This window comes from Streptomyces sp. NPDC006134, assembly GCF_040628835.1.
GTDB lineage: Bacteria > Actinomycetota > Actinomycetes > Streptomycetales > Streptomycetaceae > Streptomyces.
Genome location: NZ_JBEXTV010000032.1, coordinates 1 through 57,188 on the forward strand (window position 1 = coordinate 1; position 57,188 = coordinate 57,188).

Below are 57,188 nucleotides of genomic sequence, written 5' to 3' on the forward strand. Positions count from 1 at the left end.
CCGCCCCCCACCCTCAAAAACCCCCTCCCTTCCCAACACTTCCCCACCCCCCCCCTCTCCCGAGCTGTTGGGGGGCCGCCCCCCCCCCGGCCGGGGGGCGGGCCGGCTGCCCGGCGCGGTGCGTCAGCGGTCGTCCTTCGCCCCGCGGCGGCGCAGGCCGAGGAAGACCGCACCGCCGCCGATCACGACCAGGACGGCCGCGATCCCGGCGATCAGCCCGGTGTCGGAGCCGGCGCCGGTCTCGGCGAGGTGGGACTCACCGGCCGGCGAGGGCGCGTTGCTCACGGTGCCGGCCGGGGCGGTGCTCTGGCTCGCCGGGGCCGACGGGGTCGCCGGGGCAGGTGACTGGGGCGGGGCCGGGGCCGAGGAGGTCTGAGACGGGGTGGGTGTCGGCGTAGGCGTCGGCGTGGACGTCGGCGTCGGCGGCTTCTCCGGCGCGCAGGCGGTGGCCGGGGTCACGAGGTTCGGCTCGATGTCCTCGTCGACGTAGCCCGCGGCCTCGACGTGGACGCGGTACTCGGCGTTCGGCTTCCAGTCCTCGGCGAAGGTGATCGTGGTGCCTTCGCGCGAGCCCTTGACGACCTGCTCGCCGACCTTCTTCACGTCGGCGCCGTCGTTCCGGAGGAAGACGGTGACGGTGGCCGGGATGCCGGAGGGGTCGACGTCGGTGACGGTGATGACGCCCTTGCCGCCGTCGCACTTCGCGGCGGCGGAGAACTCGCTGATGTCGCAGGCGAGCGCGGTGCCGGCGGCGCCGACGGCGAGGGCGGCCGAGGCGGCGGCCACGCCGAGGACGCGCGCGGGACGTATGGCGGCGCGGCGGGACGCCGCGCGGCCGAGGAGAGACGGGACTGCCACGGTGGTCCTTACGGGATGCGTGGATGAGGGGGGTGGGCGGGGCACCGGGACATCGCCGACGCGACATCAGCGCCCCCAGCAGACCCACAGGTCTACGAGTGCTGCACCGGTAGTGTCAACGCATCTACGCCGTAAGGGAGTTGGCTTTGCCCTCTTATTAACCGCCGAGACGTTTCGGCGCCCCGGAGCCGCCGAAGGCGGCGCGGGGCGTCCGGCGGGGGGCGGGCGCGGGGCGTCCGGCGGGGGGCGGGTGCGGGGTGTCCGGCGGGAGCGGGTGCGGGGTGTCCGGCGGGGGCGGGTGCCGGACGCATCCGTCCCCGCCGGACGCCCCGGTCCGTCAGCCCTGGACCGCCGCCGGGTCCATCCACGTGATCTCCCAGGTGTGGCCGTCGAGGTCGTCGAAGGCGCGGCCGTACATGAAGCCGAGGTCCTGGGTCCGGCCCGTGGCCGTGCCGCCCAGGGAGATCGCGCGGTCGACCAGCTCGTCGACCTTCTCGCGGCTCTCGGCGCTCAGAGCGATCAGCACCTCGCTGGTCTTGGACGCGTCGGCGATCTCCTTGTCGGTGAAGGTCGCGTAGAACGGCTTGGTGAGCAGCATTGCCACGATGGTGTCGCTGATCACGACGGAGGCCGCGTTCTCGTCGCTGAACTGGGGGTTGATCGTGTAGCCGAGCTCCGTGAAGAACTTCTTCGAGGCGTCGAGGTCGTTCACGGGCAGGTTCACGAAGATCATCTGCTGGTACGCCGTGGTCATCTGGGTCTCTCCCCGCCAAGTGGTCCGTGGGTTCCGTGCTGTTCGAGGGGGTAGACCCGGGGCCGCGGCGGAACTCATCGGCGTCCGGGGATTTTTTCCGCGGCTCTTTTCCGCGGCTCTTTCCCGAGGCTGCCGCACGGCCGGCGTCAGCGGGACAGTGGCAGCGCGGCCAGCGCCGCCACGGCCAGGGTCAGCGGGCCGAACAGCGCCAGCAGCGCGGCGGCGCGCAGGGCGGCGGCAGCGCGCAGCACCGTGCCGGGCGCCCCCAGACGCAGCAGCGCGGCCGTGGTGCCGGCGCGGACCTGCCGGGTCTCGACGGCCGCGGTGAACAGCGTGGCCACGGTGCAGCCGGCCACCACCAGGGCGCCGAGGGTGCGCAGCGGTCCGAAGGCCGGTCCGCCGTCGCCGTACAGGGCCGTCGCCGCGTACGCCGCCGACGCCACCGCGCAGACCACGCCGAGGGGGCGGCCGATGCGGGACGCCTCCTCCATCAGCATCCGGCCGGCCAGCAGGCGCAGGGCCCCGGGGCGGACCGCCTGCAGCAGCCGGCCGCACAGGTGGGTGAGGCCGGGCCCGGCCAGGGCGAGACCGAGGGCGGTCAGGACCCAGCCGGCCAGGACGCCGGCGGCCGGGGTGCCCGGGGCGGGAGCGGTGCGGCTCGCGTAGGTCTCCACGGCCAGGCCGGCGGCGAGCACGGTGATGCCCCAGGGGAGGGCGGCGGTCGCCCGGCGGGGGGCCGCGGCGTCGGACGCGTGCGGGCCGCCGTCCGCCGTGTGCGGGGCGCTGTGCGCCGGGGTGGTGGCAACCGCCTCGTGCGGGGTGCCGGGTGCCGGGGTGGTGGTGTCCGCTGTGTGGAGGGTGCCGGGTGTCCGGGTGGTGGCAACCGCCTCGTGCCGGGTGCCGGGTGCGGGGGCGGTGGTGTCCGCCGTGTGGTCCGGTTCCGTGGACGGGGCGGTCTCCGCCCGCGTGGCGGAGACCGCCCCGTGCGCGCCGGGAGCCGCCGCTTCGGGAGCGGTGGAGGCCGCCGCCTCCCGCGGTGCGGCGGTCGCCGCCTCCGGGACCGGTGCCGCCCCCTGTTCCGGGGGGACGGCGGCGGCCCGGTGACCCGCCGCCCCGCCCGCCCTGCGGTGGACGCCGAAACGCCCGTACGCCCCGAAGGTCTCGCGCGCCGCGCCGAACCCGTACGCGCCGAAGCGGCCGTACCGGCGGGACGCGGCCGGGCCGGGACGGGGCTCCCGGGGGCGCAGCGCCAGCGCGACCGCCGCCGACGCGGTCGCCGGGACCAGCACCAGCAGGGTCAGGACGGCGGGGAGGGGCAGGGGCTGCCCGGCGGCGAGGGCGTCGCCGCCGACGCCGCCGAAGGGGCGGCCGGTGAGGTCGCCGCGCAGGTGGAGGAAGGCCAGCAGCGCCAGCACCGAGCCCAGGGTGCAGGACAGGGCCGTGGCCGTCGCCGAGAGGACCATCAGACGGCCGGGCCCCAGCCCGGCCGCCGCCAGGCCGGGGCGGGGGCGGGTGCCGGAGTCGGTGCGGGCCACGGCGAGAGCGAAGTACACCGTGGCGGCCAGGGGCGCCGCGCACCAGGCCAGGCGGGCGAGGGAGGCGGCGGGGGAGGCCGGATGGCTCAGCGCGTGGCCGAGGGCGCACAGCAGCAGGAAGCCCGTGCCCGCCGACGCCGCCGCCACCAGCAGGCGGCGCAGCTGGACGGCGAGGTGGGCGCCGAGGCTCAGGCGGAGAGCGAGCACGCGGCCCGGCCTTCCGTCGCGGCGGCCTGGGGGAGGGGCGGCAGGTGCACGGTGTCCACCCGCCGGCCGTCGAGCAGCGACACCGTGCGGTCGGCGAGGGCCGCGGTCTCGGAGTCGTGCGTGGCGAGGACGACCGTGATGCCGTGCGAACGGGCCGCCGTGGTCAGGGTGCGCAGGACCTGGGCGCGGTCCGCGCGGTGCAGGGGCGCCGTCGGTTCGTCGGCGAAGAGGACCGCGGGCGCGGTGGCGAGGGCGCGGGCGATGCACACGCGCTGCCGCTCGGCCTGCCGGAGCGCGTGCGGGCGGCTGCGGGCCCGGTCGCCGACGTCGAGGCGGTCCAGCCACTCCAGGGCGGTGCTCTTGGCGCGGCGCCGGGCGGTGCCGCGCAGCATCAGCGGCAGGGCCGCGTTCTCCCACACGGTCAGCTCGGGGACGAGCGCCGGTGCCGGGTCGATCCAGCCGAAGCGGTCGCGGCGCAGCCGTTCCCGGCGCAGCGGGCCCAGGGTGTGCAGGGCCGTGCCGTCGAACCAGACCTCGCCGCGCTGCGGCCGTACCAGGCCGGACAGGCAGTGCAGGAGCGCGGTCTTGCCGCTGCCGCGCGGGCCGCTCACCGCGAGGATCTCGCCCTCCCGGACGCCGAGCGAGACGCCGCCGAGCGCGGGCGAGCCGTCGTGGTGCTGGAAGTGCAGGGCGCAGGCCCGGAGCACGTCGTTGTCCGGCGGGGCCACCATGGGCGTACACCTCGGTTCGGATCGAGAAATGCCGTGCGCGGTCGCGAAATCCCCCATGTGGGGGAACGACGGCAGGGCCGATCGGTCACAGGGCACGCTAGGCAGGAACCCGCGGGGAGGCCGGACAGCACACGGCCCCGGGCGCCCGTTTCTCACTCGAACGGGCGGCACCGGGGCCGTTGCCGGTCATCCTTGAGGACGATCGCGAAGCCTGATCAGAGCTTCGTCCACGCCTCCGTCAGGGTGGCGCGCAGGATCTGCTCGATCTCGTCGAACGTCCCCTGGTCGGAGATCAGCGGCGGGGCGAGCTGGACGACCGGGTCGCCGCGGTCGTCGGCACGGCAGTACAGGCCGTTGTCGAAGAGCGCCTTGGAGAGGAAGCCGTACAGGACGCGCTCGGTCTCCTCCTCGTCGAAGGACTCCTTGGTGTTCTTGTCCTTCACCAGCTCGATGCCGTAGAAGTAGCCGTTGCCGCGGACGTCGCCGACGATCGGCAGGTCGTGCAGCTTCTCCAGCGTGGAGCGGAAGGCCGCCTCGTTGTCCAGGACGTGCTGGTTGAGGTTCTCGCGCTCGAACAGGTCGAGGTTGGCGAGGGCCACGGCCGCCGACACCGGGTGGCCGCCGAAGGTGTAGCCGTGCAGGAAGGTGTTGTCGCCCTTGTAGAACGGCTCGGCCAGGCGGTCGGAGATGATGCACGCGCCGATCGGGGAGTAGCCCGAGGTCATGCCCTTGGCGCAGGTGATCATGTCCGGGACGTAGCCGAACTTGTCGCAGGCGAACGTGGTGCCCAGGCGGCCGAAGGCGCAGATGACCTCGTCCGAGACGAGCAGCACGTCGTACTGGTCGCAGATCTCGCGCACGCGCTGGAAGTAGCCGGGCGGCGGCGGGAAGCAGCCGCCGGCGTTCTGCACCGGCTCCAGGAAGACGGCCGCGACCGTGTCCGGGCCCTCGAAGAGGATCTGCTGCTCGATCTGGTCGGCGGCCCAGCGGCCGAAGGCCTCCGGGTCGTCGCCGAAGAGCGGGGCGCGGTAGATGTTGGTGTTCGGGACCTTGTGCGCGCCCGGCACCAGCGGCTCGAAGGGGGCCTTCAGGCCCGGCAGGCCGGTGATGGACAGCGCGCCCTGCGGGGTGCCGTGGTAGGCGACCGCGCGGGAGATCACCTTGTGCTTGGTGGGCTTGCCGACCAGCTTGAAGTACTGCTTGGCCAGCTTCCAGGCGGTCTCCACCGCCTCGCCGCCGCCGGTGGTGAAGAAGACCTTGTTCAGGTCGCCGGGGGCCTCGTTGGCCAGGCGCTCGGCGAGCTCGACGGCCTTGGGGTGGGCGTAGGACCAGATCGGGAAGAAGGCGAGCTCCTGCGCCTGCTTCAGCGCGGTCTCGGCCAGCTCGGTGCGGCCGTGGCCCGCCTGGACCACGAACAGGCCGGCGAGACCGTCGAGGTAGCGCTTGCCCTTGTCGTCGTAGATGTAGGTGCCCTCGCCCCGGACGATGGTCGGAACGGGGGAGTTCTCGTACGAGGACATGCGGGTGAAGTGCATCCACAGGTGGTCGTACGCGGACTTGCTGAGGTCCTTGGGACTGGCGGTACTCACGGCTATCGGGTTCCCCACATGTAGGTCTGCTTCTTGAGCTTGAGGTAGACGAAGCTCTCGGTGGAGCGCACTCCGGGGACGGCCCGGATGCGGCGGTTGATGACCTCCAGCAGGTGGTCGTCGTCCTCGCAGACGATCTCCACCATCAGGTCGAAGGAGCCGGCGGTCATCACGACGTACTCGCACTCGGGCATGGCGGTCAGTGCGTCGGCCACGGACTCCACGTCGCCCTCGACGTTGATCCCGACCATCGCCTGCCGGCGGAAGCCCACGGTCAGCGGGTCCGTCACGGCGACGATCTGCATGACGCCCTGGTCGAGGAGCTTCTGGACGCGCTGGCGCACGGCCGCCTCGGACAGGCCGACGGCCTTGCCGATGGCGGCGTACGGCCGGCGGCCGTCCTGCTGGAGCTGCTCGATGATGGCGAGGGAGACGGCGTCCAGGTGCGGCGAGCTGCCGTTCCTGGATTCGCGGTGGGTCTCACGGACGGACTCGCGGGAGTCCCGGGAGTCCCTGGGGTCTGCGCTTCGACTGGCCACGCCTTCACTGTGCACGAGGTCTCGACAGTTTTGCAAGGCGGGATCGATGTATTTCGTTGTTTGAAGTGTCTCAGTCTGCGGATTTCGCAATCCGGAGGCGACCAGGGGTGTTGAAAACGTCGGGTCACGGACTAGGGTGGGTGTCTCAGTGATTGGACACCCCGAACTTGGAGGGCCGGCAGTGAGCACCGAGCTGGGACGGCTGCGCAAGCTCCGTAACTACGTCGACGGCGAGTTCCGGGACGCCGCCGACGGACGGACCACCGAGGTGGTCAATCCCGCCACGGGCGAGGCCTACGCGACCGCGCCCCTGTCCGGGCAGGCGGACGTGGACGCCGCGATGGCCGCCGCCGCCGCGGCCTTCCCGGGCTGGCGCGACACGACCCCGGCCGAGCGGCAGAAGGCCCTCCTGAAGATCGCGGACGCGTTCGAGGAGCGCGCCGAGGAGCTGATCGCGGCGGAGGTGGAGAACACGGGCAAGCCCGTCGGGCTGACCCGCTCCGAGGAGATCCCGCCGATGGTCGACCAGATCCGCTTCTTCGCGGGCGCGGCCCGGATGCTGGAGGGCCGCTCGGCCGGCGAGTACATGGAGGGCCTCACCTCCATGATCCGCCGCGAGCCGATCGGCGTCTGCGCGCAGGTCGCGCCGTGGAACTACCCGATGATGATGGCCGTGTGGAAGTTCGCCCCGGCGATCGCGGCGGGCAACACCGTCGTGCTCAAGCCGTCGGACACCACCCCCGCCTCCACGGTCCTGATGGCCGAGATCATCGGCTCGATCCTGCCCAAGGGCGTCTTCAACGTCATCTGCGGCGACCGCGACACCGGCCGGATGATGGTCGAGCACCCGACCCCGGCGATGGCCTCCATCACCGGCTCCGTCCGGGCCGGCATGTCGGTCGCCGAGTCCGCCTCCAAGGACCTCAAGCGCGTCCACCTGGAGCTGGGCGGCAAGGCCCCGGTCGTCGTCTTCGAGGACACCGACATCGCCAAGGCCGTCGAGGACATCGCGATGGCGGGCTTCTTCAACGCCGGCCAGGACTGCACAGCCGCCACCCGCGTCCTCGTCCAGGAGTCCATCCACGACGAGTTCGTGGCCGCGCTGGCGAAGGCCGCCGCCGAGACCAAGACCGGCATGCCCGACGACGAGGACGTCCTGTACGGCCCGCTCAACAACCCCAACCAGCTCGAGCAGGTGGCCGGCTTCATCGAGCGGCTGCCCGCCCACGCCAAGGTCGAGGCGGGCGGCCGGCGGGTCGGCGACAAGGGCTACTTCTACGCCCCGACCGTCGTCTCCGGCCTGAAGCAGGACGACGAGATCATCCAGAACGAGGTCTTCGGCCCCGTCATCACCGTCCAGTCCTTCACCGACGAGGACCAGGCCGTGGAGTACGCCAACGGCGTCGAGTACGCGCTCGCCTCCTCGGTGTGGACCAAGGACCACGGCCGCGCCATGCGGATGTCCAAGAAGCTCGACTTCGGCTGCGTGTGGATCAACACCCACATCCCGCTGGTCGCCGAGATGCCGCACGGCGGCTTCAAGAAGTCCGGCTACGGCAAGGACCTGTCGGCGTACGGCTTCGAGGACTACACCCGCGTCAAGCACGTCATGACGTCGCTGGACGCGTGAGCCCGCGGCGGTAGCGCCCCGCCCGCGGCCCCGGACGGGAACTCCCGTCCGGGGCCGCGGTGTCGCCGCCGGCGCGTGACTCCGCGGCCGAGGAGGATCGGCAAGGTGTCGCGTGCCGTCCGGCGGGCTCGACGCGGCGTCGATTGTTCCTCGCCGGAAACCGGCGGCATGCTGCCCGTATGCCCCTCCCAGTGAACACGCTCCAGCCCTCCCGGCCCTCCCGCCTCTCCCGCCGCTCCCTGCTGCGCGCCCTCGGCGCGGGCGCGGCGCTCGGCGGCCTGGCCGGCTGCGGCGTCCCCGCCGCGTACGTGGCGGCACCCGACCGCGCCGCACCCGACCGGTCCGCCACCGACAAGCGGCTGACCTGGGCGAACTGGCCGCTGTACATCGACACCGACGACGACCCGGGCCGGCGGCCCACCCTGGAGGCGTTCGAGAAGCGGACGGGCATCTCCGTCACCTACGTCGAGGAGATCAACGACAACGACGAGTTCTTCGGCAAGATCAGCCCCGCGCTGATGAACCACCAGCCCACGGACCGTGACCTCGTCGTCATCAGCGACTGGATGTGCGCGCGTTACGTACGGCTCGGCTGGGTGCAGGAGATGGACCGCTCCCGGCAGCCGAACGTCACCCGCCACCTGGACCCGCTGCTGCGGTCCCCCGCCTTCGACCCCGGGCGCAGGTTCACCGTGCCGTGGCAGTCCGGCATCACCGGCATCGCCTACAACCGCCGCCGGCTCGGCCGGGAGCTGCGCCACGTCTCCGACCTGTGGGCGAGCGACCTCAAGGGCCGGGTGACCCTGCTGTCCGGGCTGGACGAGGCCTTCGCGCTGCTGATGCTGGGCGACGGCGTGGACATCGCGCGGTGGACGGCCGACGACTTCCACCGGATGTGCGACCGGGTGGAGAAGCAGGTCCGCAAGGGCCAGATCCGCCGCTTCACCGGCAACGACTACCTCAAGGACCTCTCCAGCGGCGACGTCCTGGCCTGCCAGGCGTACTCCGGCGACGTGATCCAGCTCCAGGCGGACGACCCCGGCATCGAGTTCGTCGTGCCGGAGGAGGGCGCCGAGCTCTGGGCGGAGTCCCTGATGATCCCGAACCTGGCCGCCCACAAGGCCGGCGCCGAGCGGCTGATCGACTACTACTACGAGCCCGGGGTCGCCGCCGAGCTGGCCGCCTGGGTGAACTACGTCTGCCCGGTCCCGGCCGCCCGGGACGTGCTCGCCTCCGCGAAGGACGAGGAGACCGCCGCGCTGGCCGAGAACCCGCTGATCTTCCCGGACGACTCGATGCGCGCCCGGCTCGCCATCGCGCGGGACATCGGGGCGGGGGAGCGGGCGGAGTTCGCGCGGCGGTGGAACCGGATCGCGGGGCTGTAGCAGACTGACCGCCGTGCGCACGTCATCGAGTGGCGAAACAGCGGGCGGAGCGGTCACCCTGGGCCTGCTGGCCGCCTGGGCCCTGCACGACGCCGAGGAGGCCGCGGTGCTGCCCGGCTGGCTGCGGCGCAACACGCCCCGGCTGCGCGAACGCTTCCCCGGCGTGCCGGAGGCGGTGTGGCGGCGTGCCGGGACGCTGGAGGCGCGGGAGTTCGCGGCCGCCGTGGGGGTGATGGGCGCGGTCGTGGCCGCGGCGTCCGCCGCCGGGTACGCCACCGGGGGCCGTTCGGCGTTCTACCAGACCGCCCTCGACGGCTTCGGCCTGCACGGCCTGGTCCACCTCGCGCAGGCGGGCGCCGTGCGCGGCTACACCCCCGGTGCCGCCACCTCGTCCCTCCTCGTCGTCCCGTTCACCCTCTGGGCCCGCCGGCGGCTGCGCCGCGCCGGCGTGCTGCGGCCCGCGCGTCCGCGTGACCTGGTCCTCGGGCTCGGGCTCGCGGGCGCGGCGACGGCGGCGGCGCACGGGGTGGCGCGGCGGGTGACGGGCCGGTGGCCGGGGCCGCCGCCCGGGCGGCCGGCGGGCGTGCGCCGGGTGGGTGCATGCCGGGTGGGTGCACGCCGGGCGGGCGCGGTCACTTGAGGGCGGCCGCCACGATCCGCTCGGCGACCGGGTTCATCGACTCGCCCTTGGCGTCGGTGGAGGTGACCGAGTAGACGAGGGTCCGCCTGAGGTCGCGGGAGGCGGCGATCGCGGTGCTGTAGCCGGGCCGGGCGCCCGTCTTCAGCCAGTAGACGGTGCCCTCGTGCGCGAAACGCTGAAGGCCCGCGCTGTACGTGGCTCCCTCGACGCGCGGGACCCGGAACATCTCCCGCAGCTGCGGCTCGGGCACGATCTCTCCCCGGAACAGCGCCGTGACCAGCCTCTCCAGATCGGCCGTCGTCGAGATCATGTCCCCGGCCGCCCACCGGTCGGCGACGTTCCAGTCGGTGACGTCGACGAACCCCGTGGTGCCGTCCGGCTGCCGCACCGCCTGGTAGCCGCGGTGGTGCGGGCCCCGGATCGCCGGGTCGGCACCGGGGAAGTACGTGTCCTTCATGCCGGCGGGGCCCAGGACGAGACGGGCGGCCTCGGAGGCGTACGTCCGCCCCGTCACCTTCTCGATCAGCAGGCCGAGGATCGTGTAGTTGACGTTCAGGTAGTGCTGCCGCCGGCCCGGGCGGAACTCCGGGCCCTTCGCCACCGCCGACGCCACCACCTGACGGGGCGTCAGCGTGTCGAAACGGTGGGCGTACTGCTCCTCGAAGGTGCCCCCGAAGCCGTCGCCCGGCTGGATGCCGCTGGTGTGGTCGAGCAACTGCCGTACGGTGACCGGCCGGAAGTCGCGGGTGAGCAGTCCGGGCAGGTAGTGCTGCACGGGCCTGCCGAGCTCCACCTTCCCCTCCGCCGCGAGCCGCAGCACGACGGCCGCCGTCACGACCTTCGTCGTCGACCCGGCCCGGAAGCGGGCGTCCGGGTCCGCCGCCAGGCCGCTCACCCGGTCCCGCACGCCCGCACTGCCGCGCCAGGTGCCGTCGGTGCCGCCGACCCGGACGAGCGCCGACGTGGCGGCGGCGTCGGGGAGCCCGGTGAGCGCGGCGCACAGGGCCGCCTCGTCCGGCCCGGCCGTGCGCTGCGGGGCGGCCGGACCGGAGGAGGCTGCGGTCACCGGCGCCGGGGAGGCGAACGCCGGCGCGGCCGGCGACCCGGCGGCCAGGGCGAGGACGAGAGAGGCGGCGAGGACGGAGGATCGGGTGCGCATCGGCTGCTCCACAGGAGGCGGGCGGTGGGAATCGACGGTCATCCTCCGTCCGCCGCCCGCCGTGCGGATCATCGCGGAGGAGGGCCCGGACCCTGAGCGGTCCCCGAGCAAAAGCTCTTGCGGTCAAGCGAGTTGTAGGGGGTGGCCCTTAAGGGCGGGGCCGGCCGACGCACCGTGGCCCCCGTGTGCCGCAGCTCCTACGATGAAGGCCGTCGTCGGGGAGGGGAGACGTGACCCGCAGCAGCACACCGCAGCAGTCCGGGCGCCGGCTGGAGGACAGGATCGCGTGGGCGGTCCGGAACGCGGACGGCGTGGTCGCCATAGGACTGGCCCTGGTCGTGGGTCTGCTCGACCTCCTGGACGACGACCTCGACAACAACATCGTCTCCGGCGCCACCCTGCTCGTCCTGGCCGCGCTGGTCTACGGTTCGCTGACCGAACGGCGGCGCCGCCTGGCGGACATCCGGCAGGCGACCGAGGGGACGGGCCGGGCGATCGAGGACCTGTCCATGGTGCGCAGCCTGTCCGGCCCGGAGATCGCGCGGGCCCACGAGCGGGCCCGCCGGGACACCTCCCGCTGGGTGTTCAAGGGCGGCACCGGCACCTACCTGCGCGCCGTCACCCTCCCCGAGTGCGTGCTGGAGGCCCAGCGGCAGCGCCGCTCCCTCAGCATGAAGATCGACATCGTCAATCCGGCCGACGACCGGGTCTGTGAGGCCTACGCACGGTTCCGGCGCACCTTCGGCTACCGCAACGAGGCCGACGCGTTCGCCGAGTGGACCACCGAGCGCACCCGCAAGGAGGCGTACGCCACCGTGCTCGCCGCCGCCTGGCACCGGCAGCGGCTGGACACCCTGGAGATCGACGTCCACCTGTCCTCGGTGGCGCCGACCCTGCGCTTCGACCTGTCCGACACCTGCCTGATCATCACCCAGGACGACCCGCGCCGGGTGAGCCTGTACGTGGAGCGGGGCCGCCCGCTGTACGACTACTACGTCACCGAGCTGCACCAGAGCCGCGAGCAGGCGGTCAAGCTCGACCTGCGGGAGGCCACCCCGCTGAGCGACGAGCCGACCGTGGACGAGGTCGGACGGCTGATGGACCGGCTGGGTCTGCCGCTGCCGGCGAGTTTCACCGACCGCGATGTCGGCGACATCATCGACAGGGCGCTGCGCGCGGAGGATCCCTACCGCAGGTGAGCGGCGCCCACCGAGCGATATTCCGAGCGACATCTCAGGGGGGAGAGGCGCGATGGACTACCCGGCCCTGGAACGGGCCGCACGGCGGCAGGCCGCCGCCGAGGTGATGCGGCACGCCGCATCGGAACTGGAGCAGGTCGCGTCGGGCCGCCGCGACCTGCGCGCGGTGCGTCATCCCCTCGGATTCGTCTGCCTGCCGATCCTGCGGGACGGTCCGCGGGGCGTCTGCGTTCATGTCTTCGGGAGCCTAGGGGTCTCCGGGATATCCGGGATATCCGGGATATCCGGGGTCTCCGGGGTCTCCGGGCCGGTCGAGGCGGCCGGGACGGAAGCCCGGCCCGGCCCGGCGGTTCCCCAGGTCCACTCGCACAGCTGGGACCTGACCAGCACGGTGCTGTACGGGCGCCTGGGCAACCGGCGTATGAGGGTCTACGAGGAGACCGCGCGCCCCACCCACCGGGTGTTCGAGGTGCACAGCGACCCCTCGGGCGTGGACGAACTGCGGCCCACCGCACGGCTGGTGGCCTGCCGGCCCGGCACCGAGCAGACGAGCGTACGCGGCCAGACGTACGCCCTGCCGGCGGGCGTCTTCCACACCACCGTGGTGCCCGGCGACCGCCCCACGGCCACGCTGGTGCTGGGACGGACGCTGCCCGGCCGGGCGGACCTCTCCCTGGGCCCGTTGCAGGCCCCGGGGCACCGCATGGTCCGCCACACGTGCGACGCGACCCAGACCGCCCGGATCGCGCGGGCCGCCCTCAGGAGGATCCATGAGCCCGAACCCGACCCGCCCGCCTGACCCGTCGGCCGGCTACGCCCGCGAGTACCGCACGGCCGTGGACGCCGCCGAGGAGGCCGGGGCGCTGCTGCGGTCGAGGATCCCGGACGGTTTCGCCGCCCGGCCCAAGGGCGGGCACGGCGATGTCGTCACCGACCTGGACCTGATGGCGGAGCGCCTGGCGACGGGCCGGATCCGGGAGCGGTTCCCGCACGACCGGATCCTCGCCGAGGAGACCGGGGAGCACCGCGGCGACGGCGGCGGCAACGGCCGTACCTGGCTGGTGGACCCGCTCGACGGCAGCAACAACGTCGTGATCGGCCTGCCCGTGTACGTCGTGGGCATCGCCCTGTGCGTCGGCGAGGCGCCGGTGGTCGGCGTGGTCCACGACCCGGTGACGGGACGGACCTGGTCGGCGCTGCGCGGCGGCGGCGCGCACGGGCCGCACGGCAGGCTCGCCGGAGGCCGGGGCGGCCGGCCGCTGCCGCCGTCGGGGCCGCTGCTGGCCTGGACCCAGGGGCACGCCGTGCGCCGCGACGACCCGGCGGCGCGCACGCTGCGGCACACCCTGGAGGCCCGGTCCCGGCGGCTGCTCCAGCTGTGGGCGCCGCTGGTGGCCTGGGCCATGCTGGCGCGGGGGGACATCGACGGGTTCGTGGGCTACCGGGCGGAGGGGATCGACCTGCCGGCCGGGGCGCTGCTGGCCCGCGAGGCCGGGGTGGCCGTCCGGCACCTGGACGGCCGCGAGTTCGGCGGCGGCTTCGGCGGGCCGGACACCGAGCGCTCCTTCGTCGCGGGGCGGCCCGAGGTGCTGCCGTACCTGCTGGAGCTGGTGGCGCCCTGCGTCCCCGCGGGCCGTGCGCGGCCGGCTCCCTCCCGCGCCGCACGCCGCTCGTCACCGTGACCGGGCGGCGTGCGGCGCGCGGCGCGGGACACGGTGACCGGGGTGCCGGCCACCGGGGCCGGCCCGTCGCCGTGACCGGGGCGGCCCTCGGGGGCGTACGCCGCGGTTGCCAGGAGCGGTTCGTCGTGGCGGCCGGGGCGCCGGCCGCCGGGGGCGGCACGTCGCGGTGTACGGCGCCCGCTACCGGGTCAGCGCCAGTGCCAGCACCGAAGCCGTCACCGCCGTCACCGCCAGCACCGCGCCGGTCCCCAGCAGCCGGGTGACCGGCACCCGCACCCCGTACGCGTGGCACCGCTCGTACCACAGCAGCGTCGCCAGCGACGCCCACGGCGTCACCACCGGGCCCACGTTGGTGCCGATGAGCAGCGCCAGCAGCTGGTCGTGGTTGGCCAGGGGGACGGCCGCCTCCCCGGCCAGGTAGACGGGGAGGTTGTTCAGGACGTTCGACAGTCCCGCGCCCACCGCCGCCGCCCGGAGCAGGCCCGGCAGGCCGCCGTCCTCGCCGACCGCGGCGGCCAGCAGCTCGTGCAGCCCGTTGGCGTTGACCGTCTCCACCACCAGGAACATGCCGGGCACCATCACCAGCAGCCGCCAGGGCACCAGGGACAGCCGCAGCTCCGACCGGCGGCGCACCGCGAAGGCCGCGACGGCGACGGCCGCCGCCGCCGCGGACGCCATCCACAGCTCCACGTCGGCGACCAGGATCGCGACCAGGAAACCGGCACAGGCCAGCGCGCAGGCCCGGAACAGCACCGGATCGGCGGGCCGGTGCACCGGCGGCGGCGTGTAGCGGTCGCGGCTCCCCGCCCGTACGTCCCCGGCTCCCGCCCGTACGTCTCGTACGCCCTCGGCGCGGGCCGCGCCGGGCCCGCCGGCGGCCGGGGCGCCCGTGTCCGCGCGGCCGGACCCCGGCCGGTCCCGCGCATCCCGCCCGGTGTCCCGACCGGCGTCCTCCGGGCCCTCCCCCCGCCGCCCGCGCCGCCAGAAGAACAGCCACAGGCACGCCATGGTCACCGCGATCGCCGCCAGCTGCGGTGCCCACATGCGGGCGGCCAGGCCCGCCGGGGTCAGCGCGACGCGGTCCGCGGCCAGCAGGTTCGTCAGGTTGGACACCGGCAGCAGCAGGCTCGCCGTGTTGGCCAGCCACACCGTGGTCATCGCCAGCGGCACCGCCGCGATGCCGACCCGGGAGGCGAGCGCCAGCATCACCGGGGTCAGCAGCACGGCGGTGGTGTCCAGGTTCAGGGCGATGGTGGTGACCGAGGCGAAGGCCACGCAGAGCAGGAACAGGGCCGCGTAACTGCCCCGCCCGGCACGGGCCACACGCGCCGCGACCACGTCGAACACCCCGGCCTTGCTGGTCAGTTCGGCCAGCACGATCACCGTGCCGAGGAACGCCAGCAGCGGGGCGATCCGGTGCATCGCGTCGCCGGCCGGCCCGGTCGGCAACAACCCGGAGGCCAGGCAGAGCAATCCCGTCACCAGCAGCCCGATCGCCAGCCGGTCCAGCACATGCAGACGCAGAAAAACACGCACGCTGGGAAGCGTCGCACATCCGTGCGCGGTTCGGGGCGGGTCCGTCACCCCACCGGTACGCCGGGGGGCCTTCCGGCCGGGAACGCGGCCGCAAAACCCGTCTGCACCGAGGGGTGGCAGAGGCATGATGGACCCATGGTGGCTCGACAGAACGCCCCGGGGGACACCGGGCCATGGGACTTCTTCATCAGCTACTCACCGGCCGACGAACGCTGGGCGTCCTGGATCGCCTGGACCCTGGAGGAGGCCGGCTACCGCACCGTCCTGCAGGCCTGGGACTTCGTGCCCGGCACCAACTTCGTCGACTTCATGGACCGCGGGGTCAGCGAGTCCGCCGCCGTCATCGCCGTCCTGTCCCGCAACTACGAACGCTCCCGGTACGGCCGCATGGAGTGGCAGGCCGCCCTGCGCGCCGACCCCGACGCCCCGGAGCGGCGGCTGCTCACCGTGCGCGTCGAGGACATCCCGGTGGAGGGCCTGCTCGCCACCATCACCTACGTCGACCTGGTCCCGGTCGCCGACCCGTCGGCCGCCCGCGACCTGCTCCTCACCCGGGTCCGCCAGGCCCTCGACGGCCGGGCCCGGCCCACGTTGCGTCCCGGCTATCCGGGCGGCGGTGACGGTCCCGCGGCCCCGCCCGCCGGTCCCTCGGTCCCCGTCGCGCCGGCGCCCGGCCGGCCGCTGGGCCGCCCCGGCTGGGCGGGGCGGCGCAGGCCCGCGGCGGCACCGGTCTACCCGCGGGTCGCCGGGGACACGGGGGCGCGCGAGGCGGTCACCGTGCTCCACCTGGCCGGGCCCGCCTTCGGCCGCGGCCAGGACCCGGCCGGGTTACAGGCCGCGATCTGGGGCGACCTGGTCGAACTCACCGACACCGGGGCGCCCGCCCCCGACCTGCTGGTGGTCACCGGCGACCTGACCGCCTCCGGCAGCCCCCGCGAGTTCGAACAGGCCCTGGCCTTCCTCACCGGGCTGCGGGCGCTGCTCGGCCTGGAGCCGCACCGGGTGGCCGTCGTCCCCGGCGGACACGACGTCAACCAGGCCGCCTGCCGCGCCTACTTCAGCACCTGCGAGGCCGACGAGATGCCGCCCCGGCCGCCGTACTGGCCCAAGTGGCGGCACTACGCCCGGCTCTTCCAGGAGCTCTACCAGGGCCTCGACGCGGTCTTCGACAGCGACCAGCCCTGGACCCTGTTCCCCGTGCCCGAACTGCACACCGTCGTCGCGGGCCTGAACTCCTCCATGGCCTACAGCCACCGCCTCGACGACCAGTACGGCATGATCGGCCCCGAGCAGGCCGCCTGGTTCGCGCAGGCGCTGCGCCCGTACGAGACCGAGGGCTGGCTGCGGATCGGCGCCCTGCGCCACCCGCCCGGCGACCCCCGCCACCCCGGTGCCCGCCGCACCGCCGGCGCGCGGGGCACCGCCGCCCCGGACGGCGCGGGCCCGCTGCGCGACACCGACGTGCTGGCCCGGCTGACCGCGCCCCGGCTGCACCTGCTGCTGCACGGCCCGGACGAGCCCGGCGCGGCCCCCGTCCTGGCCACCGCCTCCGGCGAGGTGCCCGTGCTCGGCGCGGCCGGGCCCGGCCGGCACCGGCTGCTGCGCATCGGCCGCGACTCCCTGGCGAGCTGGGACGCCCCCGGCGAGCCGCGGCGCCACCAGGCCGCGTGGCGGCGGGCCCACCGCGCCTTCGGCCCCGGCCCCGACGGGACGGCGGACGCCGCCGGTCCGCACGGCGCCCCGGCCGGCCCCGAGACCCCGGCCGGATCCGCCGCACCGGAGCAGGGGCAGGGGCAGGAACCGGAGCGCGAGCCGCGCGCGGTGCAGTCCCCGGCCGAGGTGCTGCTCGCCCGGGTCGCCGAGGTGTGCCGCACCCGCCACGAGGGCGCCCAGATCCGCCCAGTCGCCGGCCCGGTGCCGCAACTGCTGGTCACCTGGACCGAGTCGGGCTTCGTCCGCCAGCAGCGGGTGGCCGTGCACACCGGCACCCCCACGGCCGACGACATCGAGCGGTTCACGGCCCTCGTCCACGCCGCCGACACCGAGACCGAGGCCGAACTCGTCCACGACGGCCCGCCGCCCGCCCGCGACCTGCGCGACACGGCCCGCCGCAGAGGCGTCCGGGTGCGCAGCTTCACCGAGTTCCAGGGCCTGCTCGACCTGCGGGGCTACGTCGCCGCGCAGAACGAGCGGCTGCGCACCGACCCCCGCTACCCCCCGGACATGTACCTGCCGCAGCGGTACCGGGAGGTGGAGCGCCTCGGCGCCGAGGACCGCGACCACCTGGTCGACGACATGCTCCGGCTGCTCGACTCCGACCAGGGCCGCTTCCTGCTGCTGCTCGGCGACTTCGGGCACGGCAAGACCTTCGCGCTGCGCGAGCTGGCCCGCCGCATCCCCGCCGAACTGCCGCACGTCATCCCGCTGCTGGTGGAGCTGAACGCGCTGGACCGGGCGTACTCCTTCGAGGGGCTGGTCGCCGCCCACCTCGCCGCCCACGGCGTCGACAACATCGACCTGCGCGCCTTCCGCTACATGTTCCAGCAGGGCCGGATCGTACTGCTCTTCGACGGCTTCGACGAACTCGTCAACCAGGTCAGCTACGACCGCGCCGCCGAACGCCTCCAGGTGCTGCTGGACTCCGTCGTGGACAGCGCCAAGATCGTGGTCAGCAGCCGCACCCAGCACTTCCGCTCCCAGGACCAGGTGCTCACCGCGCTCGGCGAACGCGTCGGCCTGCTCCCGCAGCGCCGGGTGCTGTCCGTGCAGGAGTTCACCCCGCAGCAGATCCGCGCCTACCTGGTGAACCGTTACGACGGCGACGAGCGCGCCGCCGACCGCCGGCTGCGGCTGCTGGACGCCATCCCCGACCTGCTCGCCCTGTGCCGCAACCCCCGGCTGCTCGGCTTCGTCGCCGACCTCGACGACGACCAGCTGCGCGCGGTCGCCGGGGCCGGCCGCGCCCTGAGCCCCGCCGGGCTCTACCGGGAGGTCCTCACCGCCTGGCTGCGCTTCGAGGAGCACCGCGCCACCGGCGGCCCCGGCCGGGCGCCCGGGCTCAGCCTCGACCAGCTGTGGAACGCGGTCACCGTGCTCGCCCTGCGCCTGTGGGAGAGCGGCCAGGAGGCGCTGCGGCTGGACGAACTCACCGACGTCGCCGAGACGCTGGCCGGGCTCGCCGACACCCGGCTGTCGGTGCCGCAGACCGCGCACGCCATCGGCTCCGGCAGCCTGCTGGTGCGCAGCGACGACGGCGTGTTCCGGTTCATCCACGGCTCGGTGGTGGAGTGGCTGATCGCCCGGGAGTGCGCCCTCAGGCTCGCCGCCGGCGACACCGCGCTGCTGGCCCGGCGCCAGCTGAGCCGGCTGGCCGTGGAGTTCCTGTGCGACCTCGCCGACCACCGCGCCTGCCAGGAGTGGGCCGAGCGGACGCTGAGCGGCACCGGCCGGGACGGGCACGACCCGGCCGTCCGGGGCGAGGAGGTCGCCCGCGCCAACGCCGTGAAGGTCCTCGCCCGGCTGAGGGTGCCCGCCCACACCGACCTGCGCGGCGCCTCCCTGGCCGGGGAGGACCTGTCCTACCGCGACTTCTCCGGCGTCGACCTCACCCGCGCCGACCTCACCGACGCCCGCCTGGTCGGCGCCAACCTCTCCGGCGCCGTGCTGCGCGGCACCCGGCTGACCGGCGCCCGGCTCGACGGCGCCGACCTGACCGGTGCCGACCTGCGCGGCGCCGACCTGAGGCGGGCCCGGCTGATCCGCACCGACCTGACCGGCGCCCGCGTCGAGGGCGGCCGGTGGCGGCGCGCCGCGCTGATCTCCGCGACCACCACGGAGGAGTTGCCGGCCGCGCCCGAGCTCGCCACGGCGGCGATCGCCCCGGGGATGAGCGTCGACTCCGGCTTCCGGCCCTCCGCGGTCGGCGTGCCCTACGGCTTCGACATGCGCACCAGCCGCCTGCCCGAGCCCATCTCCTACAGCCCCGACGGCGAACTCCTCGCCGTGGGCGGCGAGGACGGCGGCGTCCTGGTCTGCGACGCCGACACCGGCACCCCCCTGCGCACCCTCCAGGGCCACACCGGCCGGGTCTACGCCGTCAAGTTCCGCGAGCGGGTGCTGGCCACCGGCAGCGCCGACGGCACCGTACGGCTGTGGGACCCGGTCTCGGGCCGCTGCCTGCACCGGCTGGAGATCCACCCGGGCGGGGTGTGGCCGGTCGTCCTGAACGCCGACGGCTCCCTGCTGGCCACCGGCGACGCCGACGGCACGGTCACCGTGTGGGACACGGCCTCCGGCACCCCCCTGCACCGGCTGCCCGGTCACGCGGTGCCCGTCTACACGATCGCCTTCGCCCCGGACGACGGCCTCCTCGTCACCGGCGACGCCGCCGCCGCCGTACGCCTGTGGAACCTCGCCGGCGGACGGCCGGCCGGGGACCTGCCGGGCCACCGGGGCGCGGTGTTCCGGGCCCGCTTCTCCCCGGACGGCACCCTGCTGGCCACCGGGGACATGGGCGAGGGACGGGCCGGCACGGTCCGGGTGTGGGATCTCGCCGCCCGCCGGGTGCGGCACGGCTTCACCGGGCACGCGGGCCGGGTGTACACCCTGGACTTCCACCCCGGCGGCCGGTTCCTGGTCAGCGGCGACACCGAGGGGGAGGTGCGGCTGTGGGACCTGGAGCGGGGCGGCTCGGCCGGGCTGCTCGGCGGCTGCCGCGGCGCCGTGTACCAGGTGCTGTTCGACCCCGACGGGTCGCTGCTCGCCGCCGGGGACAGCGCCGGGGTGGTCCGGCTGTGGCGGTTCGGCCCGGAGGCCGGTCCGGTCCCCGACGGCCGGCCCGCCGCCGTCCCGCTGACCCGCCAGCCCACCGAGCACCGCGGCTCGGTGTGGGTGTGCAAGTTCCGCCCGCACGGCGACACGCCCGCCCCGGAGACCGGCTCCCTGCTGGTCACCGGCGGCAACGACGGCGTCGTCCGGCTGTGGGACCCCTCCGCCGGCCAGGGCCGGCGCATCCTGCGGGGCCACGGGCGCCGCATCACCAGCCTGTCCTTCAGCGCCGACGGCTCGATGCTGGCGGCCGGCGGCAACGACGGCGTCGTCCGGCTGTGGCACTCCGTCTCCGGGCGGCGGCTGCGCGAGCTGACCGGGCAGAGCGACCGCCTGGTCTCGGCGGTGTTCAGCCCCGGCGGGCCCCTGCTGGCCACCGCGAGCAGCGACGGCAACATGTACGTGTGGAACGCCGCCACCGGCGAGTACCAGCGGGAGATGGACGTCGAGACCGAACACGTCTGGGCGGAGGCGTTCAGCGCCGACGGTGAGGTGCTGGCCACCGCCAACGACGACGACACGGTCCGGCTGTGGTACCGGGCCACCGGCGCGCACGTCGCCACCCTCGCCGAGCACTACGGCCGGGTCCGCTCGATCGCCTTCCACCGTGACGGCGCCGCCCTGGCCACCGGCTGCGACGACCGCAAGGTACGCGTCTGGGACATGGCCGACGGCCGGCTCACCGAGATCCTCGACGGGCACACCGACCGGGTCTACGCCGTGGCGTTCGCGCCCGACGGCTCCTGGCTGGCCAGCGCCTCCTGGGACGGGCAGGCGGTGATCTGGCGGGACGGCGCCGCCGCGCACCGGCTGACCGGCCACACCGGCCGGCTGTGGACGGCCGCGGCGCACCCGCGGCTGCCCCTGCTCGCGACCGCCGGCGACGACCGGACGGTCCGCCTGTGGGACCCGCACACCGGCGCGGAGAAGGCCGTCCTGACCGGTCACACCGGCCGGGTGCTGGCGGTCGCCTTCAGCCCCGACGGCTCCCTGCTGGCCAGCGGTGGCGAGGACGGCACGGTCCGGCTGTGGAACGTGCCCGCCGACGCCCCGGCCGGCCTGCGCGCCACCCTGGTCGGCATGCCGGAGGGCTGGGCCGCGCTGGCGCCGTCCGGCGGCTACAAGTACGAGGGCGACGTCACCGGCGAGTTCTGGCACGCGATCGGCATGTGCCGCTTCGAGCCGGGCGAACTCGACGGCAATCTGCCGGGCGTGCGGAACGTGCCGCTGGACGATCCGCTGGAGTGAGGCGGGGCCGGAGCGGTCCGGGCGGGGCGGTCGCGCTTCCTCGTGTGGCCGCCCTGCCCGGTCCCGCGCCACCGATGGCGTACGCCGCGCCCGGGACGAATCGGGGGACAGGGACGAACCGGCGAACAGGGACGGGCCGGGACGAGCCGGAGAACAGGAACGGACCGGGACGAACCGGAGAACGGGGACGGGTCGGGATGAGCCGGATAACAGGGACTAACCGCGCTCGCGCAGCGCGCACAGCGTGTCGATGCGGTTCGTCGTGATCGAGTCGACGCCGGCGGCCAGGAGCCGGCGCATCGAGCGGCGGGTGTCGGGCGTCCACACCGACAGCAGGTGGCCGCCGCGGTGGACACGCTCGGCCAGGGCACGGTCCACCAGGGAGAAGCGGTAGTTGAGCCAGCGCGGCCGGACCGCCTCCAGCAGGGCCGGCCGCGGCGGCGCCAGCGTCGTCCACGTCAGGGCGATCTCGGCTGCCGGGTCGGCGGCGCGGACGGCGAGCATGGTGCGGGCACCGGCGCAGTAGTACACGCGGTCCTGCGCGCCGCACTCCCGGACGGCGTCCACGATCCGGCGCACCGCCCGCGGGCCCGGGGCGCCGGGCAGGTCCAGCATCACCCGGCTCCCGTCCGTCGCGGCCAGGGCCTGCGCCAGCGTCGGCACCCGGCCGCCGGTCAGGTCGCGCACCTCGGCCGCCGTCAGGGAGGACAGCGGACGGTCCTGTTCCCACAGCCGTTTCAGCGTCTCGTCGTGCAGCAGCACGGGGACGCCGTCGCGGGTGAGGCGTACGTCGGTCTCCACCGCGTCCGCGCCCAGGCGGAGCGCGGAGCGCAGCGAGTCGAGGGTGTTCTCGCGGACGCGGTAGGGGTCGCCGCGGTGGGCCACGGCCGTCACGGTGTGCATGCGGGCCATTGTGGCGGGACGCGGCGGGCCCTTCGCCCGGCGGGGTTCGGGGCCCTTTGCCCGGCAGGGTTCGGGACCCTCCGTCCGGCGGGGTTCGGGGCCCTTCGCCCGACGGGGCTCGGGACGGCCTTGCCCGGCGGGGTTCAGGAGGCGAGCCACCGGGCGGTGTACGCGTCGATCTCGTCCGTGAGGGCGGCCTTGCCCGCCGCGTCGAGGAAGGACGCCTCGACGGCGTTCTTCGCCAGCTCGGCCAGGCCCCGCTCGTCGAGGTCCAGCAGCCGGGCGGCGACCGCGTACTCGTTGTTCAGGTCGGTGCCGAACATCGGCGGGTCGTCGGAGTTGATCGTCACCAGGACCCCGGCGCGCGTGAACTCCTTGACCGGGTGCTCGTCGAGGGTGCGGACCGCGCGGGTGGCGATGTTCGAGGTGGGGCACACCTCCAGCGGGATCCGGTGCTCGGCGAGGTGCGCCAGCAGCTTCGGGTCCCGCGCGGAACTGGTGCCGTGGCCGATGCGTTCGGCCCGCAGGTGGGTGAGCGCGTCCCACACCGTCTCGGGTCCGGTGGTCTCCCCGGCGTGCGGTACCGAGTGCAGTCCGGCGGCGACGGCCTGGTCGAAGTACGGCTCGAACTGGGGGCGCGGCACGCCGATCTCGGGTCCGCCCAGCCCGAAGGAGACCAGGCCCTCCGGGCGCAGCCGGTCGTCGGTGGCCAGCCGCGTGGTCACCTCGGCGGACTCCAGGCCGGCCTCGCCGGGGATGTCGAAGCACCAGCGCAGGACGGTCCCGAAGTCGGCCTCGGCCGCCTTGCGGGCGTCCTCGATGGCGTCCATGAAGGCGCGCTCGTCGATGCCGCGCCGGACGGAGGAGTACGGGGTGACGGTCAGCTCGGCGTAGCGGATGTGCTGCCGGGCCATGTCCCGGGCCACCTCGTACGTCAGCAGGCGGACGTCCTCCGGGGTGCGGATGAGGTCGACGACGGACAGGTACACCTGGATGAAGTGGGCGAAGTCCGTGAAGGTGAAGTAGTCGGCCAGTGCCTCGGGGTCGGCGGGGACCCGGGAGTCGCGGTGGCGGGCGGCCAGTTCCGCGACGATCCGGGGGGAGGCGGAGCCGACGTGGTGCACGTGCAGTTCGGCCTTGGGCAGCTGGGCGATGAAGGAGTGCAGGTCACGAGGGACGCGCGCGTCGACGAGACGGTCGGTCAAGGTTCCTCCCCGGGAGCGGCGTCCTGGGCCGGCCGGTCGGGCTGGGGGACGCGGGTGATCGGCTGATCGATGGGTCGGGGATCATCGTAGGCCGGTCCCGCGCCGCACGGGGCGGGCCGTAGCATGGCGGAACGATCGACTCAGGGGGACGCGACATGACGGACGCAATACAGCCGGGCGGGGATTCCGCAGGCGGTCACGACCCGTGGGCGCCCCCCGAGAGCAGGACGCCGCCGGCCAAGGGTCCCGAGCCCGCCGGCGGACCGCACGGACAGCAGCCGCCGTCCGTGCACGACCAGGCCACGATGGCCTCGGTGCCGGCCTCCGGGTACGGCGCCCCCGGCTCCACCCCGCCCGCCGGGTCCCCCGCTCCGGGAGAGGCGGCCGCGTACGGCGGCGGAGCCTTCGCCGTGCCGCCTCCGCCCGTCGCGCCCACCGGCCCGGGCGCCCCCGGCGGCTACGGCTACCCGGCGCCGCCCCAGGGCTACGGCTGGCCCGGTGCGCCGATGCCCCCGCAGAACGGCATGGGCACCGCGGCGATGGTGCTGGGCATCCTCTCCTGCTGCCTGTTCTGCCTGTACGGCGTGGTCTCCGTGGTGCTCGGCATCCTCGCCGTGGTCTTCGGCATCAAGGGACGCCGCAAGGCCGAACGCGGCGAGGCCGCCAACCACGGCCAGGCGGTGGCCGGTCTGATCACGGGCGTCATCGGCATCGTCCTCGGCCTCGCCGTGATCGTCCTGCTCGTCATCGGGATCACCTTCGCCATCAACGAGGAGCAGGAGTCCGACCCTTACTACGGCGCCGCCCACCCGGGGCCGGTGGCCGCGGTGACGAACCGCTGACCCCTTCCCGCCGTCTCCCCCCTCCGCTCCTGTCCCAACGGGGCCCCGTCGGGGAGGAGAAGGCGACTACGATGCCCAGACATCAACGAGGGGAGAGCACTTCATGTCCCACGCCCAACCCGGACCCGATGGGTTCGGGCCGCCGCCGTCCCAGCCGCCGCAGCCGGCCGGCGGCTACGCGTACCCGCAGTCCGCTCCGGCTGCCCCGGGGTACGGCTACCCGAGCCAGGACCAGCCCTACCCGGTGACGCCGGCGGCTCCGCCGGCCTATCCGCAGGCGCCCGGCTATGTCATGGCGGCACAGCCGAGCAACGGCATGGGCACCACCGGACTGGTGCTCGGCATCATCGGTGTGGTGTGCAGCATCACCTTCTTCCTCTGGTTCTTCGGCGTCATCCTGGGCATCCTCGGGATCATCTTCGGCGCCATCGGCCGGAGCAAGGCCAACCGGGGCGAGGCCACCAACAAGGGCGCGGCGACCGCCGGACTCGTCTGCGGCATCGTGGCCACCGTGATCCTGCCGCTGCTGGGATTCCTGCTGTTCGCGAGCCTCATGAGCAGCGTCTGAGACGGACTGGGACGGGCTGAGACGGACTGGGACGGTCGGGGACCGTCCGGGTCCGCGGCGCGGACGAGCGGTTCTGCGGACGAGCGGTTCCGCAGGAGGGGGCCGGCCCGGGGGGCCGGCCCCCTTCAGTTCGCCCGCAGCCGTGCCCGCGCCTCCATCAGCGCGAACCCGAGCAGATTCAGCCCCCGCCACCGCCGCGGATCCGTCGCCGCCTCGTCGTCCGCCGCCAGACCGATGCCCCACACCCGGTCCACCGGGCTCGCCTCCACCAATATCCGCTCGCCGGTGTTGAGCAGGAACTCCCGCAGACCGGCATGGGCGGCGAACTTGTGGACGCTGCCCTCGACGACGATCCCGAACCGCTCCCGCTCCCAGACGGCCTCGTCGAAACCGCGCACCAGCCGCCCCGCCTTCTTGGCCTGGGCGGGATGCTCCGCCGCCAGCACCCGCGCCTCGGCCTCCGCGTCCCCGAAGAGCCGCGCCTTGGCCGCCATCATCCAGTGCTCCGCGGTCGCGTACTCCACCCCGTCCACGGTGAACGGCGACGGCCACCACTGGCTCAGACAGCCCGGACCGATCCGGCCGTCCGGCCACGGCCGGTGTCCCCAGAAGCAGAGGTACTTGATCCGCGCCCCCGCGCGGACCCGGTCGGCCAGGGCTTCCCGCGAGCGGACCGCCTCCGTGGTCTCTTCCCCCGCCTCCGTGGTCTCTTCCCCCGCCTCCGTGGTGTCTTCCACAACTCCCGTGGTCTCTTCCACAGCCCCCGTGATCTCTTCCATGCACGCGAGTCTGGCACGCGCCACTGACACTCCGTCCGCCCTTGTGACCTGCGACTCGACACCTGGTCGACAGATTCCGTCGCGTAACCAAAAGGCAACAACGGAATCACTTGTTGGAGGCCAAGCGCTCTGTCAGGATCGGCACCCACATCAAGCCTGAGCCACGCCGACGCCCCACGGCAGGCGCCTCTTCGAGGGCGGCCCTCAGGCACACGGGCCTTCGAGGACAGTCCCGACGGTCACACGGAGGAGAGCCACATGCACCACCCGGGCAACGACACCCCGGACCGCTTCCCGGCCGAAGAGCGCTTCGCGGACGGGGCGCAGTACATCGCGGGCCGCCTGGCCGAGGGGACGTCCGGCCGGACGCACACGGTCGTCGACCCGGCGACCGGCGAGAGCGTCCTCACCTACGCGCTGGCCGGCCGCGACGACGTCGACGCGGCCGTCGCCGCCGCGCGGGAGGCGTTCCCCGGCTGGGCCGGCGCCACCCCGGGCGAGCGGTCGGACGCGCTGCACCGTTTCGCCGCCGTCCTCGCCGGCCGGGCCGAGGAGTTCGCCCGCGCCGAGTCCCTCCAGTGCGGCAAGCCGCTGAAGCTGAGCCGCGAGTTCGACGTGCCGGGCACGGTCGACAACACCGCCTTCTTCGCCGGTGCCGCCCGCCACCTCCAGGGACAGTCGGCGGGCGAGTACTCCGGCGACCACACCTCCTACGTCCGCCGCGAGCCGATCGGCGTCGTCGGCTCCATCGCGCCCTGGAACTACCCGCTCCAGATGGCCGCCTGGAAGATCCTCCCGGCGATCGCCGCGGGCAACACCATCGTGCTCAAGCCCGCCGAGATCACCCCGCTGACCTCGCTGCTGTTCGCCCAGGCGGCGACGGAGGCCGGCATCCCCGACGGCGTCGTCAACATCGTCACCGGCACCGGCAAGGAGGCCGGCGAGCACCTCGTCGGCCACCCGGACGTGGCCATGACCTCCTTCACCGGCTCCACCGCCGTCGGCAAGCGCGTCGCCGAGGTCGCCACCGCCTCCGTCAAGCGCCTCCACCTGGAGCTGGGCGGCAAGGCGCCGTTCGTCGTCTTCGACGACGCCGACCTCGACGCCGCCGTCCACGGCGCGGTCGCGGGCGCGCTGATCAACACCGGCCAGGACTGCACGGCCGCCACGCGCGCCTACGTCCAGCGGCCCCTGTACGAGGCGTTCGTCGAGCGGACGGCCGCCCTGATGGAGACCGTCCGCCTCGGCGACCCGTTCGCGCCGGGCACCGACCTCGGCCCACTGGTCTCGCACGCCCAGCGCGACCGCGTCGCCGCCTTCGTCGACCGGGCCCGCTCCTACGCGCGCGTGGTGACCGGCGGCGAGGCCCCGCAGGGCGAGCTGAAGAACGGCGCCTACTACCGGCCCACCCTGATCGCCGGCGCCGCCCAGGACAGCGAGGTCGTCCAGGCGGAGATCTTCGGCCCGGTGCTGGTCGTGCTGCCCTTCGACACCGACGACGAGGGCATCCGGCTCGCCGACGACACCCCCTACGGGCTCGCCGCCTCCGCCTGGACCCGGGACGTGTACCGGGCGAACCGCGCCACCCGCGAGATCAAGGCGGGCTGCGTGTGGGTCAACGACCACATCCCGATCATCAGCGAGATGCCGCACGGCGGCTACAAGGCGTCCGGCTTCGGCAAGGACATGTCCGCCTACTCCTTCGAGGAGTACACCCAGCTCAAGCACGTCATGTTCGACAACACGGCGGTGGTCCGCAAGGACTGGCACCGCACGATCTTCGGGGACCGATAGCCAGCTCGCAGGCCGCCGACCACGGCCGACCCCACCCGAAAGGGCACCACGCGCATGGAGCAGTACGAGCCCGAGCGCCTCTCCGCGGTCCAGGTGGCCGCCATGCGGCGCAGCCTCCGCACCGGCCGGGCCTCCCTGACCCGCCGTTCGCTGCTGCGCGCCTCCGCCGGCGGCGTGCTCGCGGCGGGCGGCCTCGGGGCGCTGAGCGCCTGCGGCATCCCCCCGGCGGGCAGGACGCAGGGCGGCGTCGCGGCGGAGGACCACTCGGCGAAGGAGAAGGAGATCGCCTTCTCCAACTGGACCGAGTACATGGACGTCGACGACAGCGGCAAGCGGCACCCGACGCTGGAGGCGTTCACCGAGCGCACCGGCATCAAGGTCACGTACACCGAGGACATCAACGACAACAACGAGTTCTTCGGCAAGATCAAGCCGCAGCTCGCCGCGGGCCAGGAGACCGGCCGCGACCTGATCGTCCTCACCGACTGGCTGGCCGGCCGCCTGATCCGCCTGGGCTGGGTCCAGAAACTCGACCCGGCCCACCTGCCGCACGCCTTCGCCAACCTCTCACCGCAGTTCCGCGACCCCGACTGGGACCCGGGCCGCGCCTACTCCTACCCCTGGCAGGGCATATCGGCGGTCATCGCCTACAACAAGAAGGCGCTGGACGGCATCGAGGTGACGTCCGTCTCCGACCTGCTCGACAACCCCCGGCTCAAGGGGCGCGTCGGCTTCCTGACGGAGATGCGCGACACCGTCGGCATGACCCTGCTCGACATGGGCAAGGACCCGGGGAAGTTCACCGACGACGACTACGACGCGGCCATCGCCCGCCTCCAGCGCGCCGTCGACAAGGGACAGATCCGCCGCTTCACCGGCAACGACTACACCTCCGACCTCAGCAAGGGCGACTTCGCCGCCTGCCTGGCCTGGGCCGGCGACGTGGTCCAGCTCAAGGCGGACAACCCGGACATCGACTTCGTCATCCCCGACAGCGGCTACATCACCTCCAGCGACAACCTGCTGATCCCCGACAAGGCCCGGCACAAGACCAACGCCGAACGGCTCATCGACTACTACTACGAGCCGCAGGCCGCCGCCCGGCTCGCCGCCTACATCAACTACGTCTGTCCCGTCGACGGCGTGAAGGAAGAGCTTGCGAAGATCGACCGGGATGCGGCGGACAACCCGCTGATCATCCCCGACAAGGCCATGCAGGCCCGGTCCCGTTCCTTCCGCTCGCTGAGTTCGAAGGAAGAGACGGCCTACGAAACGAAGTTCGCGAAGCTCACTGGGGCGTGACGACGATGAAGACGACAGACACGGCCGCCGCCGTGCAGACCGGTGGCGACGTCCGCCTGACCGGCATCAGCAAGACCTACGGCTCCTTCACCGCCGTACACCCGCTCGACCTGACCGTGCCGCAGGGCTCCTTCTTCGCCCTGCTCGGCGCCTCCGGCTGCGGCAAGACCACCACCCTGCGCATGATCGCCGGCCTGGAGGAGCCCACCACCGGCACCGTGTCGCTGGGCGACCAGGACGTCACCCACCTGCCGCCCTACAAGCGGCCGGTGAACACCGTCTTCCAGTCCTACGCCCTCTTCCCGCACCTGGACATCTTCGAGAACGTCGCCTTCGGCCTGCGCCGCCGCGGCATCAAGAGCGTGAAGAAGCAGGTCGAGGAGATGCTCGACCTGGTGCAGCTGGGCGAGCAGGCCCGCAAGAAGCCGCACCAGCTCTCCGGCGGCCAGCAGCAGCGCGTCGCGGTCGCCCGCGCCCTGATCAACCACCCCAAGGTGCTGCTGCTGGACGAGCCGCTGGGCGCCCTGGACCTGAAGCTGCGCCGCCAGATGCAGCTGGAGCTCAAGCGCATCCAGACCGAGGTCGGCATCACCTTCGTGCACGTCACGCACGACCAGGAGGAGGCCATGACGATGGCCGACACGGTCGCCGTGATGAACGGGGGGCGGGTGGAGCAGCTCGGCGCGCCCGCCGACCTGTACGAGAACCCGCGCACCACCTTCGTCGCCAACTTCCTCGGCACCTCCAACTTCATCGAGGCCGAGGTCGACTCCCGCAGCGGCGACGACGTCGTCCTGACGGCGTGCGGCGACAAGCTGGTCCTGCCCGCGGCCCGGTGCTCCGCGCCCACGGCGCCCGGCGGCAAGGTGCTGGCCGGCGTCCGCCCGGAGAAGATCTCGCTGACGCACGCCGACGACGCCGGCTCCCTGCCCGCGGGCCGCAACCGCCTCACCGGGAAGATCGCCGAGGCCAGCTTCATCGGCGTCTCCACGCAGTACGTCGTCGACAGCCCCGCCTGCCCGCACTTCTCCGTCTACGTCCAGAACGTCGACCGCGACGCCCGCCTGGTGCCCGGCGCCGACGTCGTCGTGCACTGGAGCCCGGCGCACACCTTCGGCCTGGACGCCGCCCAGGACGCCGAGGCCGGCGTGGAAGAGGCCGCCTGATGACCAGCACCACGCTCACCGAGGCGCCACCACCGCTCAACCCGGCCGCACCGGAGCGGAAACCCCCGCGCAGGCGGGGCCGCCTCACGCCGTACTGGCTGCTGCTGCCCGGCATCCTGTGGCTGGTCGTCTTCTTCGCGCTGCCGATGGTCTACCAGGCGTCCACGTCCGTGCAGACGGGCTCCCTGGAGCAGGGCTACAAGGTCACCTGGCACTTCGCCACCTACTGGGACGCCCTCTCCGCGTACTGGCCGCAGTTCCTGCGCTCGGTGGCCTACGCCGCCGCCGCGACCGTGCTGTGCCTGCTGCTCGGCTACCCGCTCGCCTATCTGATCGCGTTCCGCGCGGGCCGCTGGCGCAACCTGATCATGATTCTGGTGATCGCGCCGTTCTTCACCAGCTTCCTGATCCGCACCCTGGCCTGGAAGACGATCCTCGCCGACGGCGGCCCGGTCGTCGGCGCCCTGGACGCGCTGCACGTCCTGGACGTCACCAGCTGGCTCGGCTGGACGTCCGGCGACCGCGTGCTGGCCACGCCGCTGGCGGTGGTGTGCGGTCTGACGTACAACTTCCTGCCGTTCATGATCCTTCCGCTGTACACCTCCCTGGAGCGGATCGACCCGCGCCTGCACGAGGCCTCCGGCGACCTGTACGCCCGGCCCTTCACCACCTTCCGCAAGGTCACCTTCCCGCTGTCGATGCCGGGCGTCGTCTCCGGCACGCTGCTGACCTTCATCCCGGCCGCCGGCGACTACGTCAACGCCGACCTGCTCGGCTCCACCGACACCCGTATGGTCGGCAACGTCATCCAGACCCAGTTCCTGCGGGTCCTCGACTATCCGACGGCCGCGGCGCTCTCCTTCATCCTGATGGCCGCGATCCTCGTCATGGTCACCGTCTACATCCGCAGGTCCGGCACGGAGGATCTCGTCTAAATGACCTTCGTCAACTGGCTCAAGCGCAATCTGGTCGTCCTCGCCGGACTGCTGACGCTCGCCTATCTGCTGCTGCCGAACATCATCGTCACGGTGTTCTCCTTCAACAAACCGAAGGGCCGTTTCAATTACGAGTGGCAGCAGTTCTCCGCGGACGCCTGGAAGGACCCGTGCGGGGTCGCCGGCCTGTGCGGCTCGCTCTCCCTCAGCCTCCAGATCGCCTTCTGGGCGACGCTGGGCGCCACCGCGCTGGGCACGATGATCGCCTTCGCGCTGGTCCGCTACCGGTTCCGCGCGCGGGGCGCGGTCAGCTCGCTGCTCTTCCTGCCGATGGCGATGCCGGAGGTGGTGATGGCGGCCTCGCTGCTCACCCTCTTCCTCAACATGGGCGCCCGGCTGGGCTTCTGGACCGTCCTCATCGCCCACATCATGTTCTGCCTGAGCTTCGTCGTCACCGCCGTCAAGGCGCGCGTGATGTCGATGGACCCGCGGCTGGAGCAGGCGGCGCAGGACCTGTACGCCGGCCCGTTCCAGACGTTCCTGCGGGTCACCCTGCCGATCGCCGCCCCCGGCATCGCGGCGGGCGCGCTGCTCGCCTTCGCGCTCTCCTTCGACGATTTCATCATCACCAATTTCAACGCGGGCTCGACCGTCACCTTCCCCATGTTCGTATGGGGCTCCGCCCAGCGCGGAACACCCGTACAGATCAACGTCATCGGAACGGCCATGTTCGTCATCGCCGTACTGTTCGTCCTCATCTCCATGCTCATCAGCAATCGCCGCACCAAGCACAAGGCGTAGAACCCCTGTAGGGAGTTGAAATCATGGCCCCGAGCGCCATGACCCGCTGGACGAAATCCCTTTCCGAAGCCCAGCCGGTCCCGTACTGGCTGGACGACCCCGGCAGGCCCCGCCCCGAGCCCGCCCTCACCGGCACCGAGAGCTGCGACCTGCTGGTCGTCGGCGGCGGCTACAGCGGACTGTGGACCGCGCTCATCGCCAAGGAACGCGACCCGGGGCGGGACGTGGTGCTGCTGGAGGGCCGCGAGGTGGGCTGGGCCGCCTCGGGCCGCAACGGCGGCTTCTGCGCCGCCTCCCTCACCCACGGCCTGCCCAACGGGCTCACCCGCTGGCCGGACGAGATCCACAAGCTGGAGGAGCTGGGCGCCCGCAACCTCGACGAGATCGAGCGCGCGGTCGCCCGCCACTCCCTCGACTGCGACTTCGAACGCACCGGCGAGATCGACGTGGCGACCGAGCCCTACCAGGCCCGGGAGCTGAAGGAGTTCCACGAGGAGCTCCTCCGCCGGGGCCTGGCCGAGGGCATCGAGTACCTGGACGCCGACGCGGTGCGCGAGCAGGTGGACTCCCCGACCTTCCGGGCGGGCCTGTACGACCGCCGCGGCGTGGCCATGCTGAACCCCGCCAAGCTCGCCTGGGGCCTGAAGCGGGCCTGCCTCGGCCTCGGCGTCCGCATCCACGAGCACACCCCCGCCCTGACGCTGCGGCCGTACGGCGCCGGCATGTCCGTGCGCACCCCCTACGGAGCCGTCCGCGCCCGCCACGTCGCCCTCGGCACCAACATCTTCCCCAGCCTGGTCAAACGGGTCCGCGCCTACACCGTCCCGGTCTACGACTACGCCCTGATGACCGAGCCGCTCACCGCGGACCAGCTCGCCTCGGTCGGCTGGAAGAACCGCCAGGGCCTGGGCGACAGCGCCAACCAGTTCCACTACTTCCGCCTGTCCGCCGACAACCGCATCCTGTGGGGCGGCTACGACGCGGTCTACCCCTACGGCGGCCGGGTGCGCGCCGAGTACGACGACCGCCCGGAGACCTACGCCAAGCTCGCCGACCACTTCTTCACCTGCTTCCCGCAGCTGGAGGGCGTCCGCTTCACGCACGCCTGGGGCGGCGCCATCGACACCTGCTCCCGCTTCTCGGCGTTCTTCGGCACCGCCCACCAGGGGAAGGTCGCCTACGCGGCCGGATACACGGGCCTGGGCGTGGGCGCCACCCGGTTCGGCGCCGAGGTGATGCTGGACCTGCTGGCGGGGGAGCGCACCGAGCGCACCGAGCTGGAGATGGTCCGCAAGAAGCCGCTGCCGTTCCCGCCGGAGCCCTTCGCCTGGACCGGCATCGCGCTGACCAAGTGGTCCCTGGCCCGCGCCGACGCGCACGACGGGCGGCGCAACCTGTGGCTGCGGACGATGGACCGGCTGGGGCTGGGCTTCGACAGCTGAGCGGCGTACCCGCGCGGCGCGGACGCGGACTGTGATCCGGTTCACTCCCACGAGTCGCCCGAACCCGCGTAACGCCTGACGGGAGACCTCCCTCTCCCTCGTGACGCACCCGCGTCCACGAGCGAAAGGGAGGTCTCCTCATGTCCGGGACGACAACGGCGGCCGGGTGGCTGGCATCCGCCGCACCGGATCCCGAGGCGTGCCGCCGGGCGTGGGAGCGCGATCCGCACGGGATCGCGCTGCTGCCCGCCGGCCGGGCCTGGGACGTGCTCATCCTGCCGGGCCGGCTCGGCCACCCCACCCTCGGCGTCCTGACCCGCCTCCTGGAGCGGCCCGGGCCCGTGCTCGCCGGCCTCGGCGACGCGCGCACCGGCTTCTTCGTGCCGCCGGGCACCGCGGCCCACTGGCTGGGCACCGGCGTCCGCGCGGCCGGGGCCGGCGCCTGGATCGCCGTACCGCACCCGGAACGGGCGGCGTCCGGCTCCGTCCGCTGGCTGGTCCCGCCGGACGGCTCCGGCACGCTCACCGACCCGGCCCTGCTGGAACTGGCGATGCACGAGGCGGCGGCGGGCCGGGCGCCGGACGGGGCCGGGCGGTGACTCATGAGCCGACCGGGCGGCGACCCACGAGCGGGCCCGGCCCCTCCGGTAGGGCGGCCGGTACGGCGACCGGGCTCCCGTCGGGCGCCCGTGCAGCCGGCGCGGGACCGGCCGGGTGCCTCCCGGGCCGGTGTGTGGTGGTGGTCGCCCGGAGGGTTCCGGGCCGGTGCGTGGCGACGGTCACCCAGGGGGTTCCGGGCCGGTCCGCGGGGACGACGGTCCGGAGGGCTCCGGGACGGTCACCCCGGGGATTCCGGTTGCCGGGACCGGCGCCGGCCGCCCCGCCCGGCGGCCACCCGCAGGCAGACGAGCAGCACCGTCCCCAGGCACCAGCTCGCCACCACGTCCAGCGGCCAGTGGTAACCCCGGCGCACCAGCCCGAACGAGACGCCGAGGACGAGGAGGGCACCGGCCGCGACCAGCGTGCGGCGCACGGCGGCCGAGCGGAGCCAGGGAAGCAGGAGCAGAACGGCCCCGCCGTACGCGACGACGGCGGTGGCGGTGTGACCGGACGGGAAGTAGCCGACGGCCGGCGGCACGACCGGCGTGCCCGGGCGGGCGGTCCACTCCTTCAGCGGGACGACCAGCAGCGGCACCAGCGCCATCGCCGCGGCACCGGCGAGCGGCGGCAGCCACCAGCGGCCCGCCCCCGCGGCCCGGCCGCGCCACGCGACGCAGGCCAGCGCGGCGGCGAGGACGGGCAGGGCCACCTGGACGTTGCCGAGGTCGGCGAGGAGTTCGGAGAAACCGTCCGGACGGGCCAGCGCCCGGCTGAGGCGCTCGTCGGCGCGCACCAGCGGGCCGTCGGCGACGACCTGCCAGGTGATCAGCGCGAAGAGGAGCGCGGGCAGCCCGAGCAGGAGGAGAAGAGGAAGAGGAAAGGGAAGCGGAAGGGAGAAAGGGGAAGTCGGCCGCCCGGGAACAGGGGGGGAGGTTCCGGGACGGCCGACGGGACCGGAACGTCGCACGCCCCGGGGGGTCTGGGGCGGGCGACCGTCCGATCGGTGAGGAGACCCGGAGCTGGAAGCTCCGGTTGTGTGCGCGAAGGCACGACCAGATCGAAGCTGGGGAGGCCCGGATCTGGTGTCGCCCGCGGTCTCCCGCGGGCGGGGTGTATCTCTCATCTGCGTAGAACCTACGACAGGGAGGGGGCGGAGGACAGGGCGATCGTCGTCCTGCCATCCACCCCCCACACGTTCTTCACACGCCCTGCCGCCAGCCGCATCAGACGTGCGATGTCCTCGCTCGGATGCGCGGGCGGACGGGCGTGCGAAGACGGGATCAGATGCCCGCGAACGCCTGCTCGATGATGTCGAGGCCCTCGTTCAGCAGGTCCTCGCCGATGACCAGCGGCGGCAGGAAGCGCAGCACGTTGCCGTAGGTGCCGCAGGTCAGGACCAGCAGGCCCTCGGCGTGGCAGGCCTTGGCCAGCGCGCCGGCCGCCTCGGGGTTCGGCTCCTTGGTGGCGCGGTCCTTGACCAGCTCGATGGCGATCATGGCGCCCCGGCCGCGGACGTCACCGATGACGTCGAACTTCTCGGCCATGGCGGTGAGGCGCGACTTCATGATCGCCTCGATGTTCTTCGCCTTGGCGTTGAGGTCGAGCTCCTTCATCGTCTCGATCGCGCCCAGCGCACCGGCGCAGGCGACCGGGTTGCCGCCGTAGGTGCCGCCGAGGCCGCCCGCGTGCGCGGCGTCCATGATCTCGGCGCGGCCGGTGACGGCGGCGAGCGGCAGACCGCCCGCGATGCCCTTGGCCGTGGTGATCAGGTCCGGGACGATGCCCTCGTCCTCGCAGGCGAACCACTGGCCGGTGCGGCAGAAGCCGGACTGGATCTCGTCGGCGACGAAGACGATGCCGTTGTCCGAGGCGAACTGGCGGATCGCGGGCAGGAAGCCCTTGGCCGGCTCGATGAAGCCGCCCTCGCCGAGCACCGGCTCGATGATGATGGCGGCCACGTTCTCCGCGCCGACCTGCTTGGTGATCTGGTCGATGGCCTGCTTCGCGGCCTCGGGGCCGCAGTTGTCCGGACCGGTCGGCCAGCGGTAGGCGTAGGCGACCGGGACGCGGTAGACCTCGGGCGCGAACGGGCCGAAGCCGTGCTTGTACGGCATGTTCTTCGCCGTCAGCGCCATCGTGAGGTTGGTGCGGCCGTGGTAGCCGTGGTCGAAGACGACGACGGCCTGGCGCTTGGTGTAGGCGCGGGCGATCTTGACGGCGTTCTCGACGGCCTCGGCGCCGCTGTTGAACAGGGCCGACTTCTTGGCGTGGTCGCCCGGGGTCAGCTCGGCCAGCGCCTCGGCGACGGCGACGTAGCCCTCGTACGGCGTGACCATGAAACAGGTGTGGGTGAAGTCGGCGAGCTGCGCGGACGCCTTGCGCACGACGGCCTCGGCGGAGGCGCCGACGGAGGTCACGGCGATGCCGGAGCCGAAGTCGATCAGACGGTTGCCGTCGACGTCCTCGATGATGCCGCCGCCCGCGCGCGTGACGAAGACCGGCAGCGTGGAGCCCACGCCCTGCGCGACCGCGGCGAGACGGCGGGCCTGCAGCTCCTGCGACTTCGGGCCGGGGATGGCGGTGGCGACGCGGCGCTCCTGCGGAAGTGCGGTCATGCGGGGCTCCTGGGGGTGTTACGGACGCTTTCCTTCTTTTCTCGCAGGCTAGGACGGGGACAGGGGGGCGGGCATGCTCCATGTGGGCGTTGTCGGCGGGGCGCCTTGTCCGCAGTGGATATAGAGGTCTGTGCGGCCGGTATCGGACGCCCGGCCGCGTAAGCGGTGAACCGCCCTTGCGGGGGCGTTAGATTGACTCGCTGACGGTGGACGGAACGGCTGGTCAGGGGGCAAGGGCGATGGACGGCGACGGGAACCGTGACGCGCGGGGTACGCATGCGCATCCTGTGCCGCGACCGGCGGGGCCGCCCGAGACACCCGGGATGCCAGGGGCGGACGGGGTACCCGGAGCGCCCGGGATGCCCGCGGTGCCGCCGCGGCCGGTACGCGCACCCGGGACACCCCCGCCTCCGGACGGCTCGGCCTTCCTGGCCTGGCTGCGCACGCCCCGGCCCGAGGCGCCGCCCGGCATCTGGCGGTTCGGGCACCGGCCGCGGCCGGCCGAGGAGCCCGAGCAGGTCCCGGCACGGCAGCTGCTGAGCGGGGCGCTCATCGCCCTCCTGGTGGGCTGGCTGATCTGGTCGCTGCTGTGGAACGGCTACCTCGGCAGCTGGTGGGTGCTGCCCCTGGAACTCTTCACGCCGGACTCCTGGCGCCGGAACAACGACCGCGTCGGCAACGCCGTCCTCTGGTACGGCTACTACACGGTCATCGCCCTCGCCATCCTGCTGTTCACGGCCCGTCTGGGCCGGTGGCCCGAGGTCTGGCGCCGCTACGGCCCGCCCGCCTGGCGCGGGACCGCTCCGGGCGGCGAGCCGCCGCACGCCCCGGGCGAGGACCCCGCCGAGTGGCCCGCCCTGCGCGCCGCCGGGGCCGTGGACGCCGCCGAGCGGCTCGCCTCCGACGCCCGCGCCGGGTTCATGAAGGACGTCGACCACGCCCGGATCACCCGCGCCTGGCAGGGCGTGCACACCGGCCGCCACAGCCTCGCCGCCTTCGCCCAGGCCGTGCTGAAGGACGGCGCCGCCGCCTGCCCGCACCCCTCCGGCGCCCGCGACCTGCCCGCCCGGCAGGCCCCGCACGACCTGGTCACCGGGCAGGTCCGGCTCGGCACCACCGCCGACGACCCCCGCAACCCGTACGCCTACCGCGGCACCGGCCTCGCCCTCGGCCCCGACCTGCTCGGCACCTCCCTGCTCGCCGTCGGACCGGCCGGTTCCGGCAAGACCGGCAGCCTGGTGAGGCCGCTCGCCGAGTCGCTGTGCCTGCACGCGCTCGCCGGGCGCGCCGCGGTCGTCGTGGTCGGCGCGGCGGGCGCGGGGCTCGGCCCGGCCGACGCCTACGACGTCGTCGTACGCATCGGGAACCCGGACTCCGTGTACGACCTGGACCTGTACGGCGGGAGCACCGACCCCGACGAGGCGGCGGCCGTGCTCGCCGAGGCCCTCGTCGGGGACCTCGCCGACCCGCACCCCGGCAGCGACAGCCGCCGCTCCACCACCGTCCTCGCCCAGCTCCTCGGGCCCTTCCGGGCGGTCCACGGCCGCTTCCCCTCCGTACCGGAGCTGCGGCAGCTCCTCGACGGGACGCCCGGCCCGCTGGCCGCGCTGCGCAAGGCGCTCCAGGAGGCCGGGCAGGAGTCCCTGCTGCGGGAGCTGGACGCCCGCGAGCGCCAGATGGCGCACCCGGGCGACGTGGCCGGGGTGCTGGCCGACCGGGTGGCGCTGCTGGACCGGCCCGCCTTCGCCCCCTTCTTCGACACCTCCGGCCGCTCCCGGCCGTTCTCGCTCAAGGCGCTGGACCACCCGGTGCGGGTCCGCATCGACCTGCCCGAACGCGGGCACGCCGACGCCTCCCGGATCCTGGCCCGGCTGGTGCTCGCCCAGTTCACGGCGAGCGTGACGGTACGGGAGGACCGGTCGCTGTTCGCCTGCCTGGTGCTGGACGACGCGAGCGGCGTGGTCACCCCGGAGGCCGTGCGCGGCATCCAGCGGCTGCGGTCGGCCCACGCCGGGGTCGTGCTGACCCTGCGCACCCTGGACGACGTACCGCGTCCGCTGCGCGGCCCGCTGCTCGGCGCCACCGGCTGCCGGATGGCGCTGTCCGGGCTCACCCCCTGGGACGGGCAGGACTTCGCCGAGGTCTGGGGCAAGGAGTGGACCGAGGCCCGCGACGTCACCGACCGGCAGATCATCGCCGAGACCCCCGCGGGCAAGGCGGCGCACATGCTGCGCCGTGTGATCACCGGGAAGGCGCCGACCGCCCGGGCGGTCACCGTCCGTCAGGTCGAGCGGGAGCGCTGGTCGGCGTCCGAGCTGGCGCACGCCGTGCCGCCGGGGCACGCGGTGCTGTCGCTGACCACCGTCCGGGGCGAGCACGCGCCGCCGCTGCTGGTGGACCTGCGAGGGTGAGCCCCTCGACCGGGCACGGTTGACCATCCGGACCATACGGACCATCCAGTCCATCCGGTCCATCCGGGCCATACGGTCTGGATGGCCCGGATGGACCGGATGGACTGGATGGCCCGTATGGACTGTATGGGTCGTACGGTGAGGCAGAATCGATCCAGGCCGTTCATACACGGCGGCCAAAAGATCGCTGGGGTGATCGTGACGATCACACCCTTCTGACGCAGACCTGAAGGCCCCATGCCCCCCACCCTCGCCTCGCTCGTCCACCACTCCGCGCTCAAACTGACCGTGCGCGCGGGCGAGGACCGCCTCGACGTGCCCGTGCGCTGGGCGCACGTCAGCGAGCTCGCCGACCCCGTGCCCTACATGGAGGGCGGGGAACTGCTGCTGATCACCGCGCTCAAGCTGGACGCGGAGGACCCGGAGGCGATGCGCCGGTACGTGCGGCGGCTGGTCGGGGCCGGGGTCGTCGGGCTCGGCTTCGCCGTCGGCGTCAACTACGACGAGATCCCCGGGGCCCTCGTCGAGGCGGCCGAACAGGAAGGGCTGCCGCTGCTGGAGGTGCCGCGCCGCACCCCCTTCCTCGCCATCAGCAAGGCCGTGTCCGCCGCGATCGCCGCCGACCAGTACCGGGCGGTCACGGCGGGCTTCGCGGCGCAGCGCGAGCTGACCCGGCAGGCGCTGACGGACGGCCCGGAGGGGCTGCTCGGCGCGCTCGCCGCGCAGGTCGACGGCTGGGCGGCACTGTACGACGCCTCCGGTTCCGTCGTCGCCACGGCACCGGAGTGGGCCGGGCGCCGGGCCGCGCGGCTCACCGCGGACGTGCAGCGGCTGCGGGAGCGGCCCGCGCCCGCCTCCTCGGTCGTGGGCGGCCCCGACAACGAGGACCGCGTCGAACTCCACTCCCTCGGCACCGGACGCAGGCCCCGCGCCGCGCTCGCCGTCGGCACCGCCGCCGCCCTCGGCACCGCCGAGCGGTACGCCGTCCACTCCGCGATCGCCCTGCTGACCCTGACGACGGAACGCTCGCGGTCGCTGCACGCGGCCGAGCAGCGCATCGGCGCCGCAGTCCTGCGCATGCTGCTCGCCGCCGAGCCCGACCACGCGCGCGCGGTCGCCGGGGACCTGTACGGCGACCTGCTGGACGCCCCCTTCCGGATGATCGTCGCCGAGTCGGTGCCGGGGCCGGCCGCGCGGGCCCACGCGCCCCTGCCGCAGGCGAAGCCCGCCGCCGCGCCCGCGGCCGACCGGGGCGGCGACCCGCTCGGCGCCCTCGCCGAGGCCGTGGAGTCGGCGGCGGCCCGCGCGGGCGAGGCGGTGCTCGTGGTGCCGGAAGGGGAGCGGCTGGTGGTGCTGGCCGCCGACGGGGGAGCGGCGGTCGCCGCCTGCACGGAGTACGCGGCGGCGCTGGAGGGGGGACGGCAGGCCGGCGCGCCGGAGTCGGCGACGGGCGGCGAGGGCGGCGAACTGGTCGTCGGACTGTCCGCGCCGTCCGGCCCCATCGGCGCGTCCGCCGCCTACAAGCAGGCCGAGCAGGCGCTGTCGGTGGCCCGGCGGCGCGGCAGGGTCTGCGTGGAGCACGAACAGCTCGCGGCCGGGTCGGTGCTGCCGCTGCTCGCCGACGACGCGGTGCGCGCCTTTGCCGACGGGCTGCTGCGCGCCCTGCGCGAGCACGACGCGACCGGACGCGGCGACCTGGTCGCCTCCCTGCGCGCCTGGCTGTCCCGGCACGGCCAGTGGGACGCGGCGGCGGCCGACCTCGGCGTGCACCGGCACACGCTGCGGTACCGGATGCGGCGCGTGGAGGAGATCCTCGGCCGCTCCCTGGACGACCCGGACGTGCGGATGGAGCTGTGGCTGGCGCTGAAGGCGACGTCGCCGGAGCAGAACTGAGAGCAGGGCCGCACAGAACCGGGAGCAGGACCGAAGGGACACCCACTCGGGCCGAAGGGGCGCCCGCCCGGGGCCGAGGGGGCACTCGCCCACCCGGGATCGAGGGGGCACTCGCCCGCCCGGGGCCGAGGGGGCACTCGCCCGCCCGGGGCCGAGGGGGCACTCGCCCGCCCGGGGCCGAGGGGGCACCCGCCCGCCCGGGGCCGAGGGGGCACTCGCCCACCCGGGGCCGAGGGGGCACCCACCCGCCCAGGACCGAGGGGGCATCCGCCCGCCCAGGACCGAGGGACACTCACCCGGGACCGAGGAACATCCGCCGTCCACCGGACAGAACCCACCGGCGTACGCCAAAGCGGCGTGTCCCCACCCCCCACTACTACGCCCCGGACAAACGTCCCCCCGCCGCCCCGCCCCTACCGTGGTCCCAGCAACCCTGTACACCCCCAACGCGGAAGGGCCGGGACTCCACATGACTTCCACCCACGCCTTCTGGCTCGCCGGCCGCCAGGCCACCGGCGAGGACACCTTCGACGTCACCTCCCCGTGGGACGGCCGCCTCGTCGGCAAGGTCGCCGTGCCGACCGACGCGCAGGTCGAGGAGGCCGTGGCCGCCGCGTACGCGGTACGGGACGAGTTCGCCGCCACCCCCGCCCACGTACGCGCCGCCGCTCTGGACCACGTCAGCCGGCGGCTGGCCGAGCGCACCGAGGAGATCGCCCGGCTGATCTCCGCCGAGAACGGCAAGCCGATCAAGTGGGCCCGCGGCGAGGTCGGCCGCGCGGTGTCCGTCTTCCGCTTCGCGGCCGAGGAGGCCCGCCGCCACAACGGCGGCGACGGCCAGCGCCTGGACACCGACGCCGGCGGCCAGGGCCGTCTCGCCCTGACCCGCCGCTTCCCCAAGGGCGTCGTCCTCGGTATCGCGCCGTTCAACTTCCCGCTGAACCTGTGCGCCCACAAGGTCGCCCCCGCGATCGCCGTCGGCGCGCCGATCATCCTCAAGCCGGCCCCGGCCACCCCGCTGTCCGGCCTGATCCTGGGCGAGCTGCTCGCCGAGACCGAGCTGCCCGCCGGTTCCTGGAGCATCCTCACCGTCCCCAACGACCGCATGCCCGCCCTCGTCCAGGACGAGCGCCTGCCGGTCATCTCCTTCACCGGCTCCGACAAGGTCGGCTACGCGATCATGGACTCGGTGCCGCGCAAGCACTGCACGCTGGAGCTGGGCGGCAACGGCGCGGCCGTCGTGCTGGCCGACTGGGCGAGCGACGAGGACCTGGACTGGGCCGCGAACCGCATCGCGACCTTCTCCAACTACCAGGGCGGCCAGTCCTGCATCTCCGTGCAGCGCGTGATCGCCGACGCCTCCGTCTACGACCGCCTGCTGCCGCGCATCGTCGCCGCCGTCGAGGCCCAGGTCACCGGCGACCCGAACGACGACAAGACCGACGTCGGCCCGCTGGTCAGCGAGGACGCCGCCCGGCGCGTCGAGTCCTGGGTCACCGAGGCCGTCGAGGCCGGCGCCACGCTGCTCACCGGCGGCGAGCGCGACGGCGCCACCTACGCGCCGACCGTCCTGGCCGACGTACCGGCGGACGTGACCATCGCCTGCGAGGAGGTCTTCGGCCCGGTCCTGACCGTGCAGAAGGTGAACGGCGAGACCGAGGCGTTCGACGCGGTCAACTCCTCCAAGTTCGGCCTCCAGGCGGGCATCTTCACCCACGACCTGCAGACCGCCTTCCGCGCCCACCGTGTCCTGGAGGTCGGCGGCGTGGTCATCGGTGACGTCCCCTCCTACCGCGCCGACCAGATGCCGTACGGCGGCGTCAAGCAGTCCGGTGTGGGCCGCGAGGGCGTCCGCTACGCGATGGACGACTACACCTACGAGCGGGTCCTGGTCCTGACCGGCCTGGCGCTCTGACGTCCACACCCTCAGGCCGACGGCCCGAGCCCACTGTGCGGGGGCTCGGGCCGTTGCCGTTCTCGCTCCTCGCTCCTCGCTCCTCGCTCCTCGCCCGCGCCGGCCCGGAGCCCGACGGCTCCCGACCGGTCCCCGCCGGAGCGCCGGGTCGCGGCGCGTTCAAGGGAAAGGCCCGGCCGGCATGTGGTGAGCCCGGCCGGGCCCGGTGTACGTCGGTCTCCTGTCTCACCCGGGGTGAGAGAAACGCTGTCTACCGGTCCTCCTTCTCAGTCCGGGGCGTGTTCCAGGCAGGGCCCGCCGATGGAGTCCGGAAGGCTGGCCAGGTAGGCCTGTTCGTCGATTTCCTCGTAGCCCAGTTCCCGGTACGCGGTGGCGTCGCGGAGGTTGCACACGACCTGGACGCCCTCGCCTTCCTTGGCGAAGTAGCGTGCGCGCGGGTCGGGAGACGGGCCTGTGCCGGTGGTGGTCTCGTCGCTCACCCGGTTTCCCCCAGTCGGATCCCCAGCCGGATCCCTAGTCGGAGATCTTGTGCCACGAGATGCGGGGCGCACGCACCTCGAGGCGTTGCACCGTGCTGTTCTCGGCCACGCGGCCCTGAGCGGCGGCGACCACGCGGAGGGTGGCCCGGTCACCGACGACGACGTTCCGCGTGAGGGAGCCCTGGCCCACGTGGCACGCCTGGTAGCCGTTGCCGGCGGCCGGGAAACCGTACTGGTGCTGCACCAGGCCGTACCCGGTCAGGATGACCTCGTCGTCGCGCTGCAGGGCGAACGAGATCCACACGTTGGTGCTGTACCTGGCGGTGGCGCAGATCTGCCCCACGGCCATGGCCGTGACCTGGTACACGCCCGGCTCCGGCAGCGTCGCCACGCAGTCGGTGGGGGTCCACTCGCCGTTGAGGGGCAGCGTGCGGTTCTGGCCGGCGGCCTGCCCGTAGACGGGGGTGAGGCGGGCGCCGATGGTCCAGGTGTCGGGGCAGTTCTCCCCTCCGGCGTCGGTGACGTCGATGTCCACCGAGCGGGAGGCGCCGATGTTCCCGCCCCGCTCGATCCCCACGGGGACCGTGCGCGGGACGAGAAGCCCGTCGGGCGTGCACCTGAGCGCGTTGCAGTCGTCCGGGTGGACGACCGGTTCGAGTTCGTACGGGTCGTTGGGCCTGCCTGTTCCGGTGACCTGGATACAGGAGGTGCTCACGATTTCCGTATCGTTCGGCCGAGGGGGATTGGGAGGTGTTGCCATGACACTTTCCTTTCTTCGGCGAAGCGTCCGGAAGTGCGCTCTCGCCTGATCGTCGGGTGAGCCCGGACGCGAAGAGGGACATGTGATCGGCGAACGGCGTTGTCCTGCGCGGAGATGAAACGTCCGCGTGTTCGCCGACGATCGCAGGATCACTTCTTCAGGTGAAGTTAAGATCTGCCCGGCGAGCACACAACGGCGTATGAAACACCTCGTGGGTTGTCTCAGGCGCGAAAGGCATTCATCTTATGATGGGAAATACGCGGCTGCGTGCTTCCTCTCCCGTCTTGCCCGTGGAACACGCGAGAGCGTAAAGAGACGCGGACTTTGACAGCCCGACAGCGACCTGCCGGCCTACGAGACTGACGCAGCGGCAGTTCGCCTCTCGCCGGCCCGGAGGGTCTCAGTCGAGACAGAACTCGTTGCCCTCGATGTCCTGCATCACGATGCACGAATCGTTGCCGTCATACAGGAGCCGCACGCGTACCGCGCCGAGCGGGACCAGGCGTGCGCACTCGGCCTCGAGCGCGGCCAGGCGCTCTTCCCCCACGAGCCCGGTGCCGACCCGCACGCAGAGATGCACCCGGTTCTTGACGATCTTGCCTTCGGGAACGCGCTGAAAGAACAGCCTCGGGCCCACTCCCGAGGGATCACTGCAGGCGAACCATGAACCCCGGTCCTCGGGAGCCCGGGAGCGGTCGAAATCGTCCCACGTGGCGAATCCCGCCGGCGGCGGTGATACGACGTATCCCAGCACCTCGCACCAAAAGCGAGCGACGCGCTCGGGTTCCGCGCAGTCGAAGGTGACCTGGAACTGCCTGACGGGTGGCATCGATGCACCATAACAGGGGAAGCGCTGGAGCTCATCTCCCTTTATGAGCACGCTTGTTGGCGGGAGCACGGCCTTCGGAACCCATTGCTGCCTCGTGCGATCGCAGGAGGTTGGCCCGACCCCGAGCTGTGCACGCCCGTAACCCCACCAAGCTCTTGGTCACCTTGGACATCAGGGTGGAACGGACAGTCCGGGAGAGTTTCCGGCTGGAGCGACGCCGTGGCTCTCGGCCCGGCGCACCATCACCGACATCCGCGGCCGGACCGTCGAAACCCGCCACTACGCCGGAGTGAGCCCGGCCGACGCCGACTTCGGCACCGGCCCCGGCGCCACCTACACCTCCACCAAGTTCACCTACACCCTCGACGGCCGGCAGCAGACCATCACCGGCCCGGACGGCGCCACCTGGACCTACGGCTACGACCTGTTCGGCCGCCAGACCAGCACCGACGACCCCGACAAGGGCAGGACGACCACCGAGTACAACGCGCTCGACCAGGTCATCAAGACCACCGACTCCCGCGGCAAGTCGATCCTGAGCGCCTACGACGACCTCGGCCGCCCCACCGCCACCTGGACCGGCAGCAAGACGGACGTCAACCAGCTCACCGCCTACACCTACGACACCCTCCTCAAGGGCCGGCCCACCTCCTCCACCCGCTACGTCGGCGGCAAGAGCGGCGCCGCATACACCCAGACGGTCACCGCCTACGACACCATGGGCCGCGCCACCAACACCGAACTGCAGCTGCCCGCCGGAGATCCGCTCGTCACAGCAGGCCAGCCGGCCACCCTCGCCTTCGAGCAGCACTACAACATCGACGGCACGGTCCAGCAGACCAAGGACCCGGCCCTCGGCGGCCTGTCCTCCGAAATCGTCGGCTACGAGTACGACGGCCTCGGCAACCTGACCGAGATCGGCACCTACCTCACCGACATCGACTACTCGGCCCTGACCGAACCGCAGTTGCTCACCCTGGACTCCGGCGCCAACAGCGTCTACGTCGCCAACACCTACGAAGACGGAACCGGCCGCCTCCTCCGCAGCTACACCCAGGACCAGAGCCACCCTTACCAGCTGCAGGACCTCAACTACACCTACGACCAGGCCGGCAACGTCACCTCCATCGACGATCCCACCACCCTGGGCGGCACCAGCAGCCCCGACACCCAGTGCTTCGCCTATGACGCCCACCAGCGCCTGACCGAAGCCTGGACCCCCGCCTCCCGCAAGTGCTCCGACCCCCGCAGCGCCACCGCACTCGCCGGGCCGGCCCCGTACTGGACCAGCTACACCTACAACCCCGCAGGCCAGCGCACCAGCGAAACCCAGCACACCAGCACCGCCACCACCAAAACCACCTACTGCTACACCAACACCAGCCAGCCTCACACCCTGACCGGCACCACCACCAAGGGCGACTGCGCCGGCCCCGAGCGCACCTACGCCTACGACACCACCGGCAACACCACCCGCCGCCCGGGCACCACCGGCGGAGCCACCCAGAACCTGGACTGGTCGGAGGAGGGCAAACTCACCCGCCTCACCGAGAACGACCAGTCCACCGACTACCTCTACGGCGCCGACGGCACCCTGCTCATCCGCTCCACCGAGAACGGCGAACGCGTCCTCTACGCCGGCACCACCGAACTCCACCTGCGCGCCGACGGCACCACCTGGGCCCAGCGCTTCTACACCGCCGGCGGCATCACCGCCGCCATGCGCTCCAATGAAACCGGCACCAACAAGGTCACGAACCTCGCCGGCGACCACCACGGCACCTCCAGCCTGGCCATCGCCCGGGACGACGCCCAGACCTTCACCAAGCGCTACACCACCCCCTTCGGCGCCGACCGCGGCAAGCCCGCCTACGGCCCCTGGCCCACCGACAAGGGCTTCCTCGGCAAAACCCGCGACACCACCACCGGCCTCACCCACATCGGCGCCCGCGAATACGACCCCGCCATCGGCCAGTTCATCAGCGTCGACCCCCTGCTGACCCCGGAACAGCCCCAGTCGCTGAACGGCTACAGCTACGCCGGCAACAACCCCGCCACCAACAGCGACCCCACAGGCCTGAAGTTCTGCGCCGCCGACTGCCGCAGCGGCGACGACTGGGTCGACTACGGCAACGGCGGCACGTACCACAAGGGTGGCGGCGGCGGTAGTGGAGGTGGCGGTAGCGGAGGCGGCGGCGGAGGCCAGAGCAGCAGCGGGACGGCTTCCTCTGGGAGCGGAAGCGCCTCCGCCAGCAGTGGTACCAGCGGCAGTGGCAATCCCGGTCTCATCGTTGGCTGCAGCTATATCGCAATGTCTTGCCAGACGACGAACGGAGAAGACCCCTATTGGAATGACAGGGTGATAGGGGGGAGGTCGTCTACGGATTGGAATTCCTCGCCTTCGCTTTTCTCGCTGGCTTCTCAGGTGATTGTAGATCCTGATGAGTGGAAGGCATGCGGGAAAAATTTCGGATTTAACTCCCACTGTGTCTTTGCCTTTTCAGATCTGCCGACTCCGGCCAAGGCTCTCAAGGTTCTGAAGTTCGGCAAGTTCTTCAAGAACCTCTTTAAGAAAGAAGATGAAGTAGCGGATGCAGTCAAGTGTGCAAAATGCTTCTTGGCTGGCACTGATGTTCTCATGGCGGATGGCTCGACCAAGGATATTGAGGATGTCGAGGCCGGTGACAAGGTCCACGCCACTGATCCTGAAACCGGAGAAACGGGTCCCAGGGAAGTAACCCGCCTCATCATCACCGAGGACGATAAGCACTTCAACGAGCTGTCTATCGCTACAGAAGAGGGTATTGAGAAACTCACTGCCACCCACGAACACCCCTTCTGGTCCCCCTCGCGCGGTGACTGGGTGGAGGCGCGGCACCTCAAGCCGGGCATGACCCTGCTCACCGACGAGGGCGATACCGTCATAGTCACCGGCAACAGGGAATACACCCGGCACGCCACTACTTACAACCTCACCGTGGATGACCTCCACACGTACTATGTGCTGGCGGGGAAGACCCCGGTCTTGGTTCACAATGCAAATTGTGGCCCTAATCTGAAGGACCTGCCGAAGGACTACGACCGGCGCACCGTGGGAATCCTTGATGTCGGAACCGATCAGCTTCCGATGATTAGCGGCCCAGGTGGCCAGTCGGGGCTGCTCAAAAACCTCCCCGGTCGGACGAGGGCAAACGCTGAGCATGTGGAGACTCATACAGCAGCGTTCTTGCGCATGAATCCCGGCATCAGAAAAGCCGTGCTCTACATCGACTACCCCACGGGGACGTGTGGAACATGCAGAAGCACCTTGCCTGACATGCTGCCCGAGGGTGTTCAACTGTGGGTGATATCGCCACGGAGGACCGAGAAGTTCGTCGGTCTCCCTGACTGATTCGGAAATGTAATCGGCGGTCGATCCGGGTGGATCGGCCGCCGATTCGTTTTTTTGCTACCTACCAAGGGAGCGGCTCGTCGGTTGTGTAGTCCTGCACGCCAGAATATGAGCGCCACTTGATTCCTGGCACGTCCTCTGCCCAGGAGAGATCCCCCGGCGCAGTCGCCGCAAGGGTGATGTCATGCCCCGCCTCGGGGGTATCGCTCGGGTGGACCAGAGCCAGCCAGTTCTCGCCGGATAGGATGCGGGAATCGCGGGCCGGCCAGTTCCACGCGGGAAAGGGGAATTCGCGACTCCCTTCCTGAGACCAGAGCCAATCCGCTTGAGTTTCTTGCGCGACTTTCGTTGCAGGGGCTCCAAGGATGGCCTCCAGGACTGTGGCGTGAATCAGAAATTCTGAAAGTCGCTCGCCAGTCCGCTTCCACGGGGCCGGTTCGTCAGATGGCTCTCGCTCGTACACGGAGTGATCGTCGTCGTTCGGGTCGAATGCCCAAACCCAAGTTCCTTGATTTTCGACCCAGAATGGAACCTTTCCGTCCTCTGCTGCGAGTTCCGGGAGGGGAATGGCGTAGTTGTGTGACGTGATAGTCCCGCCCCACTGGGCAGAGATTTCGTGCCACTCGACAAGCTCCCTGGGTGCTTCAGGCGATTCTTCGAGTCTCGCCTTGGGCGTTCTCGGGGGGCCATACCATCGCTGCAGAAAGCGCAGCAGGCCCTGATTGTCCGTGGGGGTGAGAGAGTCCATGTGGGACATTATGCGCTATACGTCAGACGTCGACGTGGGTTGATCTGCAATGTGCTGTAGCAAAACGGGAGCCCCGTAGATGGGGCTCCCGTGGGCCATGACGGCAGTAGTTGACGGCAACGTCAGCGGACGAGTGAGGCGCAGGGTGGCGGTTCGTCGCCGTCGGAGCGTGCCGTCTCGGTGGTCCCAGGGCTGCCGAGCGCAATGCCGAGGGTGTCGATGGCGTCGCGCTGGAGGCGGAGCCTGACGTGGGCGTAGACGGTGGCGGTGACGCCGATGTGGGCGTGGCCGAGGAGTTCCTTGATCACGACGAGTTCGACGCCCTGTTCCAGGAGCAGAGTGGCGGTGGAGTGCCGGAGGTCGTGGAAGCGGATGCGGCGGAGGCCGGCCTTGCGGAGGAGCGTGTTGAAGGCGCGGGTGAGGTTGGTCGGGTCGATCGGTCTGCCCTGCACCGTGGTGAACACGTGCCCGTCGTGCTGCCACGTGGTGCCCACGGCCTCACGCTCGCGCTTCTGCTGCTCGTGGCGGAGCTTCAGCGACTGGACGCAGCGGGTGGGGAGGGCGATGCGGCGCTCGGAGGCCCGCGTCTTGGTGGGCAGAGTGGTGAGCCCGCCTGCGCTGGTGCGTTGCAAGGTTCGGCGGATTGCGGCGGTGCCCGCGTCGAGGTCGAGGTCTTCCCAGCGCAGGCCGAGGAGTTCGCCCTTGCGGAGTCCGGTGTGGAGGGCGAGTTCGAGCAGCGCGTGCAACCGGTGTCCGCGCGTGGCCGCGAGGAACTGGCGGGCTTCGTCGGCGGTGAGGGGTTCGAAGCGCCGGGGCCGTGGGGTGCCGGTGCGGACGTTGCGGGCGACGTTGCGCGGGATCTCCTCTTCGCGGACGGCGTGCTCCAGGGCGGACTTGAGCACGGAGTGGATGTAGGTGAGCGTCAGCGGGGAGAGCAGCTTTTGGCAGCACCGGCCGACGGCGCAGCAGCGGGGCTGGTCGCGCCGGGCGTCGATGCCGCGCGTGCAGCACTGACAGGTGGTGCGGAGCTGGTTGAGCCAGGTGCGGACGTCCTTGGCCGTGAGCTTGGCCAGCTTCTTCTTGCCGAGGCCGGGGATGAGGTAGCGGTTGACGCAGGCGGTGTAGCGGGTGTGGGTGTTCTCGCGGAGGTGGTGAACGGCGACGGCATCGAGCCAGTACGTCAGGTACGCGCTGAGACTGCCCTGCGCGGAGGGGGCGGGGAGGCCGCGGTTGCTTGCGGCGATCTTCTCGGTGAGCTTGGCCAGGGCTTCCTTGCGGGTGGTGCCGTAGACGCGGACGCGGCGGCGGGTGTTGCCGGGGGCGAGGACGTATCCGGCGGCTTCCCAACGGCTGTCCTTGCGCTGGTAGACGGTGCCGTCGCCGTTGGCCCGTACACGGCGGGAGGCGGGGGTGTCGCGGGGTGTGGTCATCAGGCGGCGGCTTCCTGTTCGAGGCGGGTTCGGATGAAGTCGGTGAGGGCGTGGGTGGGGATGCGTTGGGCGCGGCCGAGGGTGATCGAGGCGAGTTGGCGGGTGCGGAGCAGGTCGTAGACGGCGGAGCGGCCGAGTTGGAGGCGGGCCATGACCTGGGAAACCGACAGCAGCTCCTCCTCGCAGGGCGCGACCGGGTCATGTGCGGTCATCAGCAGCCCCCTTCCGCGATGAACTGCCGTGCGAGTTCTCTGCGGTGCCAGAAGGCGGCGGCGAGGAGTGCGGCGCCGGGGCTGTATCTGGTGCCGACGTAGTCCCAGTGGCCGATGACGAGGGTGGTGTCCGGGTCGGAGGCGGGCAGGCCTGCGTGGGCGCGGGCCTGGTCGGTGCGCCAGGTGCGGCGGGCGTCGCGCAGCGCGCCGAGGGTGGTGGAGTAGGAGCGGAATTTGGTGGAGAAGTGGCCGCGGACGCCGAGCATGTGTGCCCACTTCCAGAGCTTGAGGTGGGCGAACTCGGGCAGCCTGCCGAGTTCCCAGCAGGTGCGGATCATCTGCCGCACGTGCCGGGCGACGGCGAGGCGGGGCAGTGGGCGGGCCTGTCCGGTGCCGTCGCAGGCGGTGCAGGGGAGCGGGGTTCCGTGGGGCAGGAGAGTGGCGCCGCGTCCCTGGCAGGGGCGGCAGTACAGGGCGCGGTCGAGGGTGCCGGAGGCGTCGGCGGACTTGGTGGCGTACTTGGCCACGTAGGCGGCCACGGCCTGGTCGGTGAATTCGGTGTCAGCGCCAAAGGCCGTGATCTTGCTTACGTCGAGCTGTTCGCCTCAGGCGAGTTCGCGTTCCCCGATCGCGTCCGACTCGACCGTGATGCGGGCCCGTGCGGCGGCGGCCCGTGCGGCGGCGGCGCGTACGGCGTCGGTGAGCACGGCGACGGTGGCGTACGGCGGCGGGGGCTGATTGGTGCCGTCCGGGCCGTCGAGCCGGATCACGGCGTGGAAGTGGACCAGGCCGCGCTGCTGGTACTCGGCGACCTTGGCGAAGGAGACCCGCAGGACCGCGTGGGCGGCCTTCTGGGTCATGCCGAGTCGGGCGGCGAGCTCGCGGCGCAGGTAGGTGGTGAAGCGTGCCCACAGGGCGGAGGCGTGGGCGTTGAACAGGACCGCGCCCGCGTAGTCGTACGTCGCCGGATTCAGCGGCGTCCCGACCAGGGGGTCCGTGGGTTCGTGGAGCTTGCGGCAGCGGCAGGGGCGGATGTCGCCACCGGGTGTGGTGGGGCGGTTGTGGACGGGGCCGAAGGAGGGGGCGGTGAGGGTGGCGAAGACGCGGGGGTGGGTGCGGACGGTGTCGGGGACGGTCTTGCCGCCGGTCAGGCCGGCGCGGATGAGGTGGTAGGTGTCGGCGGCGTAGAGGCGGGAGCAGGCCGGGCAGCGGGAGGCGCGGCGGTTGCCGCACGCGGTGAGCAGGCTGCCCGTGGGCTCGTCGGATGTGGCGTAGGAGCGCAGTACCTCACCGGTCGTGGTGTCGACGGTGCTGGTGTGGCCGGTCAGGCGTACGGGTTTGGTGCAGCCGCCGAGGCGTTCGATCTGCTGCTGTGCGCGGTCGAAGTCGGGGTGGTTGACGAGGTGGAGCAGGTCCCGCGCTACCCCCGGCCCGTGAGATCCAGGAGCGATTCCAAGTCGCCAACTCCACCGCGCAGAACGCCTACCGGAGCCTCAAGCAGGCAGGACTTGTGTACGCGGTCAAGGGGCGCGGTGTCTTCGTGCGCCAGGCCCCGGAGCCGGGCAAGCACCACGGGCCGATCACGAACTACCTGCTGCGAGACGAGATCGCCCGCGAGGCCCGTGCGGCTGCCGCCGAGTTCGCCGACCTCAGCGATGATGAGTTGCTGGAGCGGGAAGCGGAGCTGGACCGGCGATGGGTCACGATCCGCGAGGAGCATCAGAGAGTCTTCAACGAGCGCCGTGGCTTCGTTCACGTGAAGTAGCAGCGTTTGATCAGCAGTTTGGGCAGCAGTTGGCGATCTTGAGTGCTGGAGATGCTCACGAGAAATGACGTCGCCGTGGTGGGATGCCACCGGAGTGCGGCAGAAGCGGTCCGTCTCTTGATCACCGGTCGTTAGACTCCCGGCGTTCGGAATGCTGTCGATGGACTGGAAGGCCGCGTCATGGACGACGACCGTTGGGACGACTGGCCGGAACGGTGGGTCGGCACGGACTGCGACGTGAGGGCGGTCGTCAGTGCGATCCCGCGGGAGGTCAAGGACGGGTTCAGGTACGACGAGATCCCCTGGCAGCGGTTCCGGCACTTCTACGGCCCGGGCGAGGAGATTCCCGGCCTGCTCGCCACGCTCGCATCTGGGGACGCCGAAGCTGCCGACGGGGCCTTGCGGCAGCTCTGGTCGAGTCTTCACCACCAGGGCGGCACGATCGCGGTGGGGGCACTGGCGGTGCCGTTCCTGCTCCGGATCGCGGCGACCGCGCGCCCCGAACTCCGTGCCCAAACCCTTCGCCTGGTCGCCGAGATCGGCCGGTGTCAGCACATGGGGGACGGATCGCGGGAAGGCCTGCTCCAGGTCGCCGAGGAGCCGTTGATGATCGAGGGCAGCACGATGTGCCCGGTGGACTGGACGATCCAGGCCGCCCGCCAGGCCGTCACGTACGACCTGCACCTTCTGCTCCCGCTTCTCTCCGATCCCGACCCCGAGGTCCGCTCCGTGACCGCCTACGTTCTGGCGGCTGCGACCGGCGAGCTTTCACACGTCTCCTCTGCTCTGCAGTCCGGGCTGGCGAAGGAAGACGATGCGGTAGTCCGGGTGAGCTTGATCCTGGCGATCGCCCAACTCGCCCGCGAACACCAGGATGAACACGCTCCCAAGTGGGCCCGGGGTCTGTGGTCGGATCCCGGACGACCGCCCGAGGTCCGCATCGGCGCCGGCCTGGCCTGGCTGTGCCTGGTCACCGACCCCGCCCCCGACGAGCTCCGCGCCCTCCTCACCGACCCCGGCACCCGTCAATACGACGACCTGCTCCAGCCGGTGCCATGGCTCACCTGGATCGACCCCACCGGCGTCGGACTGCGCAGCTGCATCGACGAAATGCTCACGGCGAACATCCGCGAAACAGTGCTCGACGATCATTGGGGTGGAGGACCATCAAGTTGAACCATGTAGCGGTCAGCCGGCTTTGGCGGGCGCTTCGGTCCGCGCCCGGGTCGAGGCGAGTCGGTAGGAGTCGGTGCCGGTCTCGATGATTGTGCCGTTGAAGGTCAGACGGTCGACGATGGCCGCGCAGAGGCGGGGGTCGGTGAAGGTCTTGGTCCAGCCGCCGAAGGACTCGTTGGAGGCGATGGCGACGCTGTTCTTCTCCTCGCGTTCGGTGAGGACCTGGAAGAGGAGTTCGGCGCCGTGGCGGTCGAGTTCCATATAGCCGAGTTCGTCGATGCAGAGCAGGTCGACGCGGCCGTAGCGGGCGATGGTCTTGTTCAGCTGCTTCTCGTCGGCGGCTTCCACCAGCTCGTTCACCAGCTTGGTGGCGAGCGTGTAGCGGACGCGGTAGCCCTGCATGGCGGCCTCGGTGCCCAGGGCGATGAGCATGTGGGACTTGCCGGTGCCGGAGTCGCCGATCAGGCAGAGCGGCTGGCTCTTCTTGATCCACTCGCAGCTGGCAAGGGTGTTGACCACAGCCGGGCCGATGTTGGGATTGGCGTCGAAGTCGAAGGTCCGCAGCGACTTGTCCCGGGGGAACCCGGCGGCCTTGATCCGGCGCTCCGAGCGGCGTCGGGCCCGGTCGTCGCACTCGGTCATCAGCAGCTCGGCGAGGAAGCCCCGGTAGGTCATCTGGTCCTTCGCGGCCCGGTCGGCGATCTCGGCGAACTCGTTGCGGATCGACGGCAGCCGCAGCAGCCGGCAGGCAGTGTCGATGGCCGTGGTCGCGGCCTGCTCGGTCAGGTTCCGTTGGCTGGGCAGGGTGGTCATGGAGCTTCTCCCTCTCGCAGGTCACCGCCGTCGGCGCGGCGGTGTCGGAGCAACTGGTCGTAGTGGGTCACCGAGGGCAGCGGCCTGGTGTCCGGCGGAAGATGGTTCAGCTTCCACTCGTGCAGGAAGGTCACGCTCGCCCCTCCCGGCCCGGCAGCCGGCCGCGGCGTCCGGACCTCGGCGGCAGCGGGTTCGTCCTCGGCCTGAGCGGCTTTGCGGGCCTCCAGCGCGACCGCGTCCGCGGTCAGGGCCCCGGCCCGAAGGGCGGTGGCCAGGCCGGCGACGATGTGCTCGTGCGCGAGGTGGCGGCCCAGCAGCAGCACCTCGATCAGAGCCCGGGTGCCCTCGGTGTCGCCGTGAGCCCGGACCGCCGCGGCCCACCAGGCGTCGTGGACCGGGGTGAACTTCCCCGCAGAGCGGGCCTGGTCGAGCGCGGTCGCGCCGGGAAAGGCCCCCGGCTTGCGGATCAGGGCCTCCAGGTAGTGGTCCAGCTCCAGCCGACAGCTGCCTTTGGCGATCAGGCGCTCATGCCGTGCCACCTCGACGTTCTTGTCGTAGATCACCAGGTGAGAGGCGTGCAGCAGCACATGGACCCGCTTGCCGATCAGGCGGACCGGCACCGAGTAGCGGTTGGTGCGGACCGCGACCTGGCCGTAGCGGTCGACCCGCGGAGTGAACACCCGCCCCGTCTCGAACGGATCCTCCGGCAGCGGCAAGAGCCGCAGGCGCTCGTCCTCGAAGTACTCGTCGATCGTCCGTGCCCTGGATCCGATCCGGCGCCGACCGTCGTGCCGGTCCCACTGCTCGACCAGCTCGTTCAGCTCCGCCAGCGACTCGACCTCCGGAACCGGCACGAAGTGGTTGCGGCGGAAGTAGCCGATCTGGCCCTCGACGCCGCCCTTCTCGTGGGCGCCCTCGATGCCGGGCCGGCAGTAGAAGCTCTCGATCCCGAAGTGCGACTTGAAGGCGATCCATCGGTCGGCCTCCACCCGGGCCCGGCTCAGCCCCAGCACCCGGGCGACGGCCGCCTTCAGGTTGTCGTAGCGGACCTTGCTCCGCGGAACCCCGCCCAGCGTCCGCAGCGCGTGGACGTGGCCCTCGAAGAACGCCTCCTGCCCGCAGGAGGCGAAGACGCGGTGGACCGCCTTACCCGAGTAGGACAGGCGGAAGGAGAACAGATAGCAGGTCACCATCTCGCCGGCGAGCTTCACCGTCACGTCGCCGAAGTCGACCTCGGCCTCCATACCGGGCTGGTGCGTCTGCGGGACGAACGCCTCGATCGGAGCCTTGCCCGACTCCACGAGAATCTGCGGCTTGCGGTCGGCGACGTAGCGGCGGACCTGCTGGTAGGAGACCTCGGCGCCGTGTTCCTCGACCAGGCGGTGAAAGATACGAGTGACCGTGTGCCGCTGTTTGCGCGGCGCGTCCAGGTCGGCCCGCAAGATCCCGTCGACCGTCGCCTTGTACGGGTCCAGCGCGGTCGCCCGGGGCGGGAGCTTCTTCCTCGGCTCCGGCCGGACCGAGTCCACGGCCTTCCTGATCGTCCGCCACGACACGTTGTACTTGCGCGAGATCTCCCGCATCGTCATGCCGTCTCGGTGGTCGCGCCGGATCGCGGCGTACAGCTCGACCTTCGACATCTGCGGCATGACCAGGGCCTTTCACCAGGAGCACCCCGATGCCGGCCTGGCAAGTACCCCGGTGACGCCGAAACTCGTGAACATCACCCGTCCGTGGTTCCGGATGACTCCCAAACTCGTGAACAACTGACGTCACAACTCGTGGTTAAAGCCAAGCGCCGGAAGGTAAAACGCGAGAAGAGCCGACGCGGCCTGTTCCTGCCACCCCTCCATGACGACGACACCACGTCGGACGTGTCGCCGAGCCAGAAGCTGGAGGCCGCACTGGCCGAGTCGAGGAAACGCCGGCAGCAGCGCACCTGATCGACAGCCTGACAGATCGACCAGTGGTGAGCTGTTCAGAGTTTCTTTACTTGTTCAAGGGCGTCCCGCTGACGCGGGCCGTCGCGCGCCGGCGGTCGGTGACCGCCGCCCGCTCCTGTATGCCGCCCCGCTGGCGACGGCCGCCGACCACTCGGCGCGCAGAGCCCGGGAGCGTAGGCCGGACCACCAATCGGAAGCCCCGGTCCGACCGCTCAGTAGCAGACTGGCCGGGCACGTGAGAGGCTGCCCGGCGGGCTCGCGCCGTCCCGGACGCCCATGCTTGGTGCCTGGCTGGGGGCCGTGACGATGGAGATGACTGGGCTGATGCCGGTGCGGGGTGGAGCGAGACACACGTGGCGGGTGGTCGGTCGGCGCGCCCGCCGTCGTGGCTGACTTTCTGTGGCAGAGGCCAGAACCCCCACAGTCATGGGCACGGCACACACATGAAGGCCCGTCCCTGCCGAGGCAGACGAGGACGGGGGAGCCTCGATCGGCTACGCCCGGCAGGGACGGGATTCGGGTGGGTCGGCGCGGAGCGGCGCCTGGGCGAGCGGGGCCGGTCACATCTGCCGCCAGGCCCGCCAGGGCCGGGTGATGATCTCCCGGTAAGTGTGGTGGGACGGGTTTTGGCCGCAGTGGCGCAGCACCCAGTTCTGCGGTCCGGTGAAGTCCTCGCTCGTCGGCGAGGTCTCTCCGTCCACGGCGCATTGCATCGCGTACTGGACCGGCTCCGCGTCCGGCTCGCGGTCGGGCTGGAGAGTCCAGGTCTCGTATCGCAGGACCGAGCGAGGGGTCACCGTCCCCACCTCCGGTTGGCCACGGCCACCTTGGCGCTCAACTCCTCCGTCGGAGTGGGCGCACGTACGTCCTCGGGAGGCACGTCCCACTCCCGGCCGCCGCGTGGTGGCCGAAGTTGCACGTACGGCCCCACATGCCCCATGACCACGCCCAC

45 protein-coding genes and 4 pseudogenes (1 of these 49 running past the window's edge) are annotated in these 57,188 nt (G+C 72.3%); 25 read left to right on the forward strand and 24 right to left on the reverse strand.

Translation table 11 applies throughout. From position 1 onward, the window contains the following. Positions 1-123: 123 nt before the first annotated feature. From ABZ340_RS21290 to ABZ340_RS21315, 6 genes are all read right to left on the reverse strand, one after another. The gene (locus tag ABZ340_RS21290; RefSeq protein ID WP_358783363.1) at positions 124-858 is read right to left on the reverse strand and encodes an LAETG motif-containing sortase-dependent surface protein; all 735 of its coding nucleotides are present in this window, start codon (positions 856-858) and stop codon (positions 124-126) included. Positions 859-1,195: 337 nt separating this feature from the next. After that, positions 1,196-1,612 carry a VOC family protein gene (locus ABZ340_RS21295; RefSeq protein WP_358783364.1) on the reverse strand — a complete coding sequence of 139 codons (417 nt, stop codon included), beginning with the start codon at positions 1,610-1,612 and terminating at the stop codon, positions 1,196-1,198. 146 nt (positions 1,613-1,758) lie between these two features. Next, entirely contained in the window at positions 1,759-3,354 is a 1,596-nt protein-coding gene (locus tag ABZ340_RS21300) for a hypothetical protein (protein ID WP_358783365.1), read from the reverse strand. Next, on the reverse strand, positions 3,336-4,085 hold the full coding sequence (locus ABZ340_RS21305) for an ATP-binding cassette domain-containing protein (RefSeq protein ID WP_358783366.1): 750 nt from the start codon (positions 4,083-4,085) through the stop codon (positions 3,336-3,338). The genes ABZ340_RS21300 and ABZ340_RS21305 overlap by 19 nt, the downstream gene beginning before the upstream one ends. A gap of 215 nt (positions 4,086-4,300) precedes the next feature. Next, positions 4,301-5,674, reverse strand: a complete 1,374-nt coding sequence (locus tag ABZ340_RS21310; protein WP_358783367.1) for an aspartate aminotransferase family protein — start codon at positions 5,672-5,674, stop codon at positions 4,301-4,303. Positions 5,675-5,676: 2 nt separating this feature from the next. Continuing rightward, positions 5,677-6,228, reverse strand: a complete 552-nt coding sequence (locus ABZ340_RS21315; protein ID WP_358783368.1) for an Lrp/AsnC family transcriptional regulator — start codon at positions 6,226-6,228, stop codon at positions 5,677-5,679. A gap of 166 nt (positions 6,229-6,394) precedes the next feature. Between ABZ340_RS21315 and ABZ340_RS21320 the strand changes: the two genes are divergently transcribed. The 3 genes from ABZ340_RS21320 (at position 6,395) to ABZ340_RS21330 (ending at position 9,868) form a co-directional block, all read left to right on the forward strand. Further along, the gene (locus ABZ340_RS21320; protein WP_358783369.1) at positions 6,395-7,843 is read left to right on the forward strand and encodes a gamma-aminobutyraldehyde dehydrogenase; all 1,449 of its coding nucleotides are present in this window, start codon (positions 6,395-6,397) and stop codon (positions 7,841-7,843) included. A gap of 179 nt (positions 7,844-8,022) precedes the next feature. Beyond that, on the forward strand, positions 8,023-9,228 hold the full coding sequence (locus ABZ340_RS21325) for a spermidine/putrescine ABC transporter substrate-binding protein (protein ID WP_358783370.1): 1,206 nt from the start codon (positions 8,023-8,025) through the stop codon (positions 9,226-9,228). A 13-nt stretch (positions 9,229-9,241) separates the two neighbouring features. Continuing rightward, entirely contained in the window at positions 9,242-9,868 is a 627-nt protein-coding gene (locus tag ABZ340_RS21330) for an HXXEE domain-containing protein (protein WP_358783371.1), read from the forward strand. Here the strand turns inward: ABZ340_RS21330 and ABZ340_RS21335 are convergent. Next, positions 9,861-11,027, reverse strand: a complete 1,167-nt coding sequence (locus ABZ340_RS21335) for a serine hydrolase domain-containing protein (RefSeq protein ID WP_358783372.1) — start codon at positions 11,025-11,027, stop codon at positions 9,861-9,863. The genes ABZ340_RS21330 and ABZ340_RS21335 overlap by 8 nt on opposite strands. A gap of 230 nt (positions 11,028-11,257) precedes the next feature. Between ABZ340_RS21335 and ABZ340_RS21340 the strand changes: the two genes are divergently transcribed. The 3 genes from ABZ340_RS21340 to ABZ340_RS21350 are packed head-to-tail and all read left to right on the forward strand — an operon-like array spanning position 11,258 to position 13,908. Continuing rightward, positions 11,258-12,226: a hypothetical protein gene (locus tag ABZ340_RS21340; RefSeq protein WP_358783373.1), complete on the forward strand. Its 969-nt coding sequence runs from the start codon at positions 11,258-11,260 to the stop codon at positions 12,224-12,226. Positions 12,227-12,278: 52 nt separating this feature from the next. Then, complete coding sequence (locus ABZ340_RS21345; protein WP_358783374.1) at positions 12,279-13,025, forward strand: hypothetical protein; 747 nt, start codon at positions 12,279-12,281, stop codon at positions 13,023-13,025. After that, positions 12,997-13,908: an inositol monophosphatase gene (locus tag ABZ340_RS21350; RefSeq protein WP_358783375.1), complete on the forward strand. Its 912-nt coding sequence runs from the start codon at positions 12,997-12,999 to the stop codon at positions 13,906-13,908. Before ABZ340_RS21345 ends, ABZ340_RS21350 begins: the two co-directional genes overlap by 29 nt. A 180-nt stretch (positions 13,909-14,088) precedes the next feature. Here the strand turns inward: ABZ340_RS21350 and ABZ340_RS21355 are convergent, their stop codons facing one another. Next, positions 14,089-15,444 carry an SLC13 family permease gene (locus ABZ340_RS21355; RefSeq protein WP_358783376.1) on the reverse strand — a complete coding sequence of 452 codons (1,356 nt, stop codon included), beginning with the start codon at positions 15,442-15,444 and terminating at the stop codon, positions 14,089-14,091. A gap of 135 nt (positions 15,445-15,579) precedes the next feature. Here ABZ340_RS21355 and ABZ340_RS21360 point away from each other — a divergent pair, with 135 nt between their 5' ends. After that, positions 15,580-21,519, forward strand: a complete 5,940-nt coding sequence (locus tag ABZ340_RS21360; RefSeq protein WP_358783377.1) for a TIR domain-containing protein — start codon at positions 15,580-15,582, stop codon at positions 21,517-21,519. A gap of 216 nt (positions 21,520-21,735) precedes the next feature. Here ABZ340_RS21360 and ABZ340_RS21365 read toward each other — a convergent pair whose 3' ends face one another. Further along, positions 21,736-22,422: a glycerophosphodiester phosphodiesterase gene (locus tag ABZ340_RS21365; RefSeq protein WP_358783378.1), complete on the reverse strand. Its 687-nt coding sequence runs from the start codon at positions 22,420-22,422 to the stop codon at positions 21,736-21,738. A 143-nt stretch (positions 22,423-22,565) separates the two neighbouring features. Next, positions 22,566-23,627, reverse strand: a complete 1,062-nt coding sequence (locus tag ABZ340_RS21370; RefSeq protein ID WP_358783379.1) for an adenosine deaminase — start codon at positions 23,625-23,627, stop codon at positions 22,566-22,568. A 155-nt stretch (positions 23,628-23,782) separates the two neighbouring features. On the opposite strand from ABZ340_RS21370, the gene ABZ340_RS21375 reads away from it, so the two are divergent. Both ABZ340_RS21375 and ABZ340_RS21380 read left to right on the forward strand, forming a co-directional pair. Next, on the forward strand, positions 23,783-24,469 hold the full coding sequence (locus ABZ340_RS21375) for a DUF4190 domain-containing protein (protein ID WP_358783380.1): 687 nt from the start codon (positions 23,783-23,785) through the stop codon (positions 24,467-24,469). A 103-nt stretch (positions 24,470-24,572) separates the two neighbouring features. After that, positions 24,573-25,037, forward strand: coding sequence for a DUF4190 domain-containing protein (locus ABZ340_RS21380; RefSeq protein ID WP_358783381.1), 465 nt, complete (start codon positions 24,573-24,575; stop codon positions 25,035-25,037). A 125-nt stretch (positions 25,038-25,162) separates the two neighbouring features. On the opposite strand, the gene ABZ340_RS21385 is transcribed toward ABZ340_RS21380, so the two are convergent. Further along, a complete protein-coding gene (locus tag ABZ340_RS21385; RefSeq protein ID WP_358783382.1) occupies positions 25,163-25,840 on the reverse strand; it encodes an NADAR family protein in 678 nt (225 codons plus the stop codon). Between the two features lie 234 nt (positions 25,841-26,074). Between ABZ340_RS21385 and ABZ340_RS21390 the strand changes: the two genes are divergently transcribed. From ABZ340_RS21390 to ABZ340_RS21420, 7 genes are all read left to right on the forward strand, one after another. Continuing rightward, positions 26,075-27,610, forward strand: coding sequence for a gamma-aminobutyraldehyde dehydrogenase (locus ABZ340_RS21390; RefSeq protein ID WP_358783383.1), 1,536 nt, complete (start codon positions 26,075-26,077; stop codon positions 27,608-27,610). A 54-nt stretch (positions 27,611-27,664) separates the two neighbouring features. Beyond that, on the forward strand, positions 27,665-28,912 hold the full coding sequence (locus ABZ340_RS21395) for a spermidine/putrescine ABC transporter substrate-binding protein (RefSeq protein ID WP_358783384.1): 1,248 nt from the start codon (positions 27,665-27,667) through the stop codon (positions 28,910-28,912). A 5-nt stretch (positions 28,913-28,917) separates the two neighbouring features. Beyond that, complete coding sequence (locus tag ABZ340_RS21400) at positions 28,918-30,078, forward strand: ABC transporter ATP-binding protein (RefSeq protein WP_358783385.1); 1,161 nt, start codon at positions 28,918-28,920, stop codon at positions 30,076-30,078. After that, on the forward strand, positions 30,078-31,013 hold the full coding sequence (locus ABZ340_RS21405) for an ABC transporter permease (protein ID WP_358783386.1): 936 nt from the start codon (positions 30,078-30,080) through the stop codon (positions 31,011-31,013). Before ABZ340_RS21400 ends, ABZ340_RS21405 begins: the two co-directional genes overlap by 1 nt. Beyond that, positions 31,014-31,814 carry an ABC transporter permease gene (locus tag ABZ340_RS21410; protein WP_358783387.1) on the forward strand — a complete coding sequence of 267 codons (801 nt, stop codon included), beginning with the start codon at positions 31,014-31,016 and terminating at the stop codon, positions 31,812-31,814. It abuts the gene before it with no gap. Between the two features lie 23 nt (positions 31,815-31,837). Then, positions 31,838-33,256, forward strand: a complete 1,419-nt coding sequence (locus ABZ340_RS21415; RefSeq protein ID WP_358783388.1) for an FAD-dependent oxidoreductase — start codon at positions 31,838-31,840, stop codon at positions 33,254-33,256. Between the two features lie 140 nt (positions 33,257-33,396). Beyond that, entirely contained in the window at positions 33,397-33,855 is a 459-nt protein-coding gene (locus tag ABZ340_RS21420) for a hypothetical protein (RefSeq protein WP_358783389.1), read from the forward strand. A 239-nt stretch (positions 33,856-34,094) separates the two neighbouring features. Here the strand turns inward: ABZ340_RS21420 and ABZ340_RS21425 are convergent, their stop codons facing one another. Both ABZ340_RS21425 and gabT read right to left on the reverse strand, forming a co-directional pair. Next, positions 34,095-34,979, reverse strand: coding sequence for a phosphatase PAP2 family protein (locus ABZ340_RS21425; RefSeq protein WP_358783390.1), 885 nt, complete (start codon positions 34,977-34,979; stop codon positions 34,095-34,097). Positions 34,980-35,136: 157 nt separating this feature from the next. After that, a complete protein-coding gene (gene gabT, locus ABZ340_RS21430; RefSeq protein WP_358783391.1) occupies positions 35,137-36,471 on the reverse strand; it encodes a 4-aminobutyrate--2-oxoglutarate transaminase in 1,335 nt (444 codons plus the stop codon). 239 nt (positions 36,472-36,710) lie between these two features. Between gabT and ABZ340_RS21435 the strand changes: the two genes are divergently transcribed. The 3 genes from ABZ340_RS21435 (at position 36,711) to ABZ340_RS21445 (ending at position 42,690) form a co-directional block, all read left to right on the forward strand. Continuing rightward, positions 36,711-38,882, forward strand: a complete 2,172-nt coding sequence (locus ABZ340_RS21435; protein WP_358783392.1) for an ATP-binding protein — start codon at positions 36,711-36,713, stop codon at positions 38,880-38,882. Between the two features lie 237 nt (positions 38,883-39,119). Continuing rightward, entirely contained in the window at positions 39,120-40,775 is a 1,656-nt protein-coding gene (locus ABZ340_RS21440) for a PucR family transcriptional regulator (protein WP_358783393.1), read from the forward strand. Between the two features lie 469 nt (positions 40,776-41,244). Beyond that, positions 41,245-42,690: an aldehyde dehydrogenase family protein gene (locus tag ABZ340_RS21445; RefSeq protein WP_358783394.1), complete on the forward strand. Its 1,446-nt coding sequence runs from the start codon at positions 41,245-41,247 to the stop codon at positions 42,688-42,690. Positions 42,691-42,956: 266 nt separating this feature from the next. Here the strand turns inward: ABZ340_RS21445 and ABZ340_RS21450 are convergent, their stop codons facing one another. The 3 genes from ABZ340_RS21450 to ABZ340_RS21460 form a co-directional block, all read right to left on the reverse strand. Continuing rightward, positions 42,957-43,169, reverse strand: coding sequence for a hypothetical protein (locus ABZ340_RS21450; RefSeq protein ID WP_358783395.1), 213 nt, complete (start codon positions 43,167-43,169; stop codon positions 42,957-42,959). Between the two features lie 34 nt (positions 43,170-43,203). Further along, entirely contained in the window at positions 43,204-43,884 is a 681-nt protein-coding gene (locus ABZ340_RS21455; RefSeq protein ID WP_358783396.1) for a hypothetical protein, read from the reverse strand. 445 nt (positions 43,885-44,329) lie between these two features. Next, positions 44,330-44,758, reverse strand: coding sequence for a VOC family protein (locus ABZ340_RS21460; protein ID WP_358783397.1), 429 nt, complete (start codon positions 44,756-44,758; stop codon positions 44,330-44,332). A 226-nt stretch (positions 44,759-44,984) separates the two neighbouring features. Here ABZ340_RS21460 and ABZ340_RS21465 point away from each other — a divergent pair. Further along, a pseudogene (locus ABZ340_RS21465) lies at positions 44,985-47,807 on the forward strand (polymorphic toxin-type HINT domain-containing protein); the annotation flags it as partial. Between the two features lie 96 nt (positions 47,808-47,903). Continuing rightward, positions 47,904-48,149, forward strand: a pseudogene (locus ABZ340_RS21470) (DddA-like double-stranded DNA deaminase toxin); the annotation flags it as partial. A gap of 61 nt (positions 48,150-48,210) precedes the next feature. Here the strand turns inward: ABZ340_RS21470 and ABZ340_RS21475 are convergent. From ABZ340_RS21475 to ABZ340_RS21490, 4 genes and pseudogenes are all read right to left on the reverse strand, one after another. Continuing rightward, positions 48,211-48,897, reverse strand: coding sequence for a hypothetical protein (locus ABZ340_RS21475; RefSeq protein WP_358783398.1), 687 nt, complete (start codon positions 48,895-48,897; stop codon positions 48,211-48,213). Between the two features lie 122 nt (positions 48,898-49,019). Further along, positions 49,020-50,327 carry a site-specific integrase gene (locus ABZ340_RS21480; RefSeq protein WP_358783399.1) on the reverse strand — a complete coding sequence of 436 codons (1,308 nt, stop codon included), beginning with the start codon at positions 50,325-50,327 and terminating at the stop codon, positions 49,020-49,022. Further along, a complete protein-coding gene (locus ABZ340_RS21485; protein ID WP_358783400.1) occupies positions 50,327-50,539 on the reverse strand; it encodes a helix-turn-helix domain-containing protein in 213 nt (70 codons plus the stop codon). The genes ABZ340_RS21480 and ABZ340_RS21485 overlap by 1 nt, the downstream gene beginning before the upstream one ends. Continuing rightward, positions 50,539-51,990, reverse strand: a pseudogene (locus ABZ340_RS21490) (replication initiator). The gene ABZ340_RS21485 and the pseudogene ABZ340_RS21490 overlap by 1 nt, the downstream one beginning before the upstream one ends. On the opposite strand from ABZ340_RS21490, the pseudogene ABZ340_RS21495 reads away from it, so the two are divergent. From ABZ340_RS21495 to ABZ340_RS21505, 3 genes and pseudogenes are all read left to right on the forward strand, one after another. Then, positions 51,978-52,022: pseudogene (locus ABZ340_RS21495) on the forward strand (hypothetical protein); the annotation flags it as partial. The pseudogenes ABZ340_RS21490 and ABZ340_RS21495 sit on opposite strands and share 13 nt — an antisense overlap. Positions 52,023-52,049: 27 nt before the next feature. Further along, positions 52,050-52,304, forward strand: a complete 255-nt coding sequence (locus tag ABZ340_RS21500) for a hypothetical protein (RefSeq protein WP_358783401.1) — start codon at positions 52,050-52,052, stop codon at positions 52,302-52,304. Between the two features lie 180 nt (positions 52,305-52,484). After that, positions 52,485-53,480 (forward strand): hypothetical protein, encoded by a 996-nt coding sequence (locus tag ABZ340_RS21505; protein WP_358783402.1) that lies wholly within the window; start codon positions 52,485-52,487, stop codon positions 53,478-53,480. A 12-nt stretch (positions 53,481-53,492) separates the two neighbouring features. Here ABZ340_RS21505 and istB read toward each other — a convergent pair whose 3' ends face one another. Next, positions 53,493-54,293, reverse strand: a complete 801-nt coding sequence (gene istB / locus ABZ340_RS21510) for an IS21-like element helper ATPase IstB (RefSeq protein ID WP_358783403.1) — start codon at positions 54,291-54,293, stop codon at positions 53,493-53,495. Next, on the reverse strand, positions 54,290-55,933 hold the full coding sequence (gene istA / locus ABZ340_RS21515; protein WP_358783429.1) for an IS21 family transposase: 1,644 nt from the start codon (positions 55,931-55,933) through the stop codon (positions 54,290-54,292). The genes istB and istA overlap by 4 nt, the downstream gene beginning before the upstream one ends. Before the next feature lie 93 nt (positions 55,934-56,026). Between istA and ABZ340_RS21520 the strand changes: the two genes are divergently transcribed. Then, complete coding sequence (locus tag ABZ340_RS21520) at positions 56,027-56,236, forward strand: hypothetical protein (RefSeq protein WP_358783404.1); 210 nt, start codon at positions 56,027-56,029, stop codon at positions 56,234-56,236. 560 nt (positions 56,237-56,796) lie between these two features. Here the strand turns inward: ABZ340_RS21520 and ABZ340_RS21525 are convergent. Next, a complete protein-coding gene (locus tag ABZ340_RS21525; protein WP_358783405.1) occupies positions 56,797-57,042 on the reverse strand; it encodes a hypothetical protein in 246 nt (81 codons plus the stop codon). After that, a protein-coding gene (locus tag ABZ340_RS21530) for a hypothetical protein (protein WP_358783430.1) crosses the window boundary here: on the reverse strand, positions 57,030-57,188 show its 3' portion. It continues 93 nt past the right edge of the window; 159 of the gene's 252 nt are visible here — the last part of the coding sequence; the start codon falls outside the window, past its right edge — the gene reads right to left on this strand; the stop codon is at positions 57,030-57,032. Before ABZ340_RS21530 ends, ABZ340_RS21525 begins: the two co-directional genes overlap by 13 nt.

Excerpts from the sequence above, each read along its gene's own strand:
- ABZ340_RS21395 (WP_358783384.1), top strand. The coding sequence starts at position 27,665 with ATGGAGCAGTACGAGCCCGAGCGCCTCTCCGCGGTCCAGGTGGCCGCC.
- ABZ340_RS21375 (WP_358783380.1), top strand. The coding sequence starts at position 23,783 with ATGACGGACGCAATACAGCCGGGCGGGGATTCCGCAGGCGGTCACGAC.
- gabT (WP_358783391.1), bottom strand. The coding sequence starts at position 36,471 with ATGACCGCACTTCCGCAGGAGCGCCGCGTCGCCACCGCCATCCCCGGC.
- ABZ340_RS21380 (WP_358783381.1), top strand. The coding sequence starts at position 24,573 with ATGTCCCACGCCCAACCCGGACCCGATGGGTTCGGGCCGCCGCCGTCC.
- istB (WP_358783403.1), bottom strand. The coding sequence starts at position 54,293 with ATGACCACCCTGCCCAGCCAACGGAACCTGACCGAGCAGGCCGCGACC.
- ABZ340_RS21460 (WP_358783397.1), bottom strand. The coding sequence starts at position 44,758 with ATGCCACCCGTCAGGCAGTTCCAGGTCACCTTCGACTGCGCGGAACCC.
- ABZ340_RS21425 (WP_358783390.1), bottom strand. The coding sequence starts at position 34,979 with ATGAGAGATACACCCCGCCCGCGGGAGACCGCGGGCGACACCAGATCC.
- ABZ340_RS21325 (WP_358783370.1), top strand. The coding sequence starts at position 8,023 with ATGCCCCTCCCAGTGAACACGCTCCAGCCCTCCCGGCCCTCCCGCCTC.
- ABZ340_RS21485 (WP_358783400.1), bottom strand. The coding sequence starts at position 50,539 with ATGACCGCACATGACCCGGTCGCGCCCTGCGAGGAGGAGCTGCTGTCG.
- ABZ340_RS21420 (WP_358783389.1), top strand. The coding sequence starts at position 33,397 with ATGTCCGGGACGACAACGGCGGCCGGGTGGCTGGCATCCGCCGCACCG.
- ABZ340_RS21445 (WP_358783394.1), top strand. The coding sequence starts at position 41,245 with ATGACTTCCACCCACGCCTTCTGGCTCGCCGGCCGCCAGGCCACCGGC.
- ABZ340_RS21410 (WP_358783387.1), top strand. The coding sequence starts at position 31,014 with ATGACCTTCGTCAACTGGCTCAAGCGCAATCTGGTCGTCCTCGCCGGA.
- ABZ340_RS21345 (WP_358783374.1), top strand. The coding sequence starts at position 12,279 with ATGGACTACCCGGCCCTGGAACGGGCCGCACGGCGGCAGGCCGCCGCC.
- ABZ340_RS21505 (WP_358783402.1), top strand. The coding sequence starts at position 52,485 with ATGGACGACGACCGTTGGGACGACTGGCCGGAACGGTGGGTCGGCACG.
- istA (WP_358783429.1), bottom strand. The coding sequence starts at position 55,933 with ATGTCGAAGGTCGAGCTGTACGCCGCGATCCGGCGCGACCACCGAGAC.
- ABZ340_RS21415 (WP_358783388.1), top strand. The coding sequence starts at position 31,838 with ATGGCCCCGAGCGCCATGACCCGCTGGACGAAATCCCTTTCCGAAGCC.
- ABZ340_RS21305 (WP_358783366.1), bottom strand. The coding sequence starts at position 4,085 with ATGGTGGCCCCGCCGGACAACGACGTGCTCCGGGCCTGCGCCCTGCAC.
- ABZ340_RS21360 (WP_358783377.1), top strand. The coding sequence starts at position 15,580 with ATGGTGGCTCGACAGAACGCCCCGGGGGACACCGGGCCATGGGACTTC.
- ABZ340_RS21440 (WP_358783393.1), top strand. The coding sequence starts at position 39,120 with ATGCCCCCCACCCTCGCCTCGCTCGTCCACCACTCCGCGCTCAAACTG.
- ABZ340_RS21390 (WP_358783383.1), top strand. The coding sequence starts at position 26,075 with ATGCACCACCCGGGCAACGACACCCCGGACCGCTTCCCGGCCGAAGAG.
- ABZ340_RS21480 (WP_358783399.1), bottom strand. The coding sequence starts at position 50,327 with ATGACCACACCCCGCGACACCCCCGCCTCCCGCCGTGTACGGGCCAAC.
- ABZ340_RS21350 (WP_358783375.1), top strand. The coding sequence starts at position 12,997 with ATGAGCCCGAACCCGACCCGCCCGCCTGACCCGTCGGCCGGCTACGCC.
- ABZ340_RS21475 (WP_358783398.1), bottom strand. The coding sequence starts at position 48,897 with ATGGACTCTCTCACCCCCACGGACAATCAGGGCCTGCTGCGCTTTCTG.
- ABZ340_RS21405 (WP_358783386.1), top strand. The coding sequence starts at position 30,078 with ATGACCAGCACCACGCTCACCGAGGCGCCACCACCGCTCAACCCGGCC.
- ABZ340_RS21295 (WP_358783364.1), bottom strand. The coding sequence starts at position 1,612 with ATGACCACGGCGTACCAGCAGATGATCTTCGTGAACCTGCCCGTGAAC.
- ABZ340_RS21435 (WP_358783392.1), top strand. The coding sequence starts at position 36,711 with ATGGACGGCGACGGGAACCGTGACGCGCGGGGTACGCATGCGCATCCT.
- ABZ340_RS21365 (WP_358783378.1), bottom strand. The coding sequence starts at position 22,422 with ATGCACACCGTGACGGCCGTGGCCCACCGCGGCGACCCCTACCGCGTC.
- ABZ340_RS21335 (WP_358783372.1), bottom strand. The coding sequence starts at position 11,027 with ATGCGCACCCGATCCTCCGTCCTCGCCGCCTCTCTCGTCCTCGCCCTG.
- ABZ340_RS21400 (WP_358783385.1), top strand. The coding sequence starts at position 28,918 with ATGAAGACGACAGACACGGCCGCCGCCGTGCAGACCGGTGGCGACGTC.